The organism is Mesorhizobium sp. WSM3862 (genome assembly GCF_002294985.1).
Taxonomy (GTDB): Bacteria; Pseudomonadota; Alphaproteobacteria; order Rhizobiales; family Rhizobiaceae; genus Mesorhizobium.
Genome location: NZ_NSGE01000004.1, coordinates 55,579 through 109,776, shown reverse-complemented (window position 1 = coordinate 109,776; position 54,198 = coordinate 55,579). Strand labels below are relative to the sequence as shown.

Below are 54,198 nucleotides of genomic sequence, written 5' to 3'. Positions count from 1 at the left end.
GCATCGTCGTCGGCTTCGCGCTTGGTTCGATCCTGTTCATCGATCGCATGGCCAAGTCCATCGCCGTCGAGGCCGATCTGCCGCTGGTGCCGGAGGACGTCGCCGATCGCGCCGCCACTTATGATTCAAGCCAGGCGGCAGACGCCGATACCGTCATCTATCGAATCTCCGGGGCCTTCTTCTTCGGTGCCGCCTCGACCGTCGGCGCCGTGCTCGACCGCATCGCAGACCAGCGCAAGAATTTCATCCTCGATTGCTCGGCGGTGCCGTTCCTCGACTCGACGGCGGCAAACGTCATCGGGGGTGCCGCGCACAAGGCCGGACGCGCCGGCGTGCGCTTCATCATCGCGGGCGCCGCGCCGCAGACACGGCGCATGCTGGTCAACCACGGCCTCAAGCGGCCGCTGGTCACCTATGCCGCCTCGATTCGCGACGCGCGAGCGCAGCTGAAAGGACAATCGTAGTCCGCGTAGAGCGACATGTTCTGTCAAACTGCCGCTTCGATCGGCTCGGCAAGTTTCGGGTTGGCGCGCGCCGCGATCAGGCAGCCGGCGACGATCAGGCAAGCCCCGGTCAGCGTGGTCCAGGCCACCTCCTCGCCGAAGAAGAACCAGCCGAGCGCGATCGCCCAGATGAAGGCCGAGTATTCCGTCGGGATGAGATATTGCGCTTCGGCGCGAGCGTAGGCCCAACTCATCAGGAATTGGTCGGCAAGCGACAGCATCGCCACCCCGACCAGGTGAAGCCACAGGTCACTCGGCAGCGCGACGGCGAGCCACGGCGCGGCGAGACCAAGGATGACCGCGATGCAGAGGTTCTGGAACAGCATGATCTCGACCGGCTTGGCCAACAGCGCCTGCCGCCGCGCGAGGATCAGATTGTAGCCATAGAACACAGTCGATACGAGCACCGCGGCCGTGCCCAGGAGCGCATCCTGCGAGTGGCCGGCCTGCCCGAACTGGCCGGCCAGAATGATCGCGACGCCCGCGATGCCGGCCAGCGACGCCCAGACCGCCTGGCGCCGGATTCTCTCGCCCAGCAACAAGGCTGCGAGAAAAAGCGCAAACAGGGGCGCGACAAAGCTGAGCCCTATCGCCTCGGCGAGCGGCAATCTGGCGAGACCCCAAAAGAACGAAACCAGGACGATGCCGACGACCACGGCGCGCAGCGCATGCAGCCCCAGCACCGGAAGAGCGGGCTTCGAGCGCGGCCCCGCCGACCAGGCCGCGCTCGCGATCAAGGTCGAGACCAGGCTGCGCCACAGCACCGTGTTGTACACACCGACCGCGATGACCAGGGACTTCATCGCCGCGTCCATCCCAGACAAAAGGAAGATCGCCAGTGCGCATACGAGCACCGGGATCATTGGCGACACGGCGGCGCCGGTCAGGCTGGATGTCTTCACGGCTTGGCTCATGTGACGGTTGCTGCCGGATATCCCGGAGCGAGCGGCTGAACCAGATGGCAGCCCCGTCGATATGGCGGTCCAGCCCCGATCGACCTCGTTCCCGCCGCAATCGTCCTCAGTCGACCTTCAGCGCCGCGACCGCGCCTTCGTTCATCAGCGGAACATAGATGGTCGAGTTGCCGTCGGTGCCGATATCGGCGCTGCCCGGCTTGAAAGTGGCGATCGCTTCCGGCGCGCCGCCGCCCTTGTAGCGATAGAGCGTGCCGGTCATGTAGGCGGTGGCATAGATCGTGTCGCCGATGGCGATGACGCCGTCGAGGTCGGCAAAGTTTTGCGCGCCCGGCAGCGGCGTCACCTTCTTGCTGGCGAGGTCGACGGCCAGCAAGCCGCCCGGCGCCGCCGTGCTGAAATCAGGCTTGATGCCTTTGCCCCAGGACGCGACGATCAGCCGGTCGCCATCGGCGAAGACGCCATTGGGCGAGGCGAGCAGCGCATCCTTGATGAACAGCTCCGGTTTGTCGCCGTCGATACGATAGATCGCGTCGGCGAGCATATCCGTGAAATAGACCTTGCCCGAAGCATCGGCGGTCATATCGTTGAGGAACACGGCGCCGGGCACATCGATGGTAGAGACCAGCTTGCCGCTGGCGAGGTCGACGACGCGCACCTTGGTGATGTCGGCGGCGTAGAGCTTGCCGCCGGCGATCGCCATGCCCTTGGGCGCGTCCATGCCGTCCACCCAATGGCGGCTGATGACCTTGCCGTCCAGCGACAGCAGCGACAAATAGCCGTTGCCATCAGCTTCGCCCGGATTGCCGACGATGTTGGAGACGACGATGCGCTTGTTGGCGGCATCGACCAGCGCCGATTCCGGCTGCTCGAAGCCGCCGGCGCGCCAGATCTCGCCGGCCTCGGCGGTGGCAGCTGTTGCGATGCCGGCGATGGCGAGAAAGGTCGAAGCGATGAGGGTTTTCATGTTGCTCTCCTGTGATCACGATCGAGAGCTAGGTTTATCGATACTTTTCTGGAAGGCAGTTCGCGTCTAGTATCGAAGATCGATACGAATTCATGCAAACGAGGTGCATCCCATGAACGGCCCGATCTTCGAGGCGCTGAAACGGACATTGAAGGCCAAGGGCCTGACCTACCGGGCGCTAGCCGAGCGCATGGGCGTTTCCGAGCCGACAGTGAAGCGCATCTTCCATGAGCGCAACTGCAAGCTCGATCGGCTGATGCAAATCTGCGCCGCTGCGGACGTGGAACTGGAGAATGTGCTGGGCTCGATGAACCGGGGACCGGGACCGGCCAACCACGTCGCGCCGGAGATCGAGCGCAAGCTCGCCGCGCGGCCGGCGCTGCTCTTCGTCTTCATCATGCTGTCCGAAAAATTCACGCCCGAAGGCATCATGCGCTCACAGGGTCTCAGCGAAGCTTCGATGTTTCTTTATCTGCGCGACCTGGAAGAGCTTGGGCTGGTGGCGCTCGGGCGCGGCCTGTCGGCAAGATTGCTGGTCGAGACACCGATCCAGTGGGATTTCGAGGGCCCGCTGCGGCCGCATTTCGAGACGACCAACAAGAATTTTGTCGGCTGGGCGATAGCCCATCTGGAACGGGAAGCGACCTTCGTCAGCTTCTCGCGGCGCATGCGGCCGGAAACGGCGGAGATGGTGCGGCGCGAGGCGGAGGAGCTGGCGGAGCGCGCCAGGCTGCTTGCCCATCACGACCAGCACACCACGCCGGAAGAGCAGCTCATCGGCTACAAATGGACCTTCGCCTTCGGCGCGACGCCGTTTCCGGCGATCATGCCGATCGGACCGCATCCGCGCGATGCCGGCGCGCGGACGGATGCCGGGGCGAAAGCAAGGCGGCCGCTGCCGGCGTAGGCGTCAGGCCGCGACCGGGCCGGCTTCCTCATGCGGCGGCGGGAGGTTGTCGCGCACCTTGCGCGCGAGCTTTCTGGCCGAGCGCTTGGGGCTGTCGCCGAACAATTCGGCGGCATCGGCAAGACAGGTCTTGCTGAGGCTTTTTTCCGCACGCTTCAAGAGCTTGCGCAGAAGCCTGGTGTCTTCGGGCGGACCGAGCGGCTCGCCAGCGGCGGCGAGCAGCGCGCGCATGACGAAGACGTCATGCAGTTCGCCCAGCCGTTCGCCAAGCTTGTCAACCGCCTTGCGGCGCGCCTTGATCGGCGCCGGCCATAGGCGGCCGAGCAGCGACAGATGCATCGAATGCGTCTTGGCCGCCTTGCGCAGGTCGTGAAAGTCATCGGCCTCGCCGCGCGAGCTCGCCTTATCCAGCGCCTTTTTCGCCCGCCGCAAGGCGGCGCGGGCGCCTTCGGCCAGTATGTCGGCCGCCTGCTCGGGCTGATCGGGGAGCGACAGCCTGTCGATACGCTCCAGCCCTTCCCGGCAGGCAGCGACCGCGGCGTTTATGGCAGCGTCGAGACCGGGGCCGGCATGGAGCTCGTGCTGGCGCAGCACCAGCCGCTCGCGGACTGGATCGAGCCCGCCGGCCGCGGTGTCATCTGGAAAAGCGGAGACCAGACGGTCGATGGTCTCGATGAGAGCGGTCGCCTCGCGCGGGCCGGCAAGCAGCGCCGACACCTGCTTGTAGCACTCGTTCTCGGTCTGGCAGAACGGTTCGTCTCCGGAACGAACCAGGCGCAGCAAGGCACGTACGCACTTAAGCCGCTTACGGCACTTGTGCAGTCCTTGCTCCGGCTTGTCGCGCGCCGTCTCGAGTTGGCCAAGCGCCTTGCCGATCTCGTCAGCCAATATGCGCCTGACCTCGCCGGTCAGCGGCAAGCGCGGATCGATGCGAAAGCTCATGCGGCTATCTCCGGAATCCCCCCGAGGGCCAGCGACGCGTTGTAAAACCTCGACTCACCGGTGACCTCACGGCCGAGCCAGTCGGGCAGCATTTCGTCAGATACGTCCTCCGGCGTCTCCAGTTCCGCGACCACCAGCCCCGAGAGCACTCCGCCGAACACATCGACTTCATAGAGATAGCCGCGGTGCCTAACATGGTGACGTGTCTTCTCGATGACACGCCCGATCGCGAAGGCCATCAATTCCTCAGCTTCGGCGAGCGGGATCGGATATTCGAATTCGTCGCGCTCGCGCGCTTTGTTGCCGAACTTCAGCGTCAGCGCGGCGGAGCCTCCGTCGCTGATGCGTACGCGAACCGTGCGTCCGGGCTGCGCGGCGACGTAGAACTGGCGAATGCGGATATGCGCCTCGACCAGGCTGCGCCAGGCGGGATCAGCGACCAGGAACTTGCGCTCGACTTCCTTGCCCATGGCCGCGCACTAAAGCCCGCCCGCAGGAAGATGGCAAGCCGCGTTGGAATTCAACTTGACTTAATCAATCGATTGATTAAATGAAGGGGATGAGCAAACAAACGAACGCCAAAAGGCCGCAACGCGAAGCCTCTCCCGCCGATCAAACGCGCGCGGCGCTGGTGCAGGCCGCGCTGAAGCTGTTCGGCCGGCAGGGCTTCGACGGCACCTCGACGCGCGAGATCGCGGCCGAGGCCAAGGCCAATATCGGCTCGATCGCCTATCATTTCGGCGGCAAGGAGGGGCTGCGTGCCGCCGCCGCCGACTTCATCGTCGAGACCATCCAGGGGATCGCCGGCCAGGCGCTGGGCGCACCCCAGGCGGGGCCTCCTTCGAGCCCGGAAGCCGCCCGGGCGCAGCTCTTTGTCGCGCTGGCGCGGATGGTCGGCTTTGTCGTGGCAAGTCCCCAGGCCGGCGAGATCGTACAATTCGTACTGCGCGAGCTCTCGCACCCGACGGCGGCGCTCGACCGCATTTATGCCGGCGTGTTCGAACCGACGCATCGCCGGCTGTGCCAGATCTGGGAGCAGGCGACCGGCGAGCCGGCCGAGAGCGAGGCCACCAGGCTCACCGTGTTCACCATCATCGGGCAGGTCATCTATTTCCGCATCGGGCGCGAGGCGGTGATGCGCAGGATGGGCTGGCGCGAGATCGGCGACAGGGAGGCCGCCAAGGTCGTGGCGGTCGCGACCGACAACCTCAGGGCAATGCTGGCGGCGCGCGACGCAGCCGCCGGCAGGAAGGTCAAATCATGAGCTTACTCTGTTCGCTGCCGCTCGCGGCCCAGCTGTTCGGCGCCTGCGCACCGGCCGCCCCGCTTGCCGTCGGCTATGTCGAAGGCGAATATGTGCTGTTGGCGCCGATCGAAGTCGCGCAGGTCGAGACCGTGACGGTCAAGCGCGGCGACCGTGTCGGGCCGGGCGCGCCGGTGGTGACGCTGGAAAGCGCCGATGCCAAGATCGCCGTGGCGCAAGCCCAGGCCGCGCTCGCCCAAGCGCAGGCGCAGCTTGCCGACCTCAAGGTGGGCAAGCGGCCGGAAGAGATCGCCGTGCTCAAGGCGCAGGTGGACATGGCGAAGGCGCAGGCTGCCGACGCCAAACGCAAATATGACCGCGCCAGCGATCTCTACAAGCGCGGCACCGGCACCCAGGCCGATTACGACACGGCCTCGGCTTCGCTGGAGACCGCCAACGCGCAGGTCGGCCAGGCGGAGGCGAACCTTGCCGTCGGCGGCCTGCCGGCGCGGGCCGAAACGATCAGAGCTGCCGAGAACCAGGTCAAGCAGGCGCAATCGGAATTGGGGCAAGCCGAGTGGCGCCTGTCCAAGCGCGTGCTGGCGGCGCCTTCGCCCGGCCGCATCGACGACGTGATCCGCAATCCGGGCGATACGGCCGGACCGACCGCACCGGTGATCTCGATGCTGCCCGACGGCGCGGTAAAACTCAGCGTCTATGTGCCGGAGACGGCCTTCTCCTCGGTCAAGGTCGGCACGCTGCTCAGCGTCCGTTGCGACGGTTGCGGGCCGGATTTGAAGGCACGCGTCAGCTATGTGTCGCCCGATCCCGAGTTCACCCCGCCGGTGATCTATTCGCTCGAGAACCGGCAGAAGCTGGTCTATCTCGTCGAGGCGCGGCCGGAGGGCGATGCTCATCCCTTGCAGCCCGGCCAGATCGTCGATGTCGACCTGGCGGATATAGGCAGATGAACGTCATCGACGTCCGTGGGTTGGTCAAGCGCTTCGGCGACAAGACCGTCGTCGACCATGTCACGATGACGGTCGCCGAGGGCGAGATCGTCGGTTTCCTCGGGCCGAACGGCTCGGGCAAGACGACGACCATCCGCATCATGTGCGGGCTTTTGACGCCGGATGCGGGCGAAGGCACGGTGCTCGGCTTCGACATCCTTACCGACGCGCTCAAGATCAAGCGCGAAGTCGGCTACATGACGCAGAAATTCTCGTTCTACGAGGATCTGACGATCGGCGAGAATCTCGAATTCGTGGCGCGGCTCTACCAGCTGAAGCCGGTCGAGGAGTATGTCTCGCACACCCTGCAGGAACTCGGCCTGACGACGCGCCGCAACCAGCTCGCCGGCACGCTTTCCGGCGGCTGGAAGCAGCGGCTGGCACTCGCTGCCTGCATCATGCACAAGCCGAAGCTGCTGCTGCTCGACGAGCCGACGGCTGGCGTCGACCCGAAGGCGCGGCGCGAGTTCTGGGACGAGATCCACCGCCTGGCCAGCGGCGGGCTCACCGTGCTGGTCTCCACCCATTACATGGACGAGGCCGAGCGCTGCCACCGCATCAGCTACATCTCCTACGGCAAGATGCTGGCCACCGGCACAGTGGACGAGGTGGTGAGGAATGCCGGCCTGACCACCTTCGTGCTGCAGGGACCGCGGCTCGACCGCGTGGCCGAGGCGCTGCAGGGGCGTCCGGGCGTCGACCAGGTGGCGCCGTTCGGCGCCACGCTGCATGTCGTCGGCTCCGACAAGGCAGCCCTCGAAAAGGCGCTCGCCGATGTCGAGAAGGAGCACAAAGGGGTGACGGTGGCGCCGGGCGAGACCAGCCTGGAAGATGTCTTCATCCAGTTCATGTCCGGCTCGAAGGACAACATGGCATGAGAGATGGCGTGAGAGCGATCTTTTCCTTCGCGAGACTCGGCGCGCTGCTGATCAAGGAATTCATCCAGATGCGGCGCGACCGCATCACCTTCGCCATGATGCTGGGCGTGCCGCTGATACAGCTGGTGCTGTTCGGCTATGCCATCAACAACGACCCGAAGAGCCTGCCGGCAGCACTCGTCGCGACCAGCAGCGATCCCTACACGCGGGCGATGGTCTCGGCGCTGCAGACCACCGGCTACTATCGCTTCGACCATGTGGCGCAAAGTGCGTCGCAAGCCGAGTTCCTGATGTCGCGCGGCGATGTCGCCTTCGTCGTCACCATCCCGGCCGATTTCGCGCGGCGGGTGGAGCGCGGCGACAATCCGCAGATCCTGATCGAGGCCGACGCCACCGATCCGGCGGTGGCGAGCGGCGCCATCTCGACGCTGAGCACCGTCGCCGGACAGGCGCTGCTGAGAGCGCAAGGCATGCAGGAAGCGGCCAAGGAGGCGGCGCGCGGCCAGCTCGATGTCGTCGTGCACCGGCGCTACAATCCGGAAGGCATCTCGCAATACAATATCGTTCCCGGCCTGCTCGGCGTCATCCTGCAGATGACCATGGTGATGATGACCTCGATCGCGCTGACGCGCGAGACCGAGCGCGGCACGATGGAAAACCTCTTGGCCATGCCGTCCAGCCCGCTTGAGATCATGCTGGGCAAGGTGCTGCCTTACCTGGTGGTCGGCGCGGTGCAGGTGGTGGTGGTGCTGGCGGCGGCGAAGCTCCTGTTTTCCATTCCCTTCATGGGATCGCTGTCGCTCCTGCTCTCGGCGGTGCTGGTGTTCGTGCTGGCGCTGGTGCTGCTTGGCTACACGATTTCGACGATCGCGCGCACGCAGATGCAGGCGCTGCAGCTCACCTTCTTCTTTTTCCTGCCCTCGATCATGCTGTCGGGCTTCATGTTCCCCTATCGCGGTATGCCGGACTGGGCGCAGATCCTTGGCGAGATCTTTCCGCTGACGCATTTCTTGCGCATCACCCGCGCCGTCATGCTGAAGAGCGCGGAACTGCCGGCTGTGGCGACCGAGATCGGCTGGCTGGTGGTGTTCGTGGCGTTGTTCGCCGGCGTTGCGCTGGTGCGGTTCCGGCGGACGCTGGATTGAGCGGCGACTGACCGATCAGGCCGCCGCCGCCATGATTTCCGCGTAGGTGCCGAAATCGACATTGCCGCCGGAAAGCACCACCGCCACGCATTTGCCGGCGAGATCGATCTCGCCGGTCGCGAGCGCCGCGAGCGCGACGCAGCCGCCGGGCTCGACCACCAGCTTCAAGTACGCCATGGCGTCGCGCATGGCTTGCGCCGTGGCCTTGTCCGAGACGGCGATGGCGCCGGCGAGGTTTTTGCGGTTGATCTCGAAGGTGATGGCACCGGGCTCGGCGGTCAGGATCGCATCGCAAATCGAGGTGTGGCCGGGCTCATTCGAGACCCGCTCACCCTTGGCGAGCGAGCGGCGCGTGTCGTCGAAATGCTCCGGCTCGACCGCCCAGATTTGCGTCCGTGCCGAGGCGTCCTTCACAGCGACGGAAATGCCGCTCGACAGACCCCCGCCGCCGCAGGGCACGACAACTGCGTCCAGGCTGACGCCCAGCGCCTTCGCCTGGCGCACCAATTCCAGCCCGATCGTGCCCTGGCCGGCAATGATGGCCGGATCGTCGAAAGGCGGCACCAGCGCCATGCCCTTTTCGATGTAGGGACGAACGATCGTCAAGCGGTCGTCCTTGAAGCGGTCGAACGGCACCACCTCGGCGCCCATCTTGCGCACATTGCCGACCTTGAGCGCCGGGGCGTCCGCGGGCATGGCAATGACCGCCCTGACGCCGAACATGGCGGCCGAAGCGGCGACGCCCTGCGCGTGATTGCCGGACGAAAAGGCGACGACGCCGCGGCTGCGCTCTTCTTCGCTCAAGCACGACAATTTGTTGTAGGCGCCGCGGATCTTGAAGGAACCGGTGCGCTGCAGCATCTCCGGCTTGAACAGGATGCGGCCGCCATAGCGCTTGTTGAGCTCCGGCGATTCGATCAGCGGCGTTTCGACGATCAGCCCGGAAAGCCTGGCGGCAGCGGCGTGGATGTCGGAGATGCCGGGGAGGGCGGTCATGGCGGGCCTCGTAGGAGAATGATGCCCATATGCTGCACGGAAAACGCGGCGGCGCGCCAACGAAAAAATGTGATGGAGACAATATTGGCGATGATAGCGTCGACGGCCGTCACCTTCGTCAGTCTCAGGCGGAGCAAGGAGCGAAGCGACGCGGGAATCCATGTCGGCACCTTCGCGATGCGGGCAGCCGAAGCAGAACGGACACTCTTCGCAGGTACTTCCAGAGCGCGCTCTCGCTTCTGCATTCCGTAATAGGGCTCGCGGCATGGATCCTCGGGTCAGGCCCGAGGATGACGAAGCGAAGGGCGGCCGCTGCTCACCCCAGCAGCGCGCGCGTCCGCTTCTTGCCGCCGAGCTTGCGCCAGCTGTTGAAACGATGCGTGGCGGCAGCAAAAGAGATCTTCATCTGCTGGGCGACCGTGTAGCGCGACTTGCCGTCGTCGAACATGCGATAGCAGCATTCGACGCCTTCCTCGGTCAGCTTGCCGTCCAGCGTCTTGTTGTGCGGATTGGCGGGGTCGAATTTTTCGGCCTGCTGCTCGACCAGGCCTTTGAGCCGCTGCAGGTCGGCCTCGATGCTGGCGATGAGATCGAGAACAGGCTTTGGATCGAATGCATGCGGGGGCTTCTTGTCCGTCATCCCGTGTTTCCTTCGTTTTGGCCGATGCGTTCCATATAGGTGAACATTCGGCAATAATGAAGGGTGCGAGCGGAAAGCTGGATCGACGAATTCTGCCTGTCCCGCGGCGTTCGCGATTGACCCTCGGCAAACGATTCCCTAGTTTAGAATCGTTCTAAACTAGGGTGATTTTCTCATGCTTTCCCGTGTTTTCGGCTTTGGCCGCCGCTCCTTCGATTCGCTGTCGGAGCAGGAAATCCTGGCGCTGGCGATTTCGTCGGAGGAGGACGACGGACGCATCTACCGGGCCTATGCCGACGGGCTGGCACAAGAGTTTCCACAATCGGCCAAGGTGTTCGAGGCCATGGCGGAGGAGGAAGACGGCCACCGCGATTCCCTCATCGAGCTTCACCGCAAGCGCTTCGGCGAGCGCATCCCGCTGATCCGGCGCGAGCATGTGAGAGGCTACTACGAACGCAAGCCCGACTGGCTGGTGCGGCCGCTCGGCATCGAGCATGTGCGCCGTCAGGCCGAGGACATGGAGCGGCAGGCTTATCGCTTCTATGTCGAGGCGGCCAAGCGCACCACCGATGCGTCGACCCGGAAGCTGCTCGACGAATTGGCGGCGGCGGAACTCGGCCACGAGAACTCCGCGCATGAACTCGAACAGGAGCACGTCCCGGGCGAGGTGAAGGAGGAGGAAGCGACAACCGAGCAGCGCCAGTTCATCCTCACCTATGTGCAGCCGGGGCTAGCCGGGCTGATGGACGGGTCGGTGTCGACCCTGGCGCCGATCTTCGCCGCCGCCTTCGCCACCCATGCAACCTTCCAGACCTTCCTCGTCGGCCTCGCCGCCTCGATCGGCGCCGGCATCTCGATGGGCTTCACCGAGGTGGCTTCCGACGACGGCAAACTTTCGGGGCGCGGCTCGCCGGTGAAGCGGGGGCTCACCGTCGGCATCATGACGACGCTGGGGGGACTCGGCCACGCGCTGCCCTATCTCATTCCCTATTTCTGGACGGCAACGATCGTCGCCGCGATCGTCGTGTTCTTCGAACTGTGGGCGATCGCCTTCATCCAGAACCGCTATATGCAGACGCCGTTCTGGCGCGCCGCCTTCCAGGTGGTGCTGGGCGGCGCGCTGGTGTTCGGAGCGGGTGTGCTGATCGGCAATGCGTGAGGGCCGATCCTCCTTCTCCCCTTGCGGGCCAATTACGCATCAGGCCCACAGGGGAAGGGAGAGCCGCGTTTCACCCATTCACTATGCGGCTGTCTTCGGGCGCTTCAGCCCTTTCATTTAGCCCGTAATCGCGCACCACATGGGCGATGCGCAGACGATAGCCGGCAAAGATGCCGCCACGGCCGGCCTTCTGCGCCTGCCGGTGCTCCTCGGTGTTGCGCCAGGCCTTGACGGCTTCCTCGTCGCGCCAGAAGGACAGCGAGAGCACGCGCCTCGGATCGGTCAGGCTCTGGAAGCGCTCGACCGAGATGAAGCCATCGATGCCGTCGAGCAGGGGCTTGAGCTCGGCGGCGATGCCAAGATAGGCGTCACGTTTTCCCTCCGCCGGCTCGACTTCGAAGATGACGGCGATCATACCTCTATCCCTTCTTTGACCGTTACGTCGGTGCGAAAGACCTGCCTCGGGCCATGCGGTGCCGAGACCAGTTTCAGGAAGATCCGGTCTTCCTTGAGAATGAATTTCTCGCGCCGCGCGAACTCATAGTTTGCCTTGCCGGCCGGGTCGGCGGCAAGCCGCGCGCGATAGGCTTCGTAGGCCGCGAGGTTCTCGATGTTGTAGGCCGCGTAAGCCGTGGTGGCCGAACCCTCATGCGGCGCGAAATAGCCGATCAGCTCGGCGCCGCAGCGCGGAATGGCCTGACCCCAGGCGCGCGCATATTGCTCGAACGCGGCCTTGCCGAAAGGGTCGATCTCGTAGCGGATGAAGCAGGTGACGGTCATTTCGGTCTCCTCGTCGATTGGCTTACTGGGTCGGTGGGCTTGCTGGCGGCGACGGTTCGACCACGGTCGAAACATCGCTTCACCGGCTGTGCTAGACGTTCTGGTGTCAGCAGCGTTTGCCGCGCTCCTTGAGCTCGCCCGAGAATAGTGCTTCCCTCACGGGGATGCTTCGATGAGGATCGAACTATGCGTGAAGGACCCGATATCGCCCGCATCGCCAGCCTGGTCGGCGACCCGGCCCGCGCCAACATGCTCAACGCGCTGATGGGCGGCACGGCGCTGACCGCGTCGGAGCTGGCGCTTGAAGCCGGCGTGTCGCTGCCCACCGCGTCCTCGCATCTGTCCAAGCTGATGGACGGCGGGTTGCTGACGCTGGCGAGCCAGGGCCGGCATCGCTACTACGGCCTTGCCGGCCCGCAGGTGGCGGGCATGCTCGAGGCGATCATCGGCGTCGCCGAGGCGGTCGGCCCGAAGCGGGTGCGGCCCGGCCCGCGCGACGCGGCCATGCGCGTGGCGCGGGTGTGCTACGACCATCTTGCCGGCGAGCAGGCGGTGGCGATGCTCGACCGTCTGGTCGACCGGAAGCTGCTGCTGCGCCAGGAGAACGAGATCAGGCTGTCGCCGTCAGCCATTTCGCATTTCGCCGCGCTCGGCATCGAGATCGACAGCAAAGCGAAGCGGCCGATCTGCCGCGCCTGCCTCGACTGGAGCGTGCGGCGCTCGCATCTGGCCGGCGCGCTGGGCGCCGCCATCCTCGACAAGGTCATCGTCGAAAAATGGGCGCGGCGCGACAAGGACAGCCGCGCCGTGGTGTTCTCGCCGAAGGGCAAGCAGGAGTTCGAGAGGGTATTTCTGGCGTGACGGACTGGCCGGCTCGGCTGCTGGCTAAGCCCGCTTGAGCGGTTTGCCCAACTTGAAGAAATCCGCCCACGGATCGGCCTTCTTCAGCTGCTTTAGCGTCGTGGCGTCGCCGAGCGGAAACGCATTGGGCGGCAGGCCCTTTTCGATCTCCGGCCAGGTCACCGGCATCGACACCGTCGCGCCCTTCTTGGCGCGCGAGGAATAGGGCGCGACCGTGGTCGCGCCGCGGCCGTTGCGCAGGTAGTCGACGAAGATCTTGCCGGTGCGCGCCTTCTTCGACAGCGTCGCCGTGTAGCGGTCGGGCGCGGCCTGCTCCAGGGCGCGGGCGAAATCATGGGCGAAGTCCTTCACCTCGTCCCATTCGGCGGAGGGCTTGAGCGGCACCAGCACGTGATAGCCCTTGCCGCCAGACGTCTTGACCAGGGTCGGCAGCGACAGGTCGTTCAGCTTGGCTCGGATGTCGAGGGCGGCGGCACGCACCGCCTCGACCCCGATGCCCTCGTCCGGATCGAGATCGAAGATGATCTGGTCCGGCTTTTCCAGTTCGTCGACAGTCGAGCCCCAGATATGAACCTCGACGACGCCGTATTGGACAAGGGCTGCAAGCCCGTCGAAATCCCTGATGAACAAGATCTCCTCGCCGTCGGTCGGATCGTTCATCCTGGCGATCTTGTCGCTCATGCCCGGTGAGGCATGTTTTTGGAAGAAGCGCTGGCCATGGATGCCATCCGGCGCCCGCACAAGGCTGAGCGGCCGGTTGACGACGAATGGCTCAATTCGCGGCCAGACCAAGGCGTAGTGATCGAGGAGATCCTGCTTGGAGACCTTTTCGTCGGGCCACAGCAGCTTGTCGGGATGCGACAGCTTCACCGAGGTCTTCGCCGTTCCGGCCGAGGTTTTTGTCTCGGTCCTGCCGCTGCTCGCCTTTGCTCCGCTTTTTGTCTTGCCGTCGGCTTGCTTCGGCTTTTCCTGCACCACGTCCTCCGCCGGCTTGTCCTCGCGCAGCCCCTGGAACGAGGCGTGGCGGATTATATGGTCGGATGTCCAGCTGCGGAACTCCACTTCGCCGACAAGCTCGGGCTTGACCCAGACGAGGCCCTTGCCCTTCGGCACGGCGGCAGAAAAAGGCGACTTCGTCGTCTTGAGGCTGTCGAGTTTTTTCTTAAGGTCCGCAGCCACCTTGCCGGAAAAGCCGGTGCCGACGCGGCCGGCATAGTTGAGCCTGCCGCTTTCATGATAGCCGACCAGCAGCGAGCGCAGGCCGCGCCCGGTCTTGTCCGACGGCAAGTAACCGCCGATGACGAATTCCTGGCGCAGCGTGCATTTCGATTTGATCCAGGCGAGGCCGCGGCCGCTGCGATAGGGCGCGTCGGCGCGTTTCGACACCACGCCTTCGAGACCCATGCGGCAGACATGCTGCAGCATGACGCTGCCGGGTTCCGCAAAATGATCGCTGAAGCGGACGGCGGATTGCTCCGACCGCTCGCCGAGCAGTTCGGCCAGCGCCTGCTTGCGCTCGACCAGCGGCTCGCGGCGAAGGTCCTCGCCATTGAGCCGCATCAGGTCGAAGACGTAGTAGATGAAGCGGTCGGTGCGGCCGGCCGAGAGATCCGCCTGCAGCATGGCGAAGGAGGACACGCCGCTGTCGGCCAACACGACGATCTCGCCGTCGATGATGGCGTCGCGGCATTTCAGTCCGGCAAGCTCGGCCACGACCGGACCTTCGAACTTCTTCGTCCAGTCAAGGCCGGTGCGGGTCAGCAGCCGGACATCGCTGCCGGCGATCTGCGCCTGCATGCGGTAGCCGTCGAACTTCACCTCATGCACCCATTCCTCGCCGGAAGGCGCATTCTTTTCGAGCGTCGCCAGCTGCGGCTCGACGAATTCGAGGCGTGGGGATTTTGCCTTGCCTGCAGCCGGCTTGTTGGAATGCCAGACCCTTGGTTTGGCGCCCTTGGCCGTCTTGCCTTCGCCGATCTCCTCGATGGTCAAGCCCGACTTTACCGATTGCGGCGCCTCTACAAGTATGTCTTCACCAGGGCGGGCGGCGGCGTCATTGGATTTGATCAGCAGCCAGTTGTCGCGCTTTTCGCGCGGGCGCGGCTTCAGCCTGACCAGATGCCAGCGACCGTTGAGCTTCTGGCCTTCGAGCTCGAAGTCGATATGGCCCTTCTTCATGCCCTTGGCCGGGTCGCCGTCGGGGATCCACCGGCCTTCGTCCCAGACGAGGACGGAACCGCCGCCATATTCGCCCTTCGGAATGGTGCCCTCGAAAGACGCATAGTCGATCGGGTGGTCCTCGACATGCACCGCCAGCCGCCTCTCGTGCGGGTCGAGACTCGGTCCGCGCGTGACCGCCCAGCTCCACAACACGCCATCATGCTCGAGCCGAAAGTCATAGTGGAGCCGCGTCGCGGCATGCTTCTGGACAACGAAGATGCCGCCGGCGTCGGTCTTCTTGCTGGGCGCGAGCTGGCCGGCCGGCTCCGAGGTTTTCCGGAAATCGCGCTTGGCGTGGTATTGCTCGAGGCCGGCCATGACATCGTGCTCCTATGCGGATCTGCGCCTGGACGTAGACGCCACGGCGACCTCCCTGGCAGGCGGGTGCCATCGCAACGGCCAAGGCTCCGCTTCGGTTCCGGGCAGGCGAAAGGCCGGCGGCTGTCCGCCGGCCTTTCGGGCTCACAATTAGTTATTCGGCAGCCTGCAGATTGACCTTGCTTTCCGCGATCTCGGTGAGCTTGCGGTCGGTCGCCTCTTCTTCCTTGAGGTTCTTGGCCAGCACATTGGCGCAGTCGCTGCGGCCGAGCTGCTTGGCCCAGGCGATCAGCGTGCCGTAGCGCGTTATCTCGTAATGCTCGACGGCCTGAGCCGAGGCGATCAGCGCGGCATCGAGGACCTCCTTGTCCTCCACGTCGCCGCTCACGTCGTCAGCCTCCTCGAGGATGCCGTCGATGGCGGGGCAGTTGACGGTCTTGGCCTTGACGCCATGCAGCTCGAATACCTGCTCGACCCGTTCGATGTGGCCCTTGGTCTGCGCGAGATGCTTCTCGAAACCGGCTTTCAATTGCGAATCCGTCGCCTTGTCGATCATCTTCGGCAGCGATTTCTCGATCTGTTTTTCGGCATAATAGATGTCGCGCAGCGTGTGGACGAAGAGGTCGTCCAGCGTCTTGATGTCTTTCGAAAAGAAACCCATGGCGGTTGCCTTCCATGTCTGGTGTTGTCCGGAAGTTGCGCGGCCGGTCCGCCGCCAACGCGGCCGGGTTTCGGCCCCGGCCTTGATCGATCAACGTCACCGCGCAGGGCAGGTTCCTGCCGGCGGACGACGCCGCACGGAAATTTCAAGCCACCTTCGATGCGTGAAACAGAAGCGCGCCCAAGCGACATAGAGACGAAACATATGTGATGCAAAAGTCACACGAGCCGGAAACGCGACAAAAGGCTTCGAAAGACCGCGAATCAGCCGCATTCCAGCCACGATGCAACGCGTTTCGGACCAGAAATTAACATCGCGTTCACCGACTATTCACGCCTCGAGGCTATGATCCTCGCAATTCGGAAGGGACATCCGAAAACGGGACAGGGACAGGAAAAATGAACTTCTGGAATCACATCGCCGGCTATGCCGCCGCCATCCGCGAATTCGTCGCGCCGACCTATCGGCCCGAGCGCTATTACATGCGCGGCCCGGGCCCGGCCTGCGCGCGCCGCGGCAACTCGCTCGGCATCGGCACGCACTGACCACGATGCTCGACAGCCGCCACAACAGCCGGATCTGCAAGCCGGCCGACAACACCCGCGCCACGACCTATCGTGACGAGCGCCCCGCCGTCGTCGACGGCAGGCGTGCGACAACGCCGCGACTTTGACGCCGCCGCCGGCTGGCTTAGTGTCCCCCTAGCTTAGTGCCTAGGGGCACAAGCAGCCGGGGCCGACATGACCGACCTGTCCGAACAGAAACGTCCCCTTCTCCCAGGCCAAGCTTACGATGCCCGCCAGCCGCTGCTCGTGTTCGACGGCGTCTGTGTGTTCTGCTCGGGCTTCGTCCAGATCGTCCTCAAGATCGACCGGAACAAACGCTTCCGCTTCGCCACCGCGCAATCGCCGCTCGGCGAGGCGCTGTTTCGTGAGCACGGCCTGCCGACCGAGGATTACGACAGCAACCTCGCCATCATTGACGGCGCCGCCTTCACGAAGCTCGACAGTTTCGTCGCCGTCATGGCGGCGCTCGGCTGGCCGTGGCGCGCCGCGAGATTGCTGCTCGTCCTGCCGCGGCCGCTGCGCGACTGGCTGTACGACCGCATCGCCAAGAACCGCTATGCGCTGTTCGGCCGCAAACACAGCTGCGAGATCCCCTCCGCCGAGCTGCGGCAGCGGCTGATCAGTTGAGATCGGAGGGTCGGATGAAGCTTCTGATTGTCCGCGGTTACGGCACCTTCGGCGGACGCATCGTGCAGTTGCTGGAGAGCGAGCCGCGTCTGACCTTGCTCGTCGCCGGCCGCTCGCTCGCCAAGGCCGAGGCCTATTGCAAAGGACGAGGCGGCACCAAGTCCAGGCTCGTGCCGATCGCGACGCGGATTTTATCGCGGCTGGCTCGAACCGGCGCAGGCTTCGAGCGCGACCGTATCCCCGGCCGTCCCGCCAAGCTCGCGACAGCCCTTGGCCGTGCACAAGGTCCAGCCTCCCCCGGTTGCGCCGGAGGCCGCGAGCACCAGCCGCGGCTGTGGCCCGATCCGTGGCGCATAGACCCACCATCCGTCCCGCAGCACCGAGCCTTCCGGCGGCTCCATGCCGGCGCCGGAGCCCTTGACGCGCGCTTCGACGACGCGCAGACCTGCCGGCGTCACCTTCCAGTGCTCTTGCCAGCGCGTCCGTTCCACCGAATGTGTCCAGGACAAGGTAAAGGCGGCAACGGCAAGCGTCACCGACTTGCCGGCTGCGAGGATGCACAGGCTCATGCAGGGCCGGCCGCGGATGCCTGGCGCGCGCGCCAGCAGTGCCAGCCGATCCAGAGCAGCGCCAGCGCCCAGCCGCTTTCGTCGGTGAGCGGCAGCGCCGCCACCAGCAGCACGCCGGCGGCGAAGGCGACCAGGCGCTCCCACCAGGCCATGCGGCGGGCGAGGAAGCCGACGGCGGCGGCGCCCCAAAGCACGATGCCCATGCAGGCTTTGGCGACGATGTAGGCGACCTCAACCGGATAGCCGAAGGAAGCCGCGATCGGGCCTGCATCCTGCAGCATCAGCGCCGGCGTGTAGACGGCCATGAACGGCACGACGAAGCCGGCGATGGCGAGCTTCGTCGCCTGGATGCCGATCTTCAGCCCGCTTTCCCTGGCCATGGGCGCCGCGGCGAAAGCGGCGAGCGCCACTGGTGGGGTGAGATCAGCCATGATGCCGAAATAGAAGACGAACATGTGGCTGACGATGAGCGGCACGCCGAGCGACAGCAGCGCCGGGCCGGCGAGCGAGGAGGTGATGATGTAGTTGGGGATGGTGGGGATGCCCATGCCGAGCACCAGGCAGGTGAGCATGGTGAGCAGCAGCGACAGGAACAGATTGTTCTCGCCGATGGAGATGATCCAGCCGATGAAGGTCGAAGCGATGCCGGTCAGCGTCAGCGTGCCGATGACGATGCCGACGATGGCGCAGGCGATGCCGACAGGCAGCGCGTTCTTTGCCCCTTCGGCAAGCGATTCGACGCAGATGCGCAGCGTCTCGCGACCGCCCTTGAAAGTGACGCAGGCGACAATGAGCGCCGCGATGACGAGGCCGAGGATGTTGACGCCGAAGCGCATGAAGGAGGCGGCGGCAAGGCCGAGCGCCAGCCAGAAGACGACGCGGAAGGCGAACGGTCCGATCAGCGCCGCCAGCGGCGTGCCGAGGATCAGCACGATGGTCAGCGCCAGGCCCATGGTGCCGGCGAAGATCGGCGTATAACCGGCGAAGAGCAGGTAAACCAGCACGGCAAGCGGCAGCACCAGCGGCCAGTGCTGCCGCACCGCGTCCCAGGGATTGGGCAGCTCAGCCTTGGCCATGCCGTGCAGGCCGGCCTTGCCCGCCTCCAGATGCACCTGCCAGAAACAGGCGCCGAAATAGAGCAGCGCCGGAATGATCGCCGCCTTCACCACTTCGGCGTAGGGGACGTTCAGCGTCTCGGCCATGATGAAGGCGACCGCGCCCATCACCGGCGGCATGATCTGGCCGCCCATCGAGGACGTTGCCTCGACGGCGCCGGCGAAGGCCGAGCGGAAGCCGAAGCGCTTCATCAGCGGAATGGTGAACTGGCCGCTCGCCACGACATTGGCGACGCCCGAACCGGAGATGGTGCCCATCAACGCCGAGGAGAGCACGCAGACCTGGGCCGGACCGCCGCGCCAGGAGCCGACCAGGCCAAGCGCGAAATCGTTGAACAGCGCGATCATGCCGGCGCGTTCGAGGAAGGCGGCGAAGACGACGAAGATGAAGATGTAAGCCGCCGAGACATAGACCGGCGTGCCGTATATGCCTTCGGTGCCGAAGGCGAAGGTGTCGACGAGCTGGGCGAAATCGTAGCCGCGATGGATGAAGGGCGGCGGCAGGTGATTGCCGACGAAGCAATAGGCGAGGAAGATGAAGGCGATCACCGCGAGCGGCAGCCCCATCAGCCGCCTTGCCGCTTCGAAGACGAGCACCACCAGCAGCGTGCCGACGATCAGGTCCGGCGTGGTGAGGAAGCCGGAGCGGCGGATGAGGTCGGCGTAGAAGACCCAGTTGTAGAGGCCGGTGCCGAAGCCGAGCGCGCCGAGCGACCAGAACGCGGCCTTCGCCGCTACGCCGGTGGCGCGCAGGTTGGCGATCAGGCCGAAGCCGAGCAGCAGCAGGAAGCCGACATGCATGGCGCGCACCACCTGGCTGGGCAGGCTGCCATAGGCGGCGATGTAGATCTGGAAAACGGAGAAGGCGACGGCAATCAGGAAGGCCGCCTTGCCGGCGGTGCCGCCGCCGAAGCCCGGCGGCAGGCCTTCGACCTGTTCTTCGGCGACAGGGAGATGAAAAGTGGTCGAATTGCCGTCGGTCGTTGTTCCAGACGTTGCTTTGCTCATCCGACGCGCTCCATAGCAGACTGCCGCGCCATCCTCGCTTACTTGATCAGCCCTTTTTCCTTGTAATATTTCTCCGCGCCGGGATGCAGCGGCACCGGCATGCCGTCCAGCGCCTTGGCCGGATCGATCGCCTTGGCGGCGGCATGGGCGGCGGCGAGCTGGTCGAGATGCTCGAACATCAGCTTGGTCATCTGATAGGCGGTCTCGTCGGAAACATCGGCCCGGGTGACAAGGAAATTGCCGACCGCGGCGGTGGCGACATCCTCGGTCTGGCCCTCATAGGTGCCCTTGGGAATGATCACCGAAAGATAGGGCGAGCCGATCTTGGCGATGTCCTCGGCCGGCACGGCGACGACGTTGATCGGCACCGAAGTTGCCAGATCGCGGATCGAGGCGACGCCGAGGCCCGCCGATTGCAGCGTGGCGTCGAGCTGCCGGTTCTTGATCAACTCGACCGACTCGGCGAATGGCAGGTACTCGACCCTTCCAAGATCCTCATATTTCAACCCGGCGGCGGCGAAGATGGCGCGGGCGTTGAGCTCGGTGCCGGAGGCGGGCGCGCCGACCGACAGGCTCTTGCCCTTGAGGTCGGCGAGAGTCTTGATGCCGGACTCCTTGCTGGCGACGATCTGGATATAGTTCGGATAGATGGCGGCGATGCCGCGCAGCTTGTCGAGCTTGCCGGGGAAGCCGGCTTCGGTGTTGCCTTCGGCGGCGAGCTTGACGGAATCGCCGAGCGCGAAGGCGATCTCGCCCTTGCCCTGCTGCAGCAGGTTGAGGTTCTCGACCGATGCCTTGGTTGCCTGCACCTGGGTGCGGGCGCCTTCGATGCCCTTGCCGTAGATTTCCGACAGCGCGACGCCGAGGGGATAGTAGACGCCCGACGTGCCGCCGGTCAGCACGGTGATGAATTCCTGTGCCCCGGCCGACATGGCGCCGAGGCCGAGCGACAATGCCAAAGCGCCGGCGGCAACAAATTTCGTCCTGAAATCGAGCATTTGGTTTCCTCCTCCTGATGGTCGCGCCGCGCCGCCTCTGCCGGCGCGAAGCTGGGAGTTTAGACAGGAGACGCCAAATGCCAACCCGCAATTGCAGCCATTAGACGAACGATCGAGGGGTGGCGAAAGCGCCGGCTTGCGCTCGATTGCTTTGGAGGCGAAAGATTTTCGCGGCGCCTGTCGAAATCGGCCGTGGCCGCACGACATAGGTCGGCCCGCGACGACGCGGCCTTCGAGAAAACGGAGAAGACCATGCGATACATGCTTTTGATCTACAATGACGAAGCGGCAATGGCGAATGCGCCGCGCGACAAGACCGAACAGACGCTTGCCGCCTACGGTGCCTATACCGAAGCCTTGAAGAAATCCGGCGCGTACCTTGCCGGCGAAAGGCTGCGCCCGACCCAGGCGGCCACTTCGATACGGCTCGCCGACGGCAAGACCAATGTGCTCGACGGTCCCTATGCCGACACAAAGGAACAGCTTGCCGGCTTCTACATGATCGAAGCGACCGACATCGACACCGCGATGGAATGGGGCGCGCGCTGCCCGGCAGCCAGCACCGGCACGGTCGAGGTGCGGCCGATCTGGGAAATGACCGACTACCGGTCCTAGCAATATGGACAAGCGCCCGGAAACGGCGCGGGCGGCGGCCGAGGCGGCCGCCCGGCAGAGCTACGGCAAGCTGGTTGCCTATCTCGCTGCTCGCATGCGCGACGTTGCCGGCGCCGAAGACGCGCTGGCCGACGCGTTCGCCGCCGCACTGGAGCGCTGGCCGAAGAGCGGCGTGCCCGAAAAGCCCGAGGCCTGGCTGCTGGCGGTGGCGCGCCGCCGCGACGTCGACGCCGTGCGGCGGCGGCTGACCGGCGAGGCGGCCCGCGGCCACCTACAACTGATTGCCGAAGAGGCGGAGGCGCGCATGACGCACGAGGATTTGCCCGACGAGCGGCTGAGGCTGATGTTTGCCTGCGCGCATCCGGCGATCGAGGCCAGCGTACGCGCGCCGCTGATCCTGCAGACCGTGCTTGGCTTCGACGCCGCAACCATCGCCTCGGCCTTTCTGGTCTCGCCGACGACGATGGGCCAGCGCCTGGTGCGCGCCAAGAGCCGCATCCGCGAGGCCGGCATCCCCTTCCGGGTACCGGAGCGGGCCGAGCTCGGCGAGCGGCTCGAGGCGGTGCTGGAAGCGATTTACGCCACCTTCGCCGAGGGCTGGTCGGATCCGGCCGGCACCGAGACGCGCCGACGCAACCTGGCCACGGAAGGCATCTGGCTCGGCCGGCTGGTCGCGTCGCTGATCCCGGACGAGCCGGAAACGCTCGGGCTCCTGGCGCTGATGCTTTTCGCCGAAGCGCGGCGCACGGCGCGGCGCAGTCCCGACGGCGACTTCGTGCCGCTGGCTGAGCAGGACGTGGCGCTTTGGGACGACAAGCTGATCGACGAGGCGGAAGCGCTGCTCAGGCGCGCCGCGATCAGGGGAACCATCGGCCGCTACCAATTGGAGGCTGCGGTCCAGTCGGCGCACACGGCAAGGCGGCGGAGCGGCCGCACCGACTGGGCCGCGATCCGCCAGCTTTACGACGCGCTGATGGCGATTGCCGGTTCGCCGGTGGTGGCGATCAACCGCGCTGTCGCGATCGCCGAAGCCGAGGGCGCAGCCGAGGGTCTTCCCGCGCTCGACGAGATCGGCGGCGACAAGCGGGTTAGCGAGTACCAGCCTTATTGGGCGGCGCGGGCCGAGCTCTCGGCCAGGCTCGGCAAGACAGCCGAGGCCGCCGAGGCTTATGGCCGGGCGATCGGCCTCGAGCGCGATCCGGCCTTGCGCCGCTTCCTGCAGGCCGAGCGGGGGAAGCTGGTCCGCAACTGAGGCGAGACACCAGTTCTCGCAACTAGTCCTGCGGCCACATCTCATGAGAAAGGTTCAGTTTCCGCATGATCGCATGCTGGCGCAACTTGCCCCACAGCCGTTCGATGTTCGGCCAGGCCACGCGAGCGCTCTTGGTGTCGGGATGCCAGGCCACCAGCATCACGAGATAGATGTCGACAAGCGAAAATTCCTCACCGGCCAGCCACTCACGGCCGGCGAGCGCGCTGTCGAGAATGGCAAAGCCGCGATCCATTTCCGCGATAGCCGCCTCCTTGACCACCTGCACGCCATCGGCGTCGGCCGTGTAGCGGTGGGGGTAATAGAGCCTCAGGATCGCGGGATAGAGCGCCGACGACATGAAGGCCATCCAGCGCAGGAAATCGGCGCGCGCCGGCGAGCCCGCTTGCGGCGCCAGATGCGCTTCTGGATGACGCCCGGCGAGCAGGATGCAGATCGCCGCCGATTCCGTCATCGACCGGCCGTCGGGCAATGTCAGCGCCGGCACCTGGTTCAGCGGGCTGATGGCGAGGAAAGCCGGATCGGGCGGATCCTTTTTCGGCACGTCGATCTGCCGGAAAGGCGCGCCGGCCATGGCCAGGGCCGCCTCGACGACGAAGCCGCCGCTGCCGGGACGCGTGTAAAGCTTGTACATAAAATCCTCCCGCCGGCCGATTCGAGGCCGGCGGCGATTTGAACCGGAAGCGGCGCCTTCCTCAAGCCGGGCTCCGCTTGCCACAGACGCTTTTTGAGCGATCCAGCTTGCATCATCCCGGGAGCGCCGCTGGCCGCAAGCTCTTGAGATTGGCCGTGGCGTTCCCGACTTCGTCATCCGCGGGCGGAGCAAGGAGCGAAGCGACGCGCGCAGACCCGAGGATCAATCCCGTGACGTCTCCACGTCACAAGCGTTGCGGTTCATTCTGCGGAGGAACAGCGGCTCCGTTAATCTCTGATAAGACAGATGGTATCCACTCTGAACCGTGGCATTTCCTGGCCGCGGTCACGGCGTGGATGCCAGGGTCGACGCGACGGAGCTTCGCTCCTGCTTCGCCCTGGGATGACGACCGCGAGGGGCTGAAGCCATTCTTAGAGGTATGAGCGCCTAGGCCCCCAGCCCGTCGAACAGGATCGTCGAGAGATAGCGCTCGGCGAAGGACGGAATGACGACGACGAGGTTCTTGTCCTTGTTTTCCGGCCGCGAGCCGACGACGATCGCCGCCTGCAGCGCGGCACCCGACGATATGCCGACCGGCACGCCTTCGAGGCGGGCGACGAGGCGCGCATTGGCGACCGAATCCTCGTTCGAGACCCTGACGATCTCATCATAGATCGTGGTGTCGAGGATCTTGGGCGCGAAGCCGGCGCCGATGCCTTGAATCTTGTGCGGGCCGGGCTGGCCGCCGGAGAGCACCGGCGAGGCTTCCGGCTCGACTGCCACCACATGCAGCGAAGGCTTGCGCTTCTTCAGCACCTGGCCGACGCCGGTGATCGTGCCGCCGGTGCCGATGCCGGCGACGAAGATGTCGACCTCGCCATTGGTGTCGTTCCAGACCTCCTCCGCCGTGGTGCGGCGGTGGATTTCCGGATTGGCCGGGTTCTCGAACTGCTGCGGGATGATGGCGTTGGGCAGCGTCGCGGCAAGCTCGTCGGCCTTGGCGATGGCGCCCTTCATGCCTTTCGGGCCTTCGGTGAGCACCAATTCGGCGCCGAGCAGCGCCAGCATCTTGCGACGTTCGACCGACATTGTCTCCGGCATGGTGAGGATCAGCTTGTAACCCTTGGCGGCGGCGGCGAAGGCCAGCGCGATGCCGGTGTTGCCGGAGGTCGGTTCGATCAGCGTGGTCTTGCCCGGCGCAATCTTGCCGGCCTCCTCCAGAGCCTCGATCATCGAGACCCCGATGCGGTCCTTGACCGAGGCGATCGGGTTGAAGAATTCGAGCTTGGCCAGCAGGTTGGCGACGATGCCCTTCTCCTTGGCGAATTTATCCAGCCGCACCAGCGGCGTGTCTCCAATCGTCTCGGTGATCGAGTTGAAGATGCGGCCGCGGCCGGGGACACGCGCGGAGGTGACGGGCTTGTTCATTGGTTTCGCTCCCAAGGCAAAGGCATAGGCAAACAGAATAAGGCTTTCAGCCGCGCAAGATAGGCTGCCCGCCGAAAATATCCGAGTGGGGCGGCTGCTGAAAACCTCCCCGCGCCGGAAATGCATTTTTTGGATCGGCCCGTTTTGGGGATGCTTTCCCCGAAATGGGGGCCGGTTGAGAATGCAGCCTATTGACGGGCCGCGATGGCGGCTGCCGCTCCCATCATGAAGCCGGCGGCGGTGCGGTTCAGCACCTTCAGCGCGCGCGGCGACTTCAGGAACCAGCGCGCCTTGGCAGCCAGCGCCAGATAGGGGACCAGCACCACGAACAGCACGACGACGGTCAGCGCGACGAGGATGCCGTAGTCGGCCGGCGTGATCGTCTTCAGATTGACGATGGTCGGCGTGATGGCGAGATAGAAGATCATCGTCTTCGGGTTGCCGAGCGTCACCGTCAGCCCGGCGATGAAGCTCGACGCCAGGCCGCTCTTGCTCTTCCGCGCCTCGACCGTTTCGGGCGAGATGCCGCTCGTCCAGAAGCGCCAGGCAAGGAAGGCGAGATAAGCGACGCCCGCCCATTTGATGGCGAGAAACACCATGCCGAAGGTCTGGGCGACGAAGGCGAGGCCAAGCACGACGGCGGTGAGGTAGGTAATGTCGCCGAGCATGAGACCGAACGACATAGCCAGCGACGAACGGAAGCCGGAGCCGAGCGCGCGGGCAACAAGCGCAGTCACGCCGGGGCCCGGAATGGCGGCGGCGACGCCGAGGGCGGCGCTGTAGGCGAGAAATCCTGTCAGTGTCATGGCTTGAACCCAGCGCTATCCCGAGATCGCGATCCAGAGCGGCGGCCTCTTACCACGGCGTCGGGGCGGCGTTAATTGCCTTGCGGCCGGATTCGGTTGCACCAGCGCCGCTTCAGGACCGGCCGTCGCCGTAGGTGACGCGCCATATCGTGCCGTTGCCGTCCTCGGTCAGGATCAGCGATCCATCCTTCGCCACCGCGACACCGACCGGCCGGCCCCAGACCGCATCGTCCGCGATGACGAAGCCGGTGGCGAAATCCTCATACTCGCCGGTCGGCTTGCCGTCCTTGAACTTCAGCCGCACCACCTTGTAGCCGGTGCGGACATTGCGGTTCCACGAGCCGTGCAGGGTGACGAAGGCGTCGCCCTTATAGTCGGCCGGGAAGTTGCCGCCCTCGTAAAAGGCGATGTTGAGCGGCGCCGAATGTGCCTGGATCAGCACTTCCGGCACCGTGACCTTGCCGGCGAGATCGGGCCGCGCGCCTTTGTGGCGCGGATCCTCGTTGTCGCCGATATAGTACCAGGGCCAGCCATAGAAGGCTCCCTCCTTGACGGCGGTCGCATATTCGAAAGGCACGTTGTCGCCGAGCTCGTCGCGTTCGTTGACGACGCACCAGAGCGCGCCCGTGGCCGGCTGCACCGTCATGCCCGAGCAGTTGCGCAGGCCGGTGGCGACCATCCTGCGGTTCTTGCCGTCAGGATCGAAAGCGAGCACATCCGCTCGGCCTTCCTCCGCGCCCCAGGTAGCGCCGAGCGGTGCCGATCTCGCCCATTCTTCGACGCCGCCCTTCGGCCTCGCTCCCATGCCCTCTGCGGTATTCGAGCCCGAGCCGACCGAGAGATAGAGCGTCTTGCCGTCGGGCGAAAAAGCGATGTCGCGCGTCCAGTGATGGCTCGACGGGATGTCCGAGACGATCGTTTCGGGCTTGCCCGAAGCTTTGAGGTCGCCGTCGCGATAGGCAAAGCGGACGACGCTGTTGCTGTTGGCGACATAGACCCATTGCGGCTTGTCGCCCGGCGGATAGAAGGCGATGCCGTAGGGCCGGGTCAGGCCTTTGGCAAAGACCGACTTCTCGGCGGGCTTGGCGCTGCCTTCGGCCAGTCGATAGACGCGGACCTGGTTCGCCCTGCTGTCGGCGACGAAGAGATCGCCGTTCGGCGCCGTGCGCACGACACGCGGGCTGCTGATGCCCGAAGCCACCAGCTCGGCCGAAAAGCCGGGTGGAAGGGCTGGCTTGGCATCCTCGGGGCGATCGGTGACACCGCCGCCGTTCGAGGCGGATTCGGCGACATTCGGCTTCGGGAGATCGTCGGGCCTGATGAGGCGCCGCACGCCGGGCCGGTCGGCCTTCCAGTCACCGAAGGCCTTTTTGCCGGTGAGCAGGGGCTGGTCGGCCTGCTGCGCGACGGCGCCGGAGACCAGGAGCAAGGCGAGGGCGGCAAGGCCGGCAATGCGTATCATGCTGTTCTCCGTTATTCGCCATCGTGCATCAGCAACCAGACAGCGAATATCGGGCGGCTCTCCAAAAGAGAAGCCGGGCATGCAAATTTTGACGGGAAGCGCCGGCAGTTCAGCTCTCTTCGATATCCAGATCGTCGTCGAGCTGCTTTTCCAGCGCGACCAGATCGGCCGGCAGCGGCAGGCCCATGGCGCGCATTTCCCTGAGCTTCTCGCGCAGTAGCTCCTGGATCTCGTGATCGTCTTCCGGCTGGTTCACCATCTCCTCGAGCAGCAGGCTGATCTGGGCCTTGAACGATTCCAGCGCCATTTCCACCCTCCTTGCGACGTTTCCCGCTCGCCTACCTCAACATGCGCGAAATCAACTGGGCCGTATAGTCGACCATCGGGACGATGCGGGCATAGTTCAATCGCGTCGGGCCGATGACGCCGAGCGCGCCGACGACGCGTGCATCCTTGTCGCGATAGGGCGCGACCACGAGCGAGGAACCGGACAGCGAGAACAACTTGTTCTCCGAGCCGATGAAGATGCGCACGCCCGGACCTTCCTCGGCGAGATCGAGGAGCTGCAGCAGTCCGTCCTGCGTTTCCAGATCCTCGAACAGATGGCGCAGCAATTCGAGATCGGCCTGGGCGGTGACGTTTTCCAGAAGATTGGCGCGGCCGCGCACGATGAGGCGCGCCGGCAGGCCGCTTTCGGCGCCGGCCCAGACCGCGAGGCCCTTCTCGACCAGTTCCTGCGACAGCGTGTCGAGAGCCGCCCTGGTCTCGTCCTTGATGCGCGCGATCTCGACCCGGGCCTCGGCCAGCGTGCGGCCGCGGATATGGGCGTTGAGGAAGTTCGAGGCCTCGTGCAGCTGCGAGACGGTGATACCGGCCGGCAGGTCGACAACGCGGTTCTCGACATCGCCGCTCTGCGACACGAGGACGGCGAGCGCCTTGGTGGGTTCCAACTGGATGAACTCGATGTGCTTCAGAGCCACCTCGTTCTTGGCGGCGAGCACCAGGCCGGCGCCGCGCGACATGCCGGAGAGCATCTGGCTGGCCTCTGTCAGCATATGCTCCAGCGTCGCGCCCGAGCCCGAGGCACGCACCTGCGCCTCGATGACGCGGCGCTCGTCGTCCGACAGATCGCCGAGCTCCATGAAGGCATCGACGAAGAAGCGCAGGCCGGTCTGGGTCGGCAGGCGCCCGGCCGAGATATGCGGCGCGTAGATCAGCCCCAGATGCTCAAGGTCGCTCATCACGTTGCGGATGGTGGCCGGTGACAGCGACGACGGCAGGATGCGCGACAGGCTGCGCGAGCCGACCGGCTCGCCGTCGCGCAGATAGGAATCGACAATCCGCCGGAAGATGTCGCGCGAGCGCATGTCGAGCGACTGAAACACGGGCGGCTGCGATGCGGGATCGACTGCCTTGTTCATTCCAGCGAAAAACCTCCTATCGAAAGATATAGACTTAAGCCTCCCTGGCGCAACCCGGGCCATTTTCGCTTGCGCCGTTTCCTTGACTCCCCGTTTCCTTGACGCCCTTTTCCTTTGCGCCATCCGCCGCATGCGTCTACAAGCCGCCGACGAATCCAAAACCATAGGAAAGAAGGCCGAATGCGCCCCTCCAAACGCCAGCCCGACGAAATGCGCGCCATCTCCTTCGAGCGCGGCGTCTCCAAGCATGCCGAAGGCTCGTGCCTGGTGAAGTTCGGCGACACGCATGTGCTGTGCACGGCGAGCCTGGAGGAAAAGGTGCCGGCCTGGATGCGCAATTCCGGCAAGGGCTGGGTTACGGCCGAATACGGCATGCTGCCGCGCTCGACGGGCGAGCGGATGCGCCGCGAGGCCTCCGCCGGCAAGCAGGGCGGCCGCACGCTCGAGATCCAGCGGCTGATCGGTCGTTCGTTGCGCGCCGTTGTCGACCTGCAGGCGCTAGGCGAACAGCAGATCACCGTCGATTGCGACGTCATCCAGGCCGACGGCGGCACCCGCACCGCCTCGATCACCGGCGGCTGGGTGGCGCTATACGATTGCCTGCGCTGGATGGAAGCGCGCCAGATGGCCAGCGTTTCCAAGGTGCTCAAGGACCATGTCGCGGCGATCTCCTGCGGCATCCATGACGGACAGCCGGTCATCGATCTCGATTATCTCGAGGATTCCTCGGCCGGCACCGACGCCAATTTCGTCATGACCGGCAAGGGCGGCATCGTCGAGATCCAGGGCACGGCGGAAGGCGAGCCCTTCTCCGAAGAGCAGTTCTCGGCGCTGATGGGGCTGGCCAAGAAGGGTATTTCGCGGCTGGTCAGCCTGCAGCAGATGGCGGTGGCGTAGGTTTTCGAATGCCGAGCCTAGGCACCCCCCTCTGGCCTGCCGGCCATATCCCCCTCAAGGGGGGAGATCGGACCTCACCTCGGCCTTCGCCAATCTTCGCCGTCGAAACACTGTCGGTGGAGCTGCCAATCTCCCCCCTTGAGGGGGAGATGCCCGGCAGGGCAGAGGGGGGCGCCTCGTGACCCCCTCCGCGATTTTGGAATCAGCACTCTATGTGACTGATCTGTCTGAGGCCGAAGCCTTCTACCGCGACATCCTCGGCCTGGATCCGCTGGGCAAGGTCGAAGGCCGCCACGTCTTCTTCCGCTGCGGCAACGGCGTGCTGCTCATCTTCAATGCCGAGGCGACGAAAATTCCGCCGGCGCCCGACGCCAGGCTGGAGGTGCCGCCGCACGGCACGGTCGGCGAGGGGCATCTTTGCTTCACCGCGACTGCAGCCGAGATTGCCGAATGGCGCAAGCATCTGGCGGCCAAGAACATCGCCATCGAAAGCGATTTCGAGTGGCCGCAGGGCGGACATTCGATCTATATCCGCGACCCTTCGGGCAATTCGATCGAGTTCGCCGAACCAAGGATCTGGGGTCTCTGAATGCATTCTTTGAACGGACAAAAGATCGTCGTCGCCAGCCACAATGAAGGCAAGCTGCGCGAATTCGCCGACTTAATGGCCCCGTTCGGCTTCGAGGCGAAATCGGCCAAGGAGTACGGCCTGCCGGAACCGGACGAGACCGGCACGACCTTCGAGGAGAATGCCTATATCAAGGCCTATGCCGCGGCCAAGGCCACCGGCCTGCCGGCGCTGTCGGACGATTCGGGGCTCTGCGTCGATGCGCTCGACGGGGCGCCCGGCGTCTACACCGCCAACTGGGCCGAGACGGCGGACGGCACACGCGATTTCGGCATGGCCATGCAGCGCACCGAAGTGGCGCTGCAGGAGGTCGGCGCGACCGAGCCGGCGCAGCGCACCGGCCGTTTCGTCGCCGTCATCTGCCTCGCCTTTCCCGATGGCGAGGCCGAATATTACCGCGGCGAGGCCGAAGGCACGCTGGTCTGGCCGCCGCGCGGCACGCTCGGCTTCGGCTACGATCCGGTGTTCCTGCCCAACGGCTTCGCCAAGACTTTTGGCGAGATGAGCGCCGAGCAAAAGCATGGCTGGAAGCCCGGCCAGGCAACAGCCCTGTCGCACCGCGCCCGCGCCTTCCAGAAGTTTGCCCAAGCCCGCTTGGATTTGGCGCGGCTGGATCTGGCGCGGCTAGGGTCAAAATGATCGGAACCGGCCAGACCATGCCGCTCGACCGCAGCCCCGGCTTCGGCGTCTATATCCATTGGCCGTTCTGCGCGGCCAAATGCCCTTACTGCGACTTCAACAGCCACGTTCGCCACCAGCCGGTCGACCAGGAGCGTTTTGCGCGGGCCTTCGAGACGGAGCTCAAGACGATGCGCGCCCGCACCGGGCCGCGCGAGGTGACCAGCGTCTTCCTCGGCGGCGGCACGCCGTCGCTGATGAAGCCGGAAACGGTGTCAGCGGTTCTGGAAGCCGTAGCGAAGAACTGGACGGTGCCTGCCGGGATCGAGGTGACGCTGGAGGCCAATCCGTCCTCGGTCGAGGCGGAGCGCTTCCGCGGTTATCGGGCGGCCGGCGTCAACCGTGTCTCGCTCGGCGTGCAGGCGCTGAACGACAAGGACCTGCGCTTCCTCGGCCGGCTGCACAATGTCGAGGAGGCGCTGCACGCCATCGGGCTGGCGCGGGAAATCTTTCCGCGGCTCTCCTTCGACCTGATCTATGCGCGGCCCGGCCAGACGCCGGAGGCTTGGGCTTTAGAGCTTGAGGAAGCGATCGGGCACGCCGCCGACCACCTGTCGCTCTATCAGCTCACGATCGAGGAGGGCACGCCGTTCCATGCACTCCACTCAGCGCGAAAATTCGTCCTGCCCGACAACGACCATGCCGCCGACCTCTACGCGCTGACGCAGGAGGTGACCGCGGCGCACGGGCTTCCGGCCTACGAAATCTCCAACCACGCGCGGCCGGGCGCGGAAAGCCGGCACAACCTGACTTATTGGCGCTACGGCGAATATGTCGGCGTCGGACCCGGCGCGCATGGCCGCTTCGTCGAGAACGGCCGCCGTACCGTGACGGTCGCGGAAAAGATGCCTGAGACCTGGGCCAACCTGGTCGAAGCCAGGGGCCATGGCGTCACCGGCGGCGAGGTGCTGACGCGCGCCGAAGAAGCCGACGAGTTCCTATTGATGGGGCTGCGGCTGGCCGAAGGCATCGACCTCCAGCGCTACGAGACGCTTGCCGGGCGTAGTCTGGCGAGCGAGCGATTGTCGGTGCTGCAGGAAGAGGGGCTGGTGGCGCCTGTCGGCAACGCCCGCCTCCGCGCCACGACCGCCGGCATGATCGTGCTCGATGCGGTGGTGGCAGACCTCGCGCGGTGAAAAAGGTTCTCTTCGTCTGCAGCCAGAACCGCCTGCGCAGCCCCACCGCCGAGCAGGTGTTTTCCAGGCGCCGCGACCTCGAGGTCGAATCGGCCGGCACCAATCACGACGCGGACAACCCGCTGACGCATGAACTGGTCGCGTGGGCCGACATCATCTTCGTCATGGAGAAGGCCCATCGGGCCAAGCTGCAGAAGAAGTTCCGGTCAAGCCTGATGCGGGCACAGGTGATCTGCCTCGACATCCCGGACAACTATGCGTTCATGGATCCGGAACTGGTGCGGCTGCTCGAGGCGAAGGTCACTAAATATCTGGGCTGAATGGCGTCAGGCGCCAAGCATGGCGCTTCGCTCCTCGCTCCGCCTGGGATGAGGCGAGAGATCGCGAAGCGTCGCAACTGCTCTAGGCGTCGTGCTTCTGGCGGTGCTTCCCGCGATCCTTTTCCGCATGCGCGTCGCCGGAACGGCCTTGCTTCAGGTCGGTCTTGTCGCGGCGGTTCCCGTGCTGGGCGGCGATCGGATGGGAAGGAATGCCCTCGCGGGCGGTCTTGCTTTCGAGTCGTGTGATGAAAATGTCGAAGCGATTGGGCATCGTCCGGTCAGTGCTCCGTCGTGCTTTCGGTTTCGGTCGAGGCGTCTTGAACCGCGGGGCTTGGAAGCGGCTTCATCGCTTCCTTGTCCTTTGTCCTGGCGGAGGGTTCCCGATTCTCCGAACCGGCAACCTTCTCCGATCCGGCAAAGCGCTTGCAGCCCGAATAATAGGGCGTGAAAGCGTCTTGAATGATCAGGCTGTCCATCCTGTCCTCCTCCTCGGGAATCAGGGGTAAAATCCGCCTTATGCGGTTTGGTTCCGCATCGTGGCAAAGGCATGGCGATTCCCTTGCATCGCCATCACGTTTTGCAACCGCAGATCAGCCGTGGCAAACAGTGGCGCGTGGGGAGGGCCTCGATTGACCGGCGACAAACGCAGCTATGTAATCGGGCAGACCGAAATTGCGGCGCGGCCGCTGGAGCCGGCGCTCTATCTGGTGGCGACGCCGATTGGCAATCTCGCCGATGTCACGCTGCGAGCGCTGGAGACGCTGGCCGGCGCCGACATCGTTGCCTGCGAGGACACCCGCGTCTCGCGCGTGCTGCTCGAACGCTACGGCATTCGCCGGCGCACCACGGCCTATCACGAGCACAATGCCGCCGAGGCCGGGCCGAAGCTGATCGAATCGCTCGCTGCCGGACAGAGCGTGGCGCTGATCTCGGATGCCGGCACGCCGCTGGTTTCCGATCCCGGCTACCGGCTGGTCGGCGAGGCGCTGGAGCGCGGCATACGCGTTATTCCGGTGCCCGGACCGTCGGCGGCGCTTGCCGCGCTGACCGCTTCCGGCCTGCCTTCCGACGCCTTTCTGTTCGCCGGCTTCTTGCCGGCCAAGGCGGGCCAGAGGCTCACCAAGCTCGAAAGCTTCAGGCAGGTGCCGGCGACGCTCATCTTCTATGAATCGCCGCGCCGGCTGGCCGAGACGCTTGCTGCGATGGCGCAAGCGCTTGGCGGAGCGCGCAAAGCGGCGATCGGCCGCGAGCTGACCAAGGCGTTCGAGGAGATGCGAACGGGGACGCTCGGAGAGCTTGCCGATCACTACGCGGCGGCCGAGACGCCCAAGGGCGAAATCGTGGTCTGCGTCGGCCCGCCGGAGGCGGCCGAGGACCAGCCGGCCGACATCGACCGGCTGCTGTTGTCTTTAGCCGCCGAAATGCCGGCCTCCAAGGCGGCGGCGGAAGCGGCGAAAATGACCGGTGGCCAGAAACAGGCGCTCTATCGCCGGCTGATCGAGCTGAAGGCGGACGGCGGTGGCTGAGCGCACCGTCGGTCATCGGCGAAAAGCCTATCGGCGCGGCCATCGCGGCGAATGGCTGGCGGCGTTGGCGCTGATGCTGAAGGGCTATCGCATCCTTGCGCGCCGCCATCGCACAAAGCTCGGCGAGATCGACCTGATCGCCAGGCGCGGCGACCTGGTGCTGTTCGTCGAGGTCAAGGCGCGGCGCACGCTGATGGAGGCGATGGAAGCGATCGCCCACGCCTCGGAACGGCGCATCGAGGGTGCCGCCGACCTCTGGCTGTCGCGCCAGCCGGACTATGGCCGGCTGTCGGTGCGCTTCGACATGGTGGCGGTGCTGCCCTGGCGCTGGCCAGTGCATGTCGAGAATGCATTTTACGGGCGGAATTGAGGGGCTTACCCTCCCAACTCGTGGGAGGATAAGCTCACCCCCAGATCATCAGCGCCGCCAGTCCGAGCCCGCCAACCACCAGCCGCCACCAGCCGAACAGCGAATAGCCCTTGCGCGAGACGTAATCGAGCAGGAAGCGCACCACGAAGAGCGCGGTGACGAAGGCGGCGATGAAGCCGACGGCGATGATCGGCAGGTCGGCCGAGGTCAGCACGTTGCGGTTCTTGAACAGATCGAAGGCGAAGGCCCCGACCATGGTCGGCATGGCGAGGAAGAAGGAAAACTCCGCCGCCGCGCGCTTGTCGACGCCCAAGAGCAGCGCGCCGACGATGGTCGAGCCGGAGCGCGAGGTGCCGGGTATCAGCGACAGGCACTGGAACAGGCCGATCTGCAGGTAAAGCCTGGTCGGGAAGCGCTCGACATCGCGGTAGACGGGCTTGAGGTTCATGCGGTCGACGGCGAGCAGCACCACGCCGCCAATGATCAGCATGATGCAGATCAGGCGCGGCGATTCGAACAGGAAGGTCTTGATGAAGTCATGCGCCAGCGCGCCGATGAGCGCCGCCGGCAGGAAGGCGATGAGGATGCCGATGGCGAAATGCCTTGTCAGCCGGTCATGCGGCAGTTCGAGCAGCATCTTCCAGAGGCGGCGGAAATAGACGCTCAAGATCGCAAGAATCGCGCCGAGCTGGATCAGGATCTCGAAGGCCTTGCCGGTCGAATGGAAGCCGAGGAAATGGCCGGCGAGCAGGATGTGACCGGTCGACGAGACCGGGATGAATTCGGTCAGGCCCTCGATCAGCCCAAGCAGCAGTGCTTCGACGATGGTCTGGCTTTCCATGGCAACCTCTGCTTCGAGTGACGGCTAAGGGGAAGGGCTTGCTTGTCATGGCGCGGAAGTGCCCCTATAGGTCGCAACACATGACAGTCCCTGGAATCGGGCCGCCAAGACTTACCGGCGCTCACACCAATTTGCCAGTGCGCCCTATCATCGCGGAACCATGCTGACGCTTTTTCACCACCCGATGTTCGCCACCTGCCGGTTCGTCCGCCTCGCCTTCGGCGAGTATGGCGAGGAGCTGGCCTTGATCGAGGAGAAACCCTGGACCCGGCGCAAGGAGTTTCTGGCGCTCAATCCGGCCGGCACGCTGCCGATCCTGCTGGCCGAAGGCGATGTGCCAATCGTCGGCGCCATGGTCATTGCCGAATATCTTGACGAGACACGCGGGGTGCTGAAGCGCGACAGGCGGCTGTTTGCCGAGGACCCGATGCAGCGCGCCGAAATCCGGCGACTGACCGACTGGTATCTCAGCAAGGCCGAAAGCGAGGTCACCCGCCATCTGGTGCGCGAGCGGGTGCTGAAGCCGGTGATGCCGGAGACGGCGGGCGGCGGCTCACCCGATTCGGGCGCGATCCGCGCCGCGCGCGCCAACATCCGCCAGCACATGAAATACACCAACTGGCTGGCGGGCACGCGTCATTGGCTGGCCGGCAACAAGGTGACCTATGCCGACCTCGCCGCGGCCGCGACGCTTTCCGTGCTCGACTATCTCGGCGAGATCGACTGGCGCGAGCACGCGGCGGCGCGCGAATGGTATACTCGCGTGAAATCACGGCCGTCGTTCCGGCCGCTGCTCACCGATCGCGTGCGCGGCCTGTCGCCGGTATCGCATTATGCGGACCTCGATTTCTGACACGACGAAGCTGCGCGCGCTGATCGACGCGGAGGCGCGCCGCGCCGGCTTCGACGCCGTTGCCGTCACCCGGCCGGACGCGATCCCGCTGGCTCCCGCGCGCCTGACCGAGTTTGTCGCCGAGGGATTTCACGGCTCGATGGACTGGATCGCCGAGACGATCGGGCGGCGCGCCGAGCCTTCGACGCTGTGGCCGGAAGTGCGTTCGATCATAGTGCTCGCCATGAACTATGGTCCGGACCGGGATCCGCGCGATGTCCTCGACAAACACGATCGCGGTGCGATCTCGGTCTACGCGCAAAATCGCGACTATCACGATGTGATGAAAGGTCGGCTGAAGGAAATCGCGGGCAAGATCGTCGCGCGGGCCGGCGGCGACGTGAAGGTCTTCGTCGACACGGCGCCGGTGATGGAAAAGCCGCTTGCCGAAGCCGCGGGGTTGGGCTGGCAGGGCAAGCACACCAACCTGGTGAGCCGCGAGCATGGCTCATGGCTGTTCCTCGGCACCATCTTCACCACGGCCGAGCTTGAGCCGGACAAAGCCGAGATCGACCATTGCGGCTCCTGCCGCGCCTGCCTCGACATCTGCCCGACCGATGCCTTCCCGGCGCCCTACCGGCTCGATGCGCGGCGTTGCATCTCCTACCTCACCATCGAGAACAAGGGGCCGATCCCGCGCGAATTTCGCGAGGCGATCGGCAACCGCATCTATGGCTGCGACGACTGCCTCGCCGTGTGTCCGTGGAACAAATTCGCCAGCGTCGCCGCCGAGGCCAAGCTTGCCGCTCGCGAAGATCTGCGCGAGCCACGGCTGTCGGAGCTGCTGTTGCTCGACGATGCGACGTTCCGCTCGTTTTTCTCCGGCTCGCCGATCAAGCGCATCGGCCGCGACCGTTTCATCCGCAACGCGCTGATCGCCGCCGGCAATTCGGACGATGCTTCGCTGACGCCGGTCGCGCGGGGCCTAATCGACGACGGCTCGCCGCTGGTGCGGGGTGCGGCAGTATGGGCGCTATCGCGACTGATGCCGCGGCGCGATTTTGCGGAGCTCGCCGCATCAGCCTTGCAGTCCGAAGGCGATGCAACGGTGCGCGAGGAATGGCTGTCAGCGTTGCCGGTTCCCGCAAAGGACCATTGAAGAAGAGGATTTACTTGATGGGCGAGAGACGCTTCTTCATTTTCGGCGCCGGCTATTCCGGCAAGGCTTTTGCGAGAGCCAATGAAGATGGCGGGCCGATCCTTGGGACGACGCGATCGCCGGAAAAATTCGAGGCCTTGCGAGAGGCGGGCATCGAGCCGTCAAGCTTCGACGGTTCGTTGACGGCGGAAATCAGCGACGCGCTTCGGCACACAACACATCTCATCATCTCGGTCGCCCCGAACGAAGCGGGCGATCCGGTGCTCAATGCGGCCGGCGAGGCGATCCGGGACAAGATGCCGGCGCTCCAATGGATCGGCTATCTTTCCACCGTCGGCGTCTACGGCGACCATGGCGGCGCCTGGGTGGACGAGAGCGCCGAGTGCAGGCCGGTTTCGAAGCGCTCGGTAATGCGGGTGGCGGCCGAACAGGAATGGCTGGCTCTTGGGCGGGAAATCGGAAAGCCGGTAGCAATCCTGCGGCTTTCCGGCATTTACGGCCCGGGCCGCAACGCACTGGTCAATCTCGAGGACGGCACCGCGAGGCGCCTGGTCAAGCCCGGCCAGGTCTTCAACCGCATCCATTGCGAGGACATCGCCGGCGCCCTGTGGCACCTGGCCGATAGGAATCGCGGCGGCATCTTCAATGTCACCGACGACGAGCCGGCGCCGCCGCAGGATGTCGTCGCCTACGCCGCCCGGCTGATGGGCGTGGAGGCGCCGCCGGAAATCCCCTTCGAGACGGCGCAACTTTCGCCCATGGCGCGGTCCTTCTACGGCGAAAACAAGCGCGTCGCCAACGCCGCGATCAAAGCGGCCGGCTACAGCTTTCGTTTGCCGAATTACCGGGTGGCGCTGGAGCGGATGTGGGCCGACGGCAACTGGCGAGACGGACAGCCGCGCAGTCCGATGAAACGCTCGTGAGCGAAGCGACGTGCATTGGCGTGATATGATTCGCGCCTGAACTTCGTCGCCAAGGTTTGATTTTATGCATGTCTTTGTCGCGAAACCGGGTCCCACTTCCGGGAGACATGCTTTAGCATGCCGCCTGAGATTGCGTCGCGCCACTGGAGAGGGGACCCGACCTGATGACGTTGCGACCGCTGCCCGACAGGAAGCCGTTCCTGACCGCCGCGCTTGCCCTGGTGACCTTAGCCGGGCTGGCGGCGGCCGCGATCTCGGCCGAACCGCGCGCAAAAGACCTGTTCGGCGCCAAGAAGCTGCCGGCGGTGGCGCAAGCGCAATCCTTCGGCTTTTACTCAAGAGGCTGCTTCACCGGCGGCGTCGCCTTGCCGGTGGACGGGCCGAGCTGGGAGGTGATGCGCCCCTCGCGAAACCGCCGCTGGGGCCATCCGGCGATGATTGCGCTGATCGAGAAGCTCGCGCGAGACGCCCAGGCGGATGGCTGGCCGGGGCTGCTGGTCGGCGATGTCTCGCAGCCGCGCGGCGGCCCGATGACGACCGGCCACGCCTCGCATCAGATCGGCCTCGATGCCGACATCTGGCTGACACCGATGCCGCGGCGGCCGCTGACCATGGCGCAGCGCGAGAGCATGAGCGCGACGCTGATGGTCGACGAGAAGACGCATCTGGTGAAGGACGCGCTGTGGACGCCGTCCCATACGCGGCTTTTGAAGCGCGCGGCGAGCTACCCGGAGGTCGAGCGCATCCTGGTCAATCCGGGCATCAAGAAGAAACTTTGCGACACGGTCACCGGCGACCGCTCCTGGCTGCGCAAGATCCGGCCGTTCTGGGGCCATGACTATCATTTCCACATGCGCATCGGCTGCCAGGCGGGCTCGCCCGGCTGCAAGGGGCAGGAGGCGACGCCGGCCGATGACGGCTGCGGCAAACCGCTTGCCTGGTGGTTCACCGAGGAGCCGTGGCGGCCCAACAAGAACCCGGATGCGCCGAAAGCGCGCGATCTGATGACGATGGCCAATTTGCCGAAGGAGTGCCAGGCGGTGCTTGCAGCGCCGGACGCGCCTTCTCTGGAAGCGGTCACCTATCAGGGCGACGGCGCGGCAGCTGTGGCGGCGGCCAAATCGAAAGCGACCGAGCCGGCGGAGACGATTTCCAGCGATGCGGCGACGCTGCCGGCGGCGGCGAGCTCCTTTGCGCCGACGCCCAAAATCGGCATCCCAGTGCCCCGGCCAAGGCCGGGGAACTGAGGGCCGCGCCACGGCGTCCAGATGGTCGAGGCCGGCGGCGCCCCACATCCGCCTGGCTGCCGCAATGCGGGCTTTCTTCTTGCGAAGCTGGCGATTGGCGAAACCATTGGCGACAGTGCCCCTCTCCCCGTCACTGACGGGGAGAGGATGCCGACAGGCAGGTGAGGGGCGGCGCCGACGCTCGAGATAGGCACCGAAGCCGCTTTCCCTTTGCAGGACCATGCGCTAGTCAGCGACGGAGCGGGAACGAACGGGACAAAAAGCATGGTTGGCGAAGACGATACAGCGCTGCGGTTTCCGGTCCTGATCGGCGATATCGGCGGCACCAATGCGCGTTTCTCGATCGTGCTCGACGCCAATTCGGAAGCGACCGAGCCGCAAATCGTCCAGACGGCCAATTTCAAGACCATCGACGAGGCGATCCAGGCGGCGGTGCTCGACCGCTCGTCGATCCAGCCGCATTCGGCGGTGCTGGCGGTGGCCGGGCCGGTGGACGGCGACGAGATCCGACTGACCAACTGCCCCTGGGTGGTCAAGCCGCACCAGATGTTTGCCAATCTGGGCTTGAGCGAGATCGTCGTGCTCAACGATTTCGAGGCGCAGGCGCTGGCGGTGGTGGCGCTGGGCGAAGAGCATATGGAAAAGATTGGCGGCGGGACGCCGGAGCCGAATGCCGGCCGGGTCGTGCTCGGCCCGGGGACGGGGCTCGGCGTCGCGGGGCTGATCTACGCGCTGCGCCGCTGGATACCGGTGCCGGGCGAGGGCGGGCATATGGATATCGGCCCGCGCACGCCGCGCGACTTCGAAGTGTTTCCGCATATCGAAAAGCTCGAGGGTCGCATCTCCGGCGAGCAGATCCTGTGCGGCCGCGGACTGGTCAATGTCTATCGCGCGGTGGCCAGGGCCGACGCAAAGCCGACGCCTTTCACGACGCCGGCGGAGGTTACGGCGGCCGCGCTCGCCAAATCCGATCCGGTGGCACAGGAAGCGCTGGAACTGTTCGTCACCTGCCTCGGCCGCACCGCGGGCGATCTCGCGCTGGTGTTCATGAGCCGCGGCGGCGTGTTCCTGACCGGCGGCATCGCGCAAAAAATCGTGCCGGCATTGAAAGCCGGCAATTTCCGCGCCGCGTTCGAGGACAAGGCGCCGCACAGCGCGCTGATGCGCACGATGCCGGTCTATGTCATCACCCACCCGCTGGCGGCGCTTCTCGGGCTGGCCGCCTATGCCAGAACTCCGTCGCTGTTCGGCGTTCAGACCGCCGGACGGCACTGGCGGGCATGAGCGCGCCCGGGTGCGGGATGGCAATCGGCCACCGCGACGAAGTTTCGCCATAGGCAAGCCGTAGCCGGGGCGCTAAGAGGGTGCCGAAATGCTCCCTGACCTTTGACGAGAACCCACGAAGCGCTGCCGATTTGACATTTCAAAATCCAAACAAGCTAAAGGCCCGGCCCGGCGAGGTCACGGCGGTGCTGCGCCGTATCATCGCTGAGAACGGCCACGACCATCGCTGGTCCTATGTCGTCGCCATCGTTTGCTCGCTGCTGGTTTCGGGCGCGACTGCCTTCTCGGCCTGGGTCATGGCGCCGATGGTCAACGAAATCTTCTACGAACGGCGCGGCGACGCCGTGGTATGGATCTGCGCCGGTTTCATGGGCGCCTTCCTCGTGCGCGGTTTTGCCGGCTACGGCCAGGCGGTGGCGTTGGCCACGATCGGCAACAATCTCGTCGCCCGCTACCAGAAGCGCACCTTCGACCATCTGATGCGGCTCGGCGTCAATTTCTTCAACGACACGCGCTCGGGTCGACTGGCGGCGCAGCTGGACGAGAATATCGGCGGCATCCGCGACCTGCTGTCGCTGACATTGATTTCGATCACTCGCGACGCAGTGACGCTCGTCGGCCTGGTCGGCCTCATGGTCTACCAGGATCCGGTGTTGTCGCTGAGCTCGCTGCTGATCGGGCCGCCGCTGATCTGGGCCGTCGTCTACATCACGCGCCGGGTGCGCAAGATTAACCGGGAATCCGTGCTGATCAATTCCCGGCTGAGCGGGTCGGTGCAGGAGGCCACACAAGGCATCGCCATCGTCAAGGCCTTCACCCTGGAGGACGAGCTGGCGCGCCGCATCGGCATCATGGCCGACACGGCCGAGCAGCGCAGCAACAAGATCGCCCGCGTCTCCGAGCGGCTGTCGCCGATTTCGGACATCCTGGCTGGCCTCGCCGTGACCGCCGTCATCGCCTATTCCGGTTATCGGGCGCTGGTTCTCGGCCAGCCGCCGGGCGCGGTGTTTTCCTTCATCACCGCGCTGATCCTGGCCTATGATCCGGCGAGGCGGCTGGCGCGCATGCAGGTGGCGATGGAGCGCGCGCTGGTCAACGCGCGCATGATCTATGAACTGCTCGACCTCGAGCCGAAACAAAGCGACGCGCCCGACGCCGCCGAAGCGAAGATCATTTCCAGCGAAGTGACCTTCAACAATGTGACGTTCGGCTACAGCGCCGACATGCCGGTGCTGAGGGATCTGAGCTTTACCGCCGCCGCCGGCAAGGTGACGGCGATCGTCGGCGCTTCGGGCGCCGGCAAGTCGACGCTGGTGGCGCTCTTGCAGCGCTTCTACGACGTCGACGAGGGCAACATCGAGGTGGACGGCCAGGACATCTCGAAGGTGACGAAGCGGTCGCTGCGCCAATCGATCGCCTATGTCTCGCAGGCGCCGTATCTCTTCGAAGGCACGATCCGCGACAACATTCGCTACGGCCGGCTCTCGGCCACCGACGCGGAGATTGAGCAGGCGGCGAAACAGGCCGCCGCCGACGAGTTCATCCGCCAGCAGCCGCAAGGCTACGACACGCCGGTCGGCGAAGGCGGCTCGACGCTTTCCGGCGGTCAGCGCCAGCGCGTCTCGATCGCCCGCGCCATCGTGCGCCAAGCGCCGATCCTGCTGCTCGACGAGGCTACGTCGGCGCTCGACAACGAGGCCGAAGCGCGCGTCCAGGAAGCGCTCACCCATGTCATGGAAGGCCGCACCACCATCGTCATCGCGCATCGGCTGTCGACCGTGGTCAATGCCGACCGCATCATCGTGCTGGAAGAGGGACGGCTGGTCGAGGAAGGCACTCACGCCTCGCTGATGGCCGACCCGCACAGCGTCTATGCCCGCTTCCACCGGGTGCAGGGCAAGAAGGGGCTGGGGCTTGTCGATGACGCCAAGCCGACCCAAACTCCTCTGCCGCGCACGCGCGCGAAGAAGACCGTCGGGAGAAGCGCATGAGCGAAACGGGCGATATGGGCCTGGTGGTGGTGGGCGCCGCCGGCCGGATGGGTCAGACGCTGATCCGCGCCATCCACTCCATTCCCGGCGCGCGCGTTGCCGGTGCCGTCGAGCGGCCGGGTTCGCCGCATCTCGGCAAGGATGCCGGCGAGCTCGCCGGCATCGGCACCATCAATGTGCCGATCGCCGACGACCCGCTGCCGGCCTTCGCCAAGGCCGACGGCGTGCTCGATTTCACGGCCCCCGGCGCAAGCGTCGAATTCGCCGGCTATGCCGCGCAGGCGCGCATCGTCCATGTCATCGGCACGACCGGCTGTTCGGCCGATGACGATGCGAAGATCACCGCGGCGGCGCGCCACGCGACCATCGTCAAATCCGGCAATATGAGCCTCGGCGTCAATCTCTTGGCGGTGCTGGTGGAGCAGGCGGCGCGCGCGCTCGATGTGCAGGATTTCGACATCGAGATCCTGGAGATGCACCACAGGCACAAGGTCGACGCGCCGTCCGGCACGGCGCTGCTGCTCGGCGAAGCGGCGGCCAAGGGCCGAGAGATCGCGCTCAATGACAACAGCGTGCGTGTGCGCGACGGCCATACCGGCGTACGCAAACCCGGCACGATCGGCTTCGCCAGCTTGCGCGGCGGCTCGGTGGTCGGCGAGCACAGCGTGATCCTGGCCGGCACCGGCGAGCGCATCACGCTCGCCCACCAGGCCGAGGACCGGGCGATCTTTGCCCGCGGCGCGGTCAAGGCGGCGCTCTGGGGCCGAGGCAAGAAGCCGGGCCTCTATTCCATGCGGGACGTGCTCGGCCTGGGCTGAGGCGGTTTTTTTCTGCTTTTCTTCCGCAATTCCGGGCTGAAAACCGCTACACACTTTTCCTGGAATTGCTCAAATCCAACCACGTATCAGGAGCAAACATGTCGGGAACTCTCGTGCTCGTGCGCCACGGCCAGAGCGAATGGAACCTGAAGAACCTGTTCACCGGCTGGCGCGATGTCGACCTCACCGACCAGGGCAATGCGGAGGCGCTTGCCGCCGGCGAGAAGCTCAAGGCGCGCGGGCTGAAATTCGACATCGCCTACACCTCGGCGCTGAAGCGGGCGCAGAAGACCTGCCAGCACATTCTCGACGTGGTCGGCCAAAGCAAGCTCGAGACCGTCCGCGACCAGGCGCTCAACGAACGCGACTATGGCGATCTCTCCGGCCTCAACAAGGACGACGCGCGCAAGAAGTGGGGCGAGGAGCAGGTGCACATCTGGCGCCGCTCCTACGACGTATCGCCTCCCGGCGGCGAAAGCCTGAAGGACACCGGCGCGCGTGTCTGGCCCTATTACCTGCACGACGTGCAGCCGCATGTGCTGCGCGGCGAGACGGTGCTGGTCGCCGCGCACGGCAATTCGCTGCGGGCGCTGATCATGGCGCTGGACGGCAAGTCGGGCGAAGAGATCGTCAAGCTGGAGCTCGGCACCGGCGTGCCGGTGATCTACAAGCTCAACGCCGATTCCACCGTGGCAAAGAAGGAAGTGCTGGAGGGGTGAGAGTTCTATTGTTCCGGCCCCGCTCGGAACGGGTGGCCGTCTCGGGACAACCGCTTCAGCTCGGAATTCCGTCTCGCCGTTAAAGACCAGCGTCGGCGCCCCTCACCTGCCTGCCGGCATCCTCTCCCCCGTATAGTGACGGGGAGAGGGAAGCTCCGGCCGCCGATTTCGCCAATCGCCAGCGTCTCAAGAGGACGCCAACGCCGCGGCCAGCCCCTTCTCCCCGTCCTATACGGGGAGAAGTGCCCGGCAGGGCGATGAGGGGCGGAGCCGACGCCGACAATTGCCGTCCGTGCCTGAAATGAACCCAAGCTGCCCTCTGGTCAGTCTTGAGCTCCTCGAAAAAAACCGCGTTGACACGCTTCGTTTGCCCGCTTACATGAGCGCCCACCAGCCCAGATGGCGGAATTGGTAGACGCGCACGGTTCAGGTCCGTGTTCCGCAAGGAGTGGAGGTTCGAGTCCTCTTCTGGGCACCAAATTCCCGTTTCAGACGATCTGACGCGATGAGCAAAAAGCCCGGATTTTCCGGGCTTTTTTGTGCCTGCAACTCGTCTCGGGTTAAACCGTTCCTATCTTGTCTGTTAAGCCGAGGTTCCGTGATGCCCGCGCCGTTCAAGGAGTGGAAGGTTCTGCCGCATGGCAGGCTCTCTCCTGTCGACGACGATATTCTGACGGTGACCGGCGACATACCGATGCCGGTCGGCAACCTGAAACGGCGCATGACCGTGGTGCGATTGCGCGACCGACGGCTCGTCATCTTCAGCGCCATCGCGCTCGACGACGAACAGATGCGCGCGATCGAGGCCTTCGGCCAACCGGCCTTCTTGATCGTCCCTAACGACCATCACCGGCTCGATGCAAAGCCATGGAAAGATCGCTATCCCACCCTGCAGGTGATTGCACCGGCGGGCGCGCGCAACAGCGTCGAGAAGGCGGTGCATGTCGATGCGGCACGCGGCGACTTTGGCGATCCCGACGTCAAGCTCGTCACCGTCCCCGGAACCCGTGATCGCGAAGCGGCGCTGCAAATCGACGGACCGAACGGCATGACGCTCGTTCTCAATAATATCGTCGGCAACATCCGCGGCGCATCCGGTTTTGCCGGCTGGGCATTGCGCATGATGGGATTTGCCGGTGATGAGCCGCGTATACCCTGGCCGGTCAAGCTGACGATGGTCGGCGACAAGGCGGCACTCGCAGCGCAATTGAGACGATGGGCTGACCTGCCGGCGCTCAAGCGCATCCTCGTCTCGCATGGCTCCGTCATCACCGATGATCCGCAGGGGGCGCTGCGCAAGCTGGCGAGGTCGCTCGGATAGCTGACAGCGTAGCGGCCACCTGCCCTTCCGGCCAGTCCCTGAACAAACCGCTTCAAACCCGCTGCCGCGGACGCTACGGTCCGGTCATGGCCCCCTCCGTCAGCCCTACGATCGCCGCCCGCCGCGACCAGATGTTCCCCGTGCTCGCCGATGCGGACATCGAGCGCATGCGCCGCTTCGGCGTGCCAAGAGCCTACGGCGCCGGCGAGCATATCGTGACGGCCGGCACGGTCTCGCCCGGATTGGTCGTCATCCTGTCGGGCAAGGTCGACATCACGCAGGCCAGCGGTCTTGGCCCGCGCGAGGCGATCATCACCTATGGTCCGGGCAATTTCATCGGCGAACTGGCGCAGCTTTCGAGCCGGCCGTCGCTCGTCAATGCCGAGGCGACCGAGCCGGTCGAAGCCATCGTCATCCCCTCGCAGCGGCTGCGCGATCTGATGGTGCAAGAGGCGAATCTCGGCGAGCGCGTCATGCGCGCGCTGATCCTGCGCCGTGTCGGCCTGCTCGAGAGCGGCACCAGCGGGCCGATCGTCATCGGCCGTCCCGGCAATGGCGATGTGCTGCGGCTGCAGGGTTTCCTCACCCGCAGCGGCCTGCCGCACCGCGCGCTCGATTCCGACACCGATCCCTGCGCCAAGACGCTGATCGAGCGTTTTCATGTCGATCCGCACCATCTGCCGATCGTGCTCTGTCCCAACGGCAAGCTGCTGCACAATCCCGGCGAAAGCGATCTCGCCCGCTGCGTCGGGCTGCTGCGGCCGCTCGACGCCGGCAAGATCTACGACGTGGCCATCGTCGGCGCCGGGCCGGCAGGATTGGCGGCCGCGGTCTATGCGGCCTCCGAGGGGCTGTCGACGATCGTGCTCGACTGCCGCGCCTTCGGCGGGCAGGCGGGGGCATCCTCGCGCATCGAGAACTATCTCGGCTTTCCGACCGGCATTACAGGCATGGCGCTGATGGCGCGCGCCTACAACCAGGCGCAGAAGTTCGGGGTCGAGATGGTGATCCCCGATGAAGCCAAATTGCTCGGCGCCGCCGACAACATGGCCGGCTACCGGCTGGACGTTGGCGACGGCGAGACCTTGCGCGCGCGCACGGTGGTGATCGCCAGCGGCGCGCGCTACCGTCGCCTCGACATCGCCAATATCGCGCAGTTCGAGGGCACGTCGGTGCATTACTGGGCCTCGCCGATCGAAGCACGGCTCTGCCGGGACCAGGAAGTGGCGCTGGTCGGCGCCGGCAACTCGGCCGGCCAGGCGGCCGTCTTTCTCGCCAGCCAAGTGCGCAAGGTGACGTTGTTGGCGCGGCGCGACAGCCTCGATGCCACCATGTCGCGCTATCTGGTCGAGCGGATCGTGGCGCAGCCGAACATCGAGGTGCTGACGGAAACCGAGGTCGAGGCGCTCGACGGCCATGACGGCAACCTCGAGCGGCTGTGCTGGCGCAACCGGGTCACCGGCGTGGCGACGACGCGGACCATCCACCACCTCTTCCTGTTCATCGGCGCCGACCCGAACACCGACTGGCTGGCGCGCTGCGACGTGGCGCTCGACGCTAAGGGCTTCGTGCGCACCGGACCGGATGTGGCGCCGGGACACGGCCCGATGGAGACGAGCCGCAGCGGCGTGTTCGCCATCGGCGATGTGCGCTGCGGCTCGACCAAGCGTGTCGCGGCCGCCGTCGGCGAAGGCGCTCAGGTGGTGGCGGCGCTGCATGCCCATCTTGCGCGCAACGGCGGGCGTGCTGCTCAGCCCGAAAGGAGACCGTGATGGACGAATGCAGGCATACGGACGACATCAAGGATGTGGTGCCGAGCGCCCTCGGCTGCGAGGAATGCCTGAAGAGCGGCTCCTGGTGGGTGCATCTCAGACTCTGCCGCACCTGCGGCCATGTCGGCTGCTGCGACGACTCGCCCAACCGCCACGCCACCAAGCATTTCCACGCCACTCAGCATCCGGTCATCGAAGGCTACGATCCGCCCGAAGGCTGGGGCTGGTGCTATGTCGACGAGGTGTTCATCGACCTCGGCGACCGCACGACCGCGCAGAACGGCCCGATCCCGCGCTTTGTTTGAGCCGCGCCGCGTTCGCGTCTCGCCGCTCCGGCGCGCCGGAAAAGGGTCGCCCGAGGCGACCCCAAAAAAGTCCGTGCTGTAACCTGTAGGCTGAGCTTATTGCGGGCATCCAGATGCTTTCGGGTCCGCGACGCAGTCGGCGATCAAGCCGAATTTTGTGTTCAACGCCGAGCCGAGCGAAGTAGCCCCGACCATGATCGCCAGTGCGATCAGCGCCGCGATCAGGCCGTATTCGATAGCCGTTGCACCGGATTCGTCGTTATTGAACCGCTTGATTAGTTTGAGCATTGAAGGGTTCCTTGTTGCCCCGTTGGTGACCTGCTCAACCTACGAAGAAACAATTTTGAAGACCTTAATCGAAACAGTTAAGATTCGGTTACAGCCGCTATATCTTCAATATAGCTTCGATTATGTTGCGACAACTATTGCTTATCGTAATTCAGCAACATCTAATGTTTGGATTAATCGGCTGGTCATGTACGGTGATCGCCAGCACCTTTAGACCCCTCGGTTGATGTTTTCGAATTGCTTCGCCCACACTCCTTCCTTATACCGCGCCAAGAATGCAACTTTTGGCATCTACATTCGCTTCGGCGCTAAACAAAACCTACTCTCACTATAATGACAACGTCATTACAGGATACTACTCTGGAACAATGAAGCACGAGTCTGCAGACGCCTCGAAGAGAAGCACGCTGAACATGCGTATCAAGCCCGAGGAGCGCGGCTTGATCGACGAAGCCGCGCGGACGCTTGGCAAAACCCGAACGGATTTCATCCTCGATGCCGCTCGGCGAATGGCCGAGGACACATTGCTCGACCGGACACTTCTGAAGGTTTCGCCCCAGGCACAGGCCGAGTTCCTCTCCCTGCTCGACGCACCGGCCAAGTCGAACGAGCGACTGTCCAAGCTGATGAACGCGTCCCTCCCATGGGAAACGAAGTGACGCTTCGGGCGCCGGTACCGCTGGACCGTACCCACGATCTGTCGTTCTTTTCATCCGGCGTCCCGGGGTCGGATGACTGGCTCAAACGCCGGGCGCTCACCAGTCAAGACAGCGGCACGGCGCGCACCTTTGTTGCTTGCGATGGAGACAAGGTCGTGGCCTATTACGCGCTCGCCTCGGGCGGTGTGGTGGGGAGCCATGTGCCGGCCCGCTTAAGGCGCAATATGCCCGATCCGATTGCGGTCGCCATTCTTGCCCGGCTTGCCATCGATACTTCCCATCAGCGCCGAGGCTTGGGCCGCGCGCTGGTTCAGGACGCGGCCCGCCGCGTGATGAATGCGGCCGGATCAGTCGGCATTCGCGGCATCCTGGTCCACGCGATCTCGGATGAAGCGCGACACTTCTACACGGCGCTGGGGTTCGATGCCTCGCCCCTCGATCCGACGACGCTGGTGATATCCCTCGCCGATTTGCGGGAGGCGATCAGACCAAAGGGATAGCCTGGCCAGCGAAAGCAGCTGAAGTGGCAGAATACAATGGCTGACTGCCTACTTCACCGAGCTGGTGACGGTCCGGTCGATGACGACGCGATCGCGGTCGTTGCCGGCAAGCGCGCCGATGATCAGCAGGCTGACGATGATCGGGACGAACAGGATCGCCACACGCGCCTGCACGTAGAAGATGGCGCGCCATTCGTTGCGCTTTTCGGGGCTGTCGTTCATCGCGCTCACTCTGTTCTGCCTCCCGAGGGCAGGACATAGTAGCGAAGCGTTAAGCAACCTTTTCCGCAAACGTTAACCGGCGACTTCGAACCGGCCAACCGTCAATCGGATCAGGCAATCGGCAACGCGAACAGCCGGCCGCCGGAAGGCACGACGTCGTCGATGCCGGCGAGCCGCAGGCAGTGCCAGGCCATGGCGTGGTTGGACGAGGTGACGGGAATGCCGATGCGCTGCTCCAGTTCCGCCACCGCCTCGGCGACGCGCAGGCTGGTGCAGGAGATGAAGATCGCGTCCACGCCGGGAGCCGCCGCCATGCGCTCGGCCGCGGCCTCGATCGAGGCGAGCGATATGCGGGCCGCCTCGCGGTCGTCGCGCCGGTCGAAAGTGGCGACGGCGGCGATATCGAGGCCGCGTCCGGTGAAATAGGTGACGAGGCCCTGGTTGATCTCGGGGGCATAAGGCGTCAGCAGGCCGATGCCCTTGGCGCCGAGCGCCTTGAAGGCGGCAAGCGCGCCCGTCACCGGCGTGGTGCAGGCGACGCCCGGCCGCGCCTTCCTGATCTCGGCGAAGACGGCTTCCTCGCCGAGCGTCATGGTGGCCGAGGTGCAGCCGAAGCCGACGACGTCGAGCGGAATGCTGGGCAGGATGAGGTCGACGGTCGGCGCGATGCGCGGGCCGATGGCGCGCAGCGTGTCGGGGGTGATGTCGTTGTGGTTGAAGAGGCGGGCCTCGTAGAAGGCGACGCCCGGAATGCGCACCAACGCGCGGAACTCATGCTCCAGCGTCTGGTCGGTGGCGAGGATCGCAAGCCCGATCGCCGCGCGCGAGGCAAGGCCACCGTCGAGTTCGGACGGAAGCACGCCCAGATCGACCGGCTTGGCATCGACCGGCTTGGGATCGACCGGTCCCGAAGATTGAGGGCGGGTAGCAGCCGCGCTGACAGACATGGCATTTCCCTTTCTTGGCCGATCCCTCCGGGATCATGCTCTCAATTCAAAAGACCGTCCATCGAGATGGCCGGTTTGCGGCCGGCGATCAGGTCGGCGGTGATGCGGGCCGAACCGTGCGACATGGTCCAGCCGATATGGCCGTGCCCGGTGTTGAGATAGAGGTTGCTGAGGCGGCGGCGCCCGAACTCGGGCAGATTGTTCGGCGTCATCGGCCTCAAGCCCGCCCACATCTCGGCGCGGTCGTAGTCGGCGCCCTCGGGATAAAGCTCCTGCGTCACGCCCTTCATGAAGGCGAAATCGGCCGGCTTGTGGCTGGTGTCGTAGCCGGCGAATTCCGCCGTCGCGGTGACGCGCAGCCGGTCGCCGAAGCGCGACACGGCGACTAGATTGTGCTCGTCGATCGCCGCGATGGTCGGCGGCCGAGGCTGGTTGCCGATCGGAATGGTCAGCGAATAACCCTTGATCGGTAGATCGGCAGGCTGATACCGACGGTCTTCGCGATCAGCGGGCTGTAGGAGCCGAGCGCCAGCACATAGGCGTCGCCCTTGACGCTGCCCTTGTCGGTCAGCACCTGTGCCACGCCACCGCCCGAGGTCTCGATGCCGGTGATGGTCGTGCCGGTACGGATCTCGCCGCAGCGCTCGACGACCTTCGCGGCAAGCGCCCGGGTGAATTTGGCCGGGTCACCGGTCTCATCGGTCGGGCAATGGATGCCGCCGGCGATCTTTTCCCGCGCGGAAGCCAGCGACGGGTCGAGCGCGACGATGGCGTCGCGGTCGAGCACCTTGATCAGCTGGCCGTCTGATTCCAGCAGCCGCATGTGCTCGACGCCTTTATCGAGCGCCTGCTGGCTGCGATAGAAATAGAGGATGCCGCGATCGTTGCGGTCGTAGTCGATCTGCTCGTGGGCAATCACCTCGTGCAGCACGCTCTGCGAATAGACGGCAAGCCGATGCTTGAGCAGCGTGTTGCGCCTGGCCTTCTCGGCCGTGCATTCCATCAGGAACAGCCACGACCAGCTGTAGAGCGTCGGATCGGCCGACAGCTTGAAGCGTAGCGCCTGATCCTTCAGCACCAGCGATTTCAACAGGATTAATGGCGCCCTGGGCGACGACCAGACGAAGGAATGCCCCGGCGCGATCATGCCGGCATTGCCCCAGCTGGTCTCGGCGGCGACTTGGCTCTGGCGCTCGAGGACGACCACCTCGTGCCCGTCTTTCTGCAGCTGATAGGCAGTGGTGACGCCGACAACGCCGCCACCCAACACGATCACGCGCATCACGCCTCCGGAGATCGCATGTTGGTAGGCAGTTTAGTCGGTGGATTGCGGTCTGCAATGGCACAGGCACCGAGATGTCCGGCAGGACAGAGGGGGGCGCGAAGGATCACAACGATTGATCCTCGAAGGCACTCACCCCCCCAGCGCCTGCTCCAGATCCGCGATCAAATCATCCGCGTCCTCGATACCGGCCGACAGCCGCACCAGCGAATCCGATATCCCGATCGCCCCGCGCTTTTCCGCGGGGATCGAGCCGTGCGTCATCAGCGCCGGATGCTCGATCAGGCTTTCGACGCCGCCGAGGCTTTCGGCGAGCGTGAAAAGCTGCGTGCGTTCGAGGAAGCGTTTGGTGCCGGCGAGGTCGAGGTCGAGGTCGACCGAGATCATGCCGCCGAAGGCGTGCATCTGGCGCTTGGCGATCTCGTGCTGCGGGTGGCTCGCCAGCCCGGGGTAGATGACGCGGCGCACGTCCTTGCGGGCTTCCAGCCACTGCGCGATCTTCAGGCCGTTGGCGGAATGGCGCTCCATCCGAAGCGCCAAGGTCTTGATGCCGCGCAGCGCCAGAAAACTGTCGAACGGGCCGGAAATGGCGCCGATGGCGTTCTGCAGGAATTTCAGCCGATCGGCCAAATCCTTGTTGTCGCCGACGACCGCCACGCCGCCGACCATGTCGGAATGGCCGTTCAAGTATTTCGTCGTCGAGTGGACGACGATGTCGATGCCGAGCTCCAGCGGCCGCTGGATGTAGGGGCTGGCAAAAGTGTTGTCGGCGACAGTCAGCAGGCCTTTGCGCTTGGCCAGCGCCGCCAGGCCTTCGAGGTCGACGACGCGCAGCAGCGGGTTGGTCGGCGTCTCGACCCAGAGCAGCTTTGTCTCCGGGCGGATCGCTCTCTCGACCGCGGCGAGATCGGTGAAATCGGCGAAGCTGACCTGCAGGCCGGCGGAGCGCTTGCGCACGCGCTCCATGAGCCGGAACGAGCCGCCATAGATGTCGTCGGTGGCGACCACATGGGCGCCGGCGTCGAACAGTTCCAACACCGTGGCGATCGCGGCCAGGCCTGAGGCGAAGGCGAAGGCCGCGGCGCCGCTTTCGAGGTCGGCGACGACCCGTTCGAAGGCGAAGCGCGTCGGGTTCTGGCTGCGGGCATACTCAAAACCCTTGTGCACGCCGGGCGACTGCTGGCCGTAGGTGGAGGTGGCGTAGATCGGCACCATAACCGCGCCGGTCAGCGGATCGTGGCTCTGGCCGCCATGGATGGTGCGGGTGGAAAAGGCCAGGCGGTTCTTGCCGGTCGAAGTCATTTTGCGCGGCGCCTCAGATGGTTGATCAGGTCGATACGGGTTATCAGGCCGATGAATTCGTCGCCGTCGAAGACGATGGCGACCTCGTTGCGGTCGAAAACGGGCAGCAGTGCATCGAGCGCCTGGCTGGCCTGCAGCGTGTGCAGGTTGGAGGTCATGGCCGTGCGCACCGGCGCGTTGAAGCGATCCCAGCGGCCGTCATAGGGGCCGTCGACCTTGGCCAGGATATCGCTCTCGTCGACGATGCCGACGAGCTTGCCGTCATCCAGCACCGGTAGCTGCGAGACATCGGAGCGGCGCATGCGGCCATAGGCGTTGAGCAGGGTTTCCTCGGGGCCAACGGTCACGATGTCACCAGTGCGCGGCGAGCGCATGACGAGGTCGCGCAGGTCGCCGTGCTGCTCCTGGTCGGCCAAGCCCTGCTCGGCGAGCCAGATGTCGTCGAAGACCTTCGACAGATATTTGTTGCCGCTGTCGCAGACCAGGGTGACCACGCGTTTGGCCGTCGTCTGATCGCGGCAGTAGCGCAGTGCCGCCGACAGAAGCGTGCCGGACGACGAGCCGGCCAGGATGCCTTCCTTGGACAGCAGGTCGCGCACCGCCAGCATGCTCTGCTTGTCGGGAATGGAATAGGCTTTCTTGACCAGCGACAGATCGGCATTGGGCGGCACGAAATCCTCGCCGATGCCTTCGACGGTCCAGCTGCCGGCCTCTGTCATCTTGCCGGTCTTGATCAACGGCGCCAGCACCGAGCCGACCGGATCGGCAAGCACCATTTCGGTCTTCGGCGAATGCTTGGCGAAAAAGCGGCCGACACCGGTGAGCGTGCCGCCGGAACCGACGCCGACCACCACCGCGTCGACATCACCTTCGAGCTGCGAAAAGATTTCCGGGCCGGTGGTGCTTTCGTGCGCCAGCGGATTGGCGGGATTGGCGAACTGGTTGGCATAGAAAGCGCCGGGAATTTCGGCGGCGATCTTCTCGGCCATGTCCTGGTAATATTCGGGGTGGCCCTTGCCGACATCGGAGCGGGTCATGCGCACCTCGGCGCCTAAAGCGCGCAGATGCTGGATCTTCTCGCGCGACATCTTGTCGGGCACGACGAGGATGATGCGGTAGCCCTTGGGAATTCCGACCTGGGCGAGGCCGAGGCCGGTGTTGCCGGCGGTGGCCTCGACGATGGTGCCGCCGCGCTTCAGCCTGCCATCCTTCTCGGCGGCCGCGATCATCGACAGCGCGATGCGGTCCTTGATCGAGCCGCCGGGGTTCTGGCTCTCGAGCTTGATGAACAGCCGGCACTTGCCGGTATCGAATTTGGTGAGCTCGACCACCGGCGTCTGGCCGATCAGGTCGAGCACCGAGGCGTAAGGCGGACGCAGCCGTGACAAAGCGCTTTCCGCGCCGTCCGGCGCCGCTTTCCTGTGCACGCTCATCTCGGACCCTCCATGGGAAGCAGTTCCGACGGGATCGGCCGTCACCAGTCTGCGCATGATGGCCGCCGAACTCCATGCCGGGTTCGCAGATCACACGCCTTTGTCTTTTCCAGCCCTTTCCATCCGGAAAGAAGA

59 protein-coding genes, 1 tRNA gene and 1 pseudogene (1 of these 61 only partly in view) are annotated in these 54,198 nt (G+C 65.2%); 33 read left to right on the top strand and 28 right to left on the bottom strand.

The window, feature by feature from the left end; all coding sequences use genetic code 11:
• Positions 1-464, top strand: partial view of a SulP family inorganic anion transporter gene (locus tag CK224_RS12900; protein ID WP_095782057.1) — the 3' end only. 1,237 nt of this gene lie to the left of the window's left edge; only the last 464 of its 1,701 coding nucleotides appear in the window; its start codon lies off the left edge, out of view; its stop codon occupies positions 462-464.
• Positions 465-487: 23 nt separating this feature from the next.
• Here the strand turns inward: CK224_RS12900 and CK224_RS12895 are convergent, their stop codons facing one another.
• Positions 488-1,417, bottom strand: a complete 930-nt coding sequence (locus CK224_RS12895; protein WP_095782056.1) for a DMT family transporter — start codon at positions 1,415-1,417, stop codon at positions 488-490.
• 106 nt (positions 1,418-1,523) lie between these two features.
• A complete protein-coding gene (locus CK224_RS12890) occupies positions 1,524-2,384 on the bottom strand; it encodes an ATP/GTP-binding protein (protein WP_095782055.1) in 861 nt (286 codons plus the stop codon).
• A 112-nt stretch (positions 2,385-2,496) separates the two neighbouring features.
• On the opposite strand from CK224_RS12890, the gene CK224_RS12885 reads away from it, so the two are divergent.
• Positions 2,497-3,291 (top strand): helix-turn-helix transcriptional regulator, encoded by a 795-nt coding sequence (locus CK224_RS12885; RefSeq protein WP_095782054.1) that lies wholly within the window; start codon positions 2,497-2,499, stop codon positions 3,289-3,291.
• Between the two features lie 3 nt (positions 3,292-3,294).
• Here CK224_RS12885 and CK224_RS12880 read toward each other — a convergent pair whose 3' ends face one another.
• Positions 3,295-4,233 (bottom strand): CHAD domain-containing protein, encoded by a 939-nt coding sequence (locus tag CK224_RS12880; protein WP_095782053.1) that lies wholly within the window; start codon positions 4,231-4,233, stop codon positions 3,295-3,297.
• The gene (locus CK224_RS12875) at positions 4,230-4,703 is read right to left on the bottom strand and encodes a CYTH domain-containing protein (RefSeq protein WP_095776792.1); all 474 of its coding nucleotides are present in this window, start codon (positions 4,701-4,703) and stop codon (positions 4,230-4,232) included. The genes CK224_RS12880 and CK224_RS12875 overlap by 4 nt, the downstream gene beginning before the upstream one ends.
• 89 nt (positions 4,704-4,792) lie before the next feature.
• Between CK224_RS12875 and CK224_RS12870 the strand changes: the two genes are divergently transcribed.
• Genes CK224_RS12870 through CK224_RS12855 form a run of 4 tightly spaced genes read left to right on the top strand, consistent with a single transcriptional unit; the run spans position 4,793 to position 8,509 of the window.
• Positions 4,793-5,497, top strand: a complete 705-nt coding sequence (locus CK224_RS12870) for a DUF1956 domain-containing protein (protein ID WP_095782052.1) — start codon at positions 4,793-4,795, stop codon at positions 5,495-5,497.
• Positions 5,494-6,447, top strand: coding sequence for an HlyD family efflux transporter periplasmic adaptor subunit (locus CK224_RS12865; RefSeq protein ID WP_095782051.1), 954 nt, complete (start codon positions 5,494-5,496; stop codon positions 6,445-6,447). Before CK224_RS12870 ends, CK224_RS12865 begins: the two co-directional genes overlap by 4 nt.
• Positions 6,444-7,364: an ABC transporter ATP-binding protein gene (locus CK224_RS12860; protein WP_095782050.1), complete on the top strand. Its 921-nt coding sequence runs from the start codon at positions 6,444-6,446 to the stop codon at positions 7,362-7,364. The genes CK224_RS12865 and CK224_RS12860 overlap by 4 nt, the downstream gene beginning before the upstream one ends.
• 8 nt (positions 7,365-7,372) lie before the next feature.
• Positions 7,373-8,509 (top strand): ABC transporter permease, encoded by a 1,137-nt coding sequence (locus tag CK224_RS12855; RefSeq protein ID WP_095782360.1) that lies wholly within the window; start codon positions 7,373-7,375, stop codon positions 8,507-8,509.
• 15 nt (positions 8,510-8,524) lie between these two features.
• Here CK224_RS12855 and CK224_RS12850 read toward each other — a convergent pair whose 3' ends face one another.
• Together CK224_RS12850 and CK224_RS12840 are read right to left on the bottom strand one after the other, a co-directional pair.
• A complete protein-coding gene (locus CK224_RS12850) occupies positions 8,525-9,505 on the bottom strand; it encodes a threonine/serine dehydratase (protein ID WP_095782049.1) in 981 nt (326 codons plus the stop codon).
• A 316-nt stretch (positions 9,506-9,821) separates the two neighbouring features.
• Complete coding sequence (locus CK224_RS12840) at positions 9,822-10,145, bottom strand: hypothetical protein (protein WP_067003166.1); 324 nt, start codon at positions 10,143-10,145, stop codon at positions 9,822-9,824.
• A 175-nt stretch (positions 10,146-10,320) separates the two neighbouring features.
• On the opposite strand from CK224_RS12840, the gene mbfA reads away from it, so the two are divergent.
• Positions 10,321-11,304 carry an iron exporter MbfA gene (gene mbfA / locus CK224_RS12835; protein WP_067003167.1) on the top strand — a complete coding sequence of 328 codons (984 nt, stop codon included), beginning with the start codon at positions 10,321-10,323 and terminating at the stop codon, positions 11,302-11,304.
• A 70-nt stretch (positions 11,305-11,374) separates the two neighbouring features.
• On the opposite strand, the gene CK224_RS12830 is transcribed toward mbfA, so the two are convergent.
• Entirely contained in the window at positions 11,375-11,719 is a 345-nt protein-coding gene (locus CK224_RS12830; RefSeq protein ID WP_067003170.1) for an antibiotic biosynthesis monooxygenase, read from the bottom strand.
• A complete protein-coding gene (locus CK224_RS12825) occupies positions 11,716-12,084 on the bottom strand; it encodes an NIPSNAP family protein (RefSeq protein ID WP_095782047.1) in 369 nt (122 codons plus the stop codon). The genes CK224_RS12830 and CK224_RS12825 overlap by 4 nt, the downstream gene beginning before the upstream one ends.
• A 186-nt stretch (positions 12,085-12,270) precedes the next feature.
• Between CK224_RS12825 and CK224_RS12820 the strand changes: the two genes are divergently transcribed.
• Positions 12,271-12,945 (top strand): winged helix-turn-helix domain-containing protein, encoded by a 675-nt coding sequence (locus CK224_RS12820; RefSeq protein ID WP_067323441.1) that lies wholly within the window; start codon positions 12,271-12,273, stop codon positions 12,943-12,945.
• Between the two features lie 24 nt (positions 12,946-12,969).
• Here CK224_RS12820 and ligD read toward each other — a convergent pair whose 3' ends face one another.
• Together ligD and CK224_RS12810 are read right to left on the bottom strand one after the other, a co-directional pair.
• On the bottom strand, positions 12,970-15,483 hold the full coding sequence (gene ligD, locus CK224_RS12815) for a DNA ligase D (RefSeq protein ID WP_095782046.1): 2,514 nt from the start codon (positions 15,481-15,483) through the stop codon (positions 12,970-12,972).
• Between the two features lie 154 nt (positions 15,484-15,637).
• On the bottom strand, positions 15,638-16,144 hold the full coding sequence (locus CK224_RS12810; RefSeq protein WP_067003177.1) for a ferritin-like domain-containing protein: 507 nt from the start codon (positions 16,142-16,144) through the stop codon (positions 15,638-15,640).
• 398 nt (positions 16,145-16,542) lie between these two features.
• On the opposite strand from CK224_RS12810, the gene CK224_RS12805 reads away from it, so the two are divergent.
• Both CK224_RS12805 and CK224_RS12800 read left to right on the top strand, forming a co-directional pair.
• Positions 16,543-16,689 carry a hypothetical protein gene (locus CK224_RS12805; RefSeq protein ID WP_082980733.1) on the top strand — a complete coding sequence of 49 codons (147 nt, stop codon included), beginning with the start codon at positions 16,543-16,545 and terminating at the stop codon, positions 16,687-16,689.
• 195 nt (positions 16,690-16,884) lie between these two features.
• Positions 16,885-17,337: a DCC1-like thiol-disulfide oxidoreductase family protein gene (locus CK224_RS12800; RefSeq protein ID WP_067003179.1), complete on the top strand. Its 453-nt coding sequence runs from the start codon at positions 16,885-16,887 to the stop codon at positions 17,335-17,337.
• Between the two features lie 191 nt (positions 17,338-17,528).
• Here the strand turns inward: CK224_RS12800 and CK224_RS12795 are convergent, their stop codons facing one another.
• The 3 genes from CK224_RS12795 to CK224_RS12785 are packed head-to-tail and all read right to left on the bottom strand — an operon-like array spanning position 17,529 to position 21,027.
• The gene (locus tag CK224_RS12795; RefSeq protein ID WP_067003181.1) at positions 17,529-17,906 is read right to left on the bottom strand and encodes a DUF1850 domain-containing protein; all 378 of its coding nucleotides are present in this window, start codon (positions 17,904-17,906) and stop codon (positions 17,529-17,531) included.
• Positions 17,903-20,029, bottom strand: coding sequence for a TRAP transporter permease (locus CK224_RS12790; protein WP_095782045.1), 2,127 nt, complete (start codon positions 20,027-20,029; stop codon positions 17,903-17,905). Before CK224_RS12790 ends, CK224_RS12795 begins: the two co-directional genes overlap by 4 nt.
• 38 nt (positions 20,030-20,067) lie before the next feature.
• Positions 20,068-21,027, bottom strand: coding sequence for a TAXI family TRAP transporter solute-binding subunit (locus tag CK224_RS12785; RefSeq protein WP_095782044.1), 960 nt, complete (start codon positions 21,025-21,027; stop codon positions 20,068-20,070).
• A 252-nt stretch (positions 21,028-21,279) separates the two neighbouring features.
• Between CK224_RS12785 and CK224_RS12780 the strand changes: the two genes are divergently transcribed.
• On the top strand, positions 21,280-21,642 hold the full coding sequence (locus CK224_RS12780; protein ID WP_067003312.1) for a YciI family protein: 363 nt from the start codon (positions 21,280-21,282) through the stop codon (positions 21,640-21,642).
• A 4-nt stretch (positions 21,643-21,646) separates the two neighbouring features.
• Positions 21,647-22,894: a DUF6596 domain-containing protein gene (locus CK224_RS12775; protein WP_095782043.1), complete on the top strand. Its 1,248-nt coding sequence runs from the start codon at positions 21,647-21,649 to the stop codon at positions 22,892-22,894.
• Between the two features lie 22 nt (positions 22,895-22,916).
• Here CK224_RS12775 and CK224_RS12770 read toward each other — a convergent pair whose 3' ends face one another.
• The 6 genes from CK224_RS12770 to hrcA all read right to left on the bottom strand — a co-directional run bounded on the left by CK224_RS12770 (position 22,917) and on the right by hrcA (position 28,663).
• Positions 22,917-23,546, bottom strand: a complete 630-nt coding sequence (locus CK224_RS12770; RefSeq protein WP_095782042.1) for a glutathione S-transferase family protein — start codon at positions 23,544-23,546, stop codon at positions 22,917-22,919.
• Positions 23,547-23,993: 447 nt separating this feature from the next.
• A complete protein-coding gene (cysK, locus tag CK224_RS12765) occupies positions 23,994-24,974 on the bottom strand; it encodes a cysteine synthase A (protein WP_095776783.1) in 981 nt (326 codons plus the stop codon).
• A gap of 188 nt (positions 24,975-25,162) precedes the next feature.
• Entirely contained in the window at positions 25,163-25,780 is a 618-nt protein-coding gene (locus tag CK224_RS12760; RefSeq protein WP_095776782.1) for a LysE family translocator, read from the bottom strand.
• 112 nt (positions 25,781-25,892) lie between these two features.
• Positions 25,893-27,242, bottom strand: a complete 1,350-nt coding sequence (locus tag CK224_RS12755) for a sorbosone dehydrogenase family protein (protein WP_095782041.1) — start codon at positions 27,240-27,242, stop codon at positions 25,893-25,895.
• A gap of 109 nt (positions 27,243-27,351) precedes the next feature.
• Entirely contained in the window at positions 27,352-27,549 is a 198-nt protein-coding gene (locus tag CK224_RS12750; protein WP_067003314.1) for a hypothetical protein, read from the bottom strand.
• Between the two features lie 31 nt (positions 27,550-27,580).
• Positions 27,581-28,663, bottom strand: coding sequence for a heat-inducible transcriptional repressor HrcA (gene hrcA, locus CK224_RS12745; protein WP_095782040.1), 1,083 nt, complete (start codon positions 28,661-28,663; stop codon positions 27,581-27,583).
• A gap of 180 nt (positions 28,664-28,843) precedes the next feature.
• Between hrcA and rph the strand changes: the two genes are divergently transcribed.
• The 5 genes from rph to CK224_RS12715 all read left to right on the top strand — a co-directional run bounded on the left by rph (position 28,844) and on the right by CK224_RS12715 (position 32,322).
• The gene (gene rph / locus CK224_RS12740; protein WP_067003199.1) at positions 28,844-29,560 is read left to right on the top strand and encodes a ribonuclease PH; all 717 of its coding nucleotides are present in this window, start codon (positions 28,844-28,846) and stop codon (positions 29,558-29,560) included.
• Between the two features lie 178 nt (positions 29,561-29,738).
• Positions 29,739-30,149, top strand: a complete 411-nt coding sequence (locus tag CK224_RS12730) for a VOC family protein (RefSeq protein WP_095782038.1) — start codon at positions 29,739-29,741, stop codon at positions 30,147-30,149.
• Positions 30,150-30,827 carry an RdgB/HAM1 family non-canonical purine NTP pyrophosphatase gene (gene rdgB, locus CK224_RS12725; RefSeq protein ID WP_095782037.1) on the top strand — a complete coding sequence of 226 codons (678 nt, stop codon included), beginning with the start codon at positions 30,150-30,152 and terminating at the stop codon, positions 30,825-30,827. It abuts the gene before it with no gap.
• The gene (gene hemW / locus CK224_RS12720) at positions 30,824-32,002 is read left to right on the top strand and encodes a radical SAM family heme chaperone HemW (protein WP_095782036.1); all 1,179 of its coding nucleotides are present in this window, start codon (positions 30,824-30,826) and stop codon (positions 32,000-32,002) included. Before rdgB ends, hemW begins: the two co-directional genes overlap by 4 nt.
• Positions 31,999-32,322 carry a low molecular weight protein tyrosine phosphatase family protein gene (locus tag CK224_RS12715; RefSeq protein ID WP_095782035.1) on the top strand — a complete coding sequence of 108 codons (324 nt, stop codon included), beginning with the start codon at positions 31,999-32,001 and terminating at the stop codon, positions 32,320-32,322. Before hemW ends, CK224_RS12715 begins: the two co-directional genes overlap by 4 nt.
• 82 nt (positions 32,323-32,404) lie before the next feature.
• Here the strand turns inward: CK224_RS12715 and CK224_RS12710 are convergent, their stop codons facing one another.
• Both CK224_RS12710 and CK224_RS12705 read right to left on the bottom strand, forming a co-directional pair.
• A complete protein-coding gene (locus CK224_RS12710; protein ID WP_095782034.1) occupies positions 32,405-32,593 on the bottom strand; it encodes a hypothetical protein in 189 nt (62 codons plus the stop codon).
• A gap of 7 nt (positions 32,594-32,600) precedes the next feature.
• Positions 32,601-32,798 (bottom strand): hypothetical protein, encoded by a 198-nt coding sequence (locus CK224_RS12705; protein ID WP_095776777.1) that lies wholly within the window; start codon positions 32,796-32,798, stop codon positions 32,601-32,603.
• A 153-nt stretch (positions 32,799-32,951) separates the two neighbouring features.
• On the opposite strand from CK224_RS12705, the gene rsmI reads away from it, so the two are divergent.
• Both rsmI and CK224_RS12695 read left to right on the top strand, forming a co-directional pair.
• Positions 32,952-33,848 carry a 16S rRNA (cytidine(1402)-2'-O)-methyltransferase gene (gene rsmI, locus CK224_RS12700; protein ID WP_067003214.1) on the top strand — a complete coding sequence of 299 codons (897 nt, stop codon included), beginning with the start codon at positions 32,952-32,954 and terminating at the stop codon, positions 33,846-33,848.
• Positions 33,841-34,218 carry a YraN family protein gene (locus tag CK224_RS12695; RefSeq protein WP_067323465.1) on the top strand — a complete coding sequence of 126 codons (378 nt, stop codon included), beginning with the start codon at positions 33,841-33,843 and terminating at the stop codon, positions 34,216-34,218. The genes rsmI and CK224_RS12695 overlap by 8 nt, the downstream gene beginning before the upstream one ends.
• Before the next feature lie 34 nt (positions 34,219-34,252).
• Here the strand turns inward: CK224_RS12695 and CK224_RS12690 are convergent, their stop codons facing one another.
• Positions 34,253-35,059 (bottom strand): undecaprenyl-diphosphate phosphatase, encoded by an 807-nt coding sequence (locus CK224_RS12690; RefSeq protein WP_095782033.1) that lies wholly within the window; start codon positions 35,057-35,059, stop codon positions 34,253-34,255.
• Between the two features lie 160 nt (positions 35,060-35,219).
• On the opposite strand from CK224_RS12690, the gene CK224_RS12685 reads away from it, so the two are divergent.
• The 12 genes from CK224_RS12685 (at position 35,220) to CK224_RS12625 (ending at position 47,430) form a co-directional block, all read left to right on the top strand.
• Complete coding sequence (locus CK224_RS12685) at positions 35,220-35,912, top strand: glutathione S-transferase family protein (RefSeq protein ID WP_067003220.1); 693 nt, start codon at positions 35,220-35,222, stop codon at positions 35,910-35,912.
• Entirely contained in the window at positions 35,893-37,050 is a 1,158-nt protein-coding gene (gene queG / locus CK224_RS12680; protein WP_095782032.1) for a tRNA epoxyqueuosine(34) reductase QueG, read from the top strand. Before CK224_RS12685 ends, queG begins: the two co-directional genes overlap by 20 nt.
• Before the next feature lie 17 nt (positions 37,051-37,067).
• On the top strand, positions 37,068-37,973 hold the full coding sequence (locus CK224_RS12675; protein WP_095782031.1) for an SDR family oxidoreductase: 906 nt from the start codon (positions 37,068-37,070) through the stop codon (positions 37,971-37,973).
• Positions 37,974-38,137: 164 nt separating this feature from the next.
• Positions 38,138-39,220, top strand: coding sequence for a penicillin-insensitive murein endopeptidase (mepA, locus tag CK224_RS12670; RefSeq protein WP_176477916.1), 1,083 nt, complete (start codon positions 38,138-38,140; stop codon positions 39,218-39,220).
• Positions 39,221-39,484: 264 nt separating this feature from the next.
• Positions 39,485-40,504, top strand: coding sequence for a glucokinase (locus CK224_RS12665; protein WP_067003316.1), 1,020 nt, complete (start codon positions 39,485-39,487; stop codon positions 40,502-40,504).
• Positions 40,505-40,635: 131 nt separating this feature from the next.
• Positions 40,636-42,495, top strand: coding sequence for an ABC transporter ATP-binding protein (locus CK224_RS12660; protein ID WP_095782029.1), 1,860 nt, complete (start codon positions 40,636-40,638; stop codon positions 42,493-42,495).
• Positions 42,492-43,313, top strand: a complete 822-nt coding sequence (dapB, locus tag CK224_RS12655) for a 4-hydroxy-tetrahydrodipicolinate reductase (protein WP_095782028.1) — start codon at positions 42,492-42,494, stop codon at positions 43,311-43,313. Before CK224_RS12660 ends, dapB begins: the two co-directional genes overlap by 4 nt.
• Positions 43,314-43,411: 98 nt before the next feature.
• Positions 43,412-44,032, top strand: coding sequence for a 2,3-bisphosphoglycerate-dependent phosphoglycerate mutase (locus tag CK224_RS12650; RefSeq protein ID WP_067003230.1), 621 nt, complete (start codon positions 43,412-43,414; stop codon positions 44,030-44,032).
• Between the two features lie 393 nt (positions 44,033-44,425).
• A tRNA-Leu gene (locus CK224_RS12640) sits at positions 44,426-44,510 on the top strand.
• A 123-nt stretch (positions 44,511-44,633) separates the two neighbouring features.
• On the top strand, positions 44,634-45,353 hold the full coding sequence (locus tag CK224_RS12635) for a hypothetical protein (protein WP_095782027.1): 720 nt from the start codon (positions 44,634-44,636) through the stop codon (positions 45,351-45,353).
• A gap of 86 nt (positions 45,354-45,439) precedes the next feature.
• Positions 45,440-47,125 (top strand): cyclic nucleotide-binding domain-containing thioredoxin-disulfide reductase, encoded by a 1,686-nt coding sequence (locus CK224_RS12630; RefSeq protein WP_095782026.1) that lies wholly within the window; start codon positions 45,440-45,442, stop codon positions 47,123-47,125.
• On the top strand, positions 47,125-47,430 hold the full coding sequence (locus CK224_RS12625) for a UBP-type zinc finger domain-containing protein (RefSeq protein ID WP_067003235.1): 306 nt from the start codon (positions 47,125-47,127) through the stop codon (positions 47,428-47,430). Before CK224_RS12630 ends, CK224_RS12625 begins: the two co-directional genes overlap by 1 nt.
• Positions 47,431-47,526: 96 nt before the next feature.
• Here CK224_RS12625 and CK224_RS12620 read toward each other — a convergent pair whose 3' ends face one another.
• Positions 47,527-47,718, bottom strand: a complete 192-nt coding sequence (locus CK224_RS12620; RefSeq protein WP_095782025.1) for a Flp family type IVb pilin — start codon at positions 47,716-47,718, stop codon at positions 47,527-47,529.
• A 368-nt stretch (positions 47,719-48,086) separates the two neighbouring features.
• Here CK224_RS12620 and CK224_RS12615 point away from each other — a divergent pair, with 368 nt between their 5' ends.
• Positions 48,087-48,377: a DUF1778 domain-containing protein gene (locus tag CK224_RS12615; RefSeq protein WP_095782024.1), complete on the top strand. Its 291-nt coding sequence runs from the start codon at positions 48,087-48,089 to the stop codon at positions 48,375-48,377.
• Entirely contained in the window at positions 48,362-48,877 is a 516-nt protein-coding gene (locus CK224_RS12610; RefSeq protein ID WP_245418728.1) for a GNAT family N-acetyltransferase, read from the top strand. The genes CK224_RS12615 and CK224_RS12610 overlap by 16 nt, the downstream gene beginning before the upstream one ends.
• A gap of 48 nt (positions 48,878-48,925) precedes the next feature.
• On the opposite strand, the gene CK224_RS12605 is transcribed toward CK224_RS12610, so the two are convergent.
• From CK224_RS12605 to CK224_RS12585, 5 genes and pseudogenes are all read right to left on the bottom strand, one after another.
• Entirely contained in the window at positions 48,926-49,108 is a 183-nt protein-coding gene (locus CK224_RS12605) for a hypothetical protein (protein ID WP_170950325.1), read from the bottom strand.
• 101 nt (positions 49,109-49,209) lie between these two features.
• Complete coding sequence (locus tag CK224_RS12600; RefSeq protein WP_095782021.1) at positions 49,210-50,046, bottom strand: aspartate/glutamate racemase family protein; 837 nt, start codon at positions 50,044-50,046, stop codon at positions 49,210-49,212.
• Between the two features lie 41 nt (positions 50,047-50,087).
• Positions 50,088-51,328, bottom strand: a pseudogene (locus tag CK224_RS12595) (D-amino acid dehydrogenase).
• Positions 51,329-51,460: 132 nt separating this feature from the next.
• Positions 51,461-52,630, bottom strand: coding sequence for a PLP-dependent aspartate aminotransferase family protein (locus CK224_RS12590; RefSeq protein ID WP_095782020.1), 1,170 nt, complete (start codon positions 52,628-52,630; stop codon positions 51,461-51,463).
• Positions 52,627-54,063: a pyridoxal-phosphate dependent enzyme gene (locus CK224_RS12585; protein WP_095782019.1), complete on the bottom strand. Its 1,437-nt coding sequence runs from the start codon at positions 54,061-54,063 to the stop codon at positions 52,627-52,629. The genes CK224_RS12590 and CK224_RS12585 overlap by 4 nt, the downstream gene beginning before the upstream one ends.
• Between the last annotated feature and the right edge of the window lie 135 nt (positions 54,064-54,198).

What these genes read in the sequence shown, in the direction of transcription:
- CK224_RS12895 (WP_095782056.1), bottom strand. Translation starts at nt 1,417, where the DNA reads ATGAGCCAAGCCGTGAAGACATCCAGCCTGACCGGCGCCGCCGTGTCG.
- CK224_RS12890 (WP_095782055.1), bottom strand. Translation starts at nt 2,384, where the DNA reads ATGAAAACCCTCATCGCTTCGACCTTTCTCGCCATCGCCGGCATCGCA.
- CK224_RS12885 (WP_095782054.1), top strand. Translation starts at nt 2,497, where the DNA reads ATGAACGGCCCGATCTTCGAGGCGCTGAAACGGACATTGAAGGCCAAG.
- CK224_RS12880 (WP_095782053.1), bottom strand. Translation starts at nt 4,233, where the DNA reads ATGAGCTTTCGCATCGATCCGCGCTTGCCGCTGACCGGCGAGGTCAGG.
- CK224_RS12875 (WP_095776792.1), bottom strand. Translation starts at nt 4,703, where the DNA reads ATGGGCAAGGAAGTCGAGCGCAAGTTCCTGGTCGCTGATCCCGCCTGG.
- CK224_RS12870 (WP_095782052.1), top strand. Translation starts at nt 4,793, where the DNA reads ATGAGCAAACAAACGAACGCCAAAAGGCCGCAACGCGAAGCCTCTCCC.
- CK224_RS12865 (WP_095782051.1), top strand. Translation starts at nt 5,494, where the DNA reads ATGAGCTTACTCTGTTCGCTGCCGCTCGCGGCCCAGCTGTTCGGCGCC.
- CK224_RS12860 (WP_095782050.1), top strand. Translation starts at nt 6,444, where the DNA reads ATGAACGTCATCGACGTCCGTGGGTTGGTCAAGCGCTTCGGCGACAAG.
- CK224_RS12850 (WP_095782049.1), bottom strand. Translation starts at nt 9,505, where the DNA reads ATGACCGCCCTCCCCGGCATCTCCGACATCCACGCCGCTGCCGCCAGG.
- CK224_RS12840 (WP_067003166.1), bottom strand. Translation starts at nt 10,145, where the DNA reads ATGACGGACAAGAAGCCCCCGCATGCATTCGATCCAAAGCCTGTTCTC.
- mbfA (WP_067003167.1), top strand. Translation starts at nt 10,321, where the DNA reads ATGCTTTCCCGTGTTTTCGGCTTTGGCCGCCGCTCCTTCGATTCGCTG.
- CK224_RS12830 (WP_067003170.1), bottom strand. Translation starts at nt 11,719, where the DNA reads ATGATCGCCGTCATCTTCGAAGTCGAGCCGGCGGAGGGAAAACGTGAC.
- CK224_RS12825 (WP_095782047.1), bottom strand. Translation starts at nt 12,084, where the DNA reads ATGACCGTCACCTGCTTCATCCGCTACGAGATCGACCCTTTCGGCAAG.
- CK224_RS12820 (WP_067323441.1), top strand. Translation starts at nt 12,271, where the DNA reads ATGCGTGAAGGACCCGATATCGCCCGCATCGCCAGCCTGGTCGGCGAC.
- ligD (WP_095782046.1), bottom strand. Translation starts at nt 15,483, where the DNA reads ATGGCCGGCCTCGAGCAATACCACGCCAAGCGCGATTTCCGGAAAACC.
- CK224_RS12810 (WP_067003177.1), bottom strand. Translation starts at nt 16,144, where the DNA reads ATGGGTTTCTTTTCGAAAGACATCAAGACGCTGGACGACCTCTTCGTC.
- CK224_RS12805 (WP_082980733.1), top strand. Translation starts at nt 16,543, where the DNA reads ATGAACTTCTGGAATCACATCGCCGGCTATGCCGCCGCCATCCGCGAA.
- CK224_RS12800 (WP_067003179.1), top strand. Translation starts at nt 16,885, where the DNA reads ATGACCGACCTGTCCGAACAGAAACGTCCCCTTCTCCCAGGCCAAGCT.
- CK224_RS12795 (WP_067003181.1), bottom strand. Translation starts at nt 17,906, where the DNA reads ATGAGCCTGTGCATCCTCGCAGCCGGCAAGTCGGTGACGCTTGCCGTT.
- CK224_RS12790 (WP_095782045.1), bottom strand. Translation starts at nt 20,029, where the DNA reads ATGAGCAAAGCAACGTCTGGAACAACGACCGACGGCAATTCGACCACT.
- CK224_RS12785 (WP_095782044.1), bottom strand. Translation starts at nt 21,027, where the DNA reads ATGCTCGATTTCAGGACGAAATTTGTTGCCGCCGGCGCTTTGGCATTG.
- CK224_RS12780 (WP_067003312.1), top strand. Translation starts at nt 21,280, where the DNA reads ATGCGATACATGCTTTTGATCTACAATGACGAAGCGGCAATGGCGAAT.
- CK224_RS12775 (WP_095782043.1), top strand. Translation starts at nt 21,647, where the DNA reads ATGGACAAGCGCCCGGAAACGGCGCGGGCGGCGGCCGAGGCGGCCGCC.
- CK224_RS12770 (WP_095782042.1), bottom strand. Translation starts at nt 23,546, where the DNA reads ATGTACAAGCTTTACACGCGTCCCGGCAGCGGCGGCTTCGTCGTCGAG.
- cysK (WP_095776783.1), bottom strand. Translation starts at nt 24,974, where the DNA reads ATGAACAAGCCCGTCACCTCCGCGCGTGTCCCCGGCCGCGGCCGCATC.
- CK224_RS12760 (WP_095776782.1), bottom strand. Translation starts at nt 25,780, where the DNA reads ATGACACTGACAGGATTTCTCGCCTACAGCGCCGCCCTCGGCGTCGCC.
- CK224_RS12755 (WP_095782041.1), bottom strand. Translation starts at nt 27,242, where the DNA reads ATGATACGCATTGCCGGCCTTGCCGCCCTCGCCTTGCTCCTGGTCTCC.
- CK224_RS12750 (WP_067003314.1), bottom strand. Translation starts at nt 27,549, where the DNA reads ATGGCGCTGGAATCGTTCAAGGCCCAGATCAGCCTGCTGCTCGAGGAG.
- hrcA (WP_095782040.1), bottom strand. Translation starts at nt 28,663, where the DNA reads ATGAACAAGGCAGTCGATCCCGCATCGCAGCCGCCCGTGTTTCAGTCG.
- rph (WP_067003199.1), top strand. Translation starts at nt 28,844, where the DNA reads ATGCGCCCCTCCAAACGCCAGCCCGACGAAATGCGCGCCATCTCCTTC.
- rdgB (WP_095782037.1), top strand. Translation starts at nt 30,150, where the DNA reads ATGCATTCTTTGAACGGACAAAAGATCGTCGTCGCCAGCCACAATGAA.
- hemW (WP_095782036.1), top strand. Translation starts at nt 30,824, where the DNA reads ATGATCGGAACCGGCCAGACCATGCCGCTCGACCGCAGCCCCGGCTTC.
- CK224_RS12710 (WP_095782034.1), bottom strand. Translation starts at nt 32,593, where the DNA reads ATGCCCAATCGCTTCGACATTTTCATCACACGACTCGAAAGCAAGACC.
- CK224_RS12705 (WP_095776777.1), bottom strand. Translation starts at nt 32,798, where the DNA reads ATGGACAGCCTGATCATTCAAGACGCTTTCACGCCCTATTATTCGGGC.
- CK224_RS12690 (WP_095782033.1), bottom strand. Translation starts at nt 35,059, where the DNA reads ATGGAAAGCCAGACCATCGTCGAAGCACTGCTGCTTGGGCTGATCGAG.
- CK224_RS12685 (WP_067003220.1), top strand. Translation starts at nt 35,220, where the DNA reads ATGCTGACGCTTTTTCACCACCCGATGTTCGCCACCTGCCGGTTCGTC.
- queG (WP_095782032.1), top strand. Translation starts at nt 35,893, where the DNA reads ATGCGGACCTCGATTTCTGACACGACGAAGCTGCGCGCGCTGATCGAC.
- CK224_RS12675 (WP_095782031.1), top strand. Translation starts at nt 37,068, where the DNA reads ATGGGCGAGAGACGCTTCTTCATTTTCGGCGCCGGCTATTCCGGCAAG.
- mepA (WP_176477916.1), top strand. Translation starts at nt 38,138, where the DNA reads ATGACGTTGCGACCGCTGCCCGACAGGAAGCCGTTCCTGACCGCCGCG.
- CK224_RS12665 (WP_067003316.1), top strand. Translation starts at nt 39,485, where the DNA reads ATGGTTGGCGAAGACGATACAGCGCTGCGGTTTCCGGTCCTGATCGGC.
- dapB (WP_095782028.1), top strand. Translation starts at nt 42,492, where the DNA reads ATGAGCGAAACGGGCGATATGGGCCTGGTGGTGGTGGGCGCCGCCGGC.
- CK224_RS12650 (WP_067003230.1), top strand. Translation starts at nt 43,412, where the DNA reads ATGTCGGGAACTCTCGTGCTCGTGCGCCACGGCCAGAGCGAATGGAAC.
- CK224_RS12635 (WP_095782027.1), top strand. Translation starts at nt 44,634, where the DNA reads ATGCCCGCGCCGTTCAAGGAGTGGAAGGTTCTGCCGCATGGCAGGCTC.
- CK224_RS12630 (WP_095782026.1), top strand. Translation starts at nt 45,440, where the DNA reads ATGGCCCCCTCCGTCAGCCCTACGATCGCCGCCCGCCGCGACCAGATG.
- CK224_RS12625 (WP_067003235.1), top strand. Translation starts at nt 47,125, where the DNA reads ATGGACGAATGCAGGCATACGGACGACATCAAGGATGTGGTGCCGAGC.
- CK224_RS12620 (WP_095782025.1), bottom strand. Translation starts at nt 47,718, where the DNA reads ATGCTCAAACTAATCAAGCGGTTCAATAACGACGAATCCGGTGCAACG.
- CK224_RS12615 (WP_095782024.1), top strand. Translation starts at nt 48,087, where the DNA reads ATGAAGCACGAGTCTGCAGACGCCTCGAAGAGAAGCACGCTGAACATG.
- CK224_RS12610 (WP_245418728.1), top strand. Translation starts at nt 48,362, where the DNA reads ATGGGAAACGAAGTGACGCTTCGGGCGCCGGTACCGCTGGACCGTACC.
- CK224_RS12600 (WP_095782021.1), bottom strand. Translation starts at nt 50,046, where the DNA reads ATGTCTGTCAGCGCGGCTGCTACCCGCCCTCAATCTTCGGGACCGGTC.
- CK224_RS12590 (WP_095782020.1), bottom strand. Translation starts at nt 52,630, where the DNA reads ATGACTTCGACCGGCAAGAACCGCCTGGCCTTTTCCACCCGCACCATC.
- CK224_RS12585 (WP_095782019.1), bottom strand. Translation starts at nt 54,063, where the DNA reads ATGAGCGTGCACAGGAAAGCGGCGCCGGACGGCGCGGAAAGCGCTTTG.